Genomic DNA, 57,671 nt, shown 5'->3' on the forward strand with positions numbered 1-57,671 from the left:
GTATGCAAAGCCGTTTCGCAAGTATGCAAAGCCGTTTCGCAAGTATGCAAAGCCGTTTTGCAAGTATGCAGAGCCGTTTTGCAAGTATGCAGAGCCGTTTTGCAAGTATGCAGAGCCATTTTGCAAGTATGCAAAACCGTTTTGTAAATATGCATGAAGCCTACATATTTATGTTGGAAATCTTTAAATAACGCTAAGAGCACATTGGATATGGTATATTACTTATGTTTTTGTATTAATAATTCTCCATTGGCTATATACATACCAAAATAAGGATACAAGCCATCACGTTTTTGTAGAAAAACAGCAAAGGGCTGGTTAAAAATCATCTTTTTTGGTTTTGATGTTTCCGAAGGAATTCCATCTGCTGCCATTATGAGCACATCACCAGATGCTTTTGCTCCTTTTTCGTTCAATAAAAAAGCATTTCTTTGGGTTACCTTTCGTAAAGTGTACAACGTATCCGCTGCTTTAAATGTACTTCCTTTCATGTCCTCATATTCTTTTTCTATATTGAAACATATCATAGGTATTTGCACTACATCTTCCTCTGAAAATATAATAGATACATCTCTTTCAGCTTGTATTCTATCCCAATATGCTTTTAAATTTAGAGTTTCCAGTGAAAATTCAGGAGCCATTACCAACACTATGTTATGCAAATAGTGATGTGAATATAAGGTGATAGAAAAATCGGTTTCATTATGGTAATAATTAATACTGGCAAAAGTTGAAGCACCATGAAAACCGAAAGAAGCTACCGAGGCATTTTTAAATTGTAAAGGCGTATCAAACTTGGTAAAGGGTTCACTAAAAGGTAACTCGGTTTCAAAAGAAGCTTTAGTTGTTATCATATGCTTTTCAACCTCAACTTTTACATCGCATTGATTTTCTTCAAAAGCATCTAAATGAGTAGTATCAGCATTGAGAATTGCTAACTGTTTGTTGGTAATATTTGTGATGGGAACATTCAAAAATTTTCTCAAAGCTTCCCAAGCGTATGGCATGGTAGCACAATAAACTATGTTTTCATTTGCCGTAAATGCAGATGCTAACGTAGGTACAAAATCGGTTTGCTTGTATTGACTCAAAGCTACCTTTTCAGGCAACTCTGTTGGTCTTTCTTGTGCTTGTGTATGGAAATAACCAAGTAGTAAGCACAAAACAATAGAAATGAATAATTTTTTCATAGAGGATGTAATTTCTGGTTGTAGATTGTTTACATAGTATTCAATTTTTATACCAGAAAAGTATCCTAAAAAACTAATCAACCATCATGCCTACAAAAGATTCTAAGAATGATGCAAATTTTTTATTGGTAACGACTGTTATAACCTATTCTTCCGACATAAAAGAGGCATATTCTTCTTTTGTATAATAGTTTTGATAGCCTTCAAGAGCATTAATTTTCCATTTGCCATCTACCTTTTTTGCAGTAACAGCATAGTTCATAGAAGAATATTCACCGTAGTTTTCCCAGTTCAAATTGAAATGGGCTATAGTATCTTTAATCATCAACTGATTAATAACCAAAGTTTTCCAATAATCCTCGGGATAATCTTGGCAATTACACCAATCATCTACTTCACTAGACCATAAAGAAATACCATCATTCATATTCCTCCATTTTATATCCGCACTCCGAATAGAGGCATCTATATTGGTAGCTACTATTTCATGATACTTAAAAAATTCCTCTGTAAAATAATCTGTGTTCTTATAGGCTAACATAGTAGCTTTATAAGCTTTCCAGTCTATGCCTGTAAAGATACTATCGGATTCATTTTTAACCAAATAGGGAAATTCATCGGTTACGTTGTCATAACTCCACGTATATGCTTCTCTAACTAAGGTTGTAAGCGCTATACTATCCCTTTCGGTTGTGATAGTACTTACAGAAGCTACGATTTTTTGCTCTTTGGAATTGGACTCTTCTACCCATATTTTATTTTCTATACTATCATTTTTATTCCATAACTTATAAGAGTTATAAGCTGCTAGTGGAACACCAACAAGGTCAACAAGCATATACCCCAAAAAGTAATATAGCATGCCTAGTATTACCAGGGAAAATAGTCCTCGTTTGAATAATTTTTGTTTCATTTTTGTAACCTATAGCTTTAAAAGCAAGGTACTTATTTTTTTGAGGATTTTACCCTTAATGGTTAAAATATAAAAATTTATGAATACTTCTGCTCTCAACTATTGTTTTAAAACCTTAAAGACGTTAATTGATTCGAATCAAATTATCTTTCCAGTCCTCTGGGATATGCTGATACCCATAAACTTCTATAGCAGGTTTTTCTACAGTTTCTGTTTCTTTGGTGAGTTTTTCATTGATTTGATCGGTATTCAGTTTCCACATAGCGCCGGTTATAGGATCTACTATTAAGATACCTACGAGACCACCAAATAACAGATTGCCCACATACCAACCATCTAAAGAAAATTTTATAGGAATGGTTTTGGTTTCGTAACCATCCATTTCAAAAGTTAGCATGTAATTTGCTTTTTTAAAATAACCACTACTCGCTTTTATTTTAAGATTAACGGGAGTTGTTCCGGTGTACTGCATTACTCCATCTTGGTCTGTAATGGTAATATGAGCTCCAGATGGTGAGCTATCTATATGCACAGGATATTTACCTTTGCTTACAATACTTGCACATCCTAATAGTGTAAAAACAAAGCCCATCCACGCTATGATGATCATTTGTTTAGCAATGCTTGATTTCATTTGAAAACTGTTTATGGTTTAGTTAGTAGTTGTATTTAAGTGTTACTTTATAGATAAGAAATCACTTAAAAGGTTGCGTATAAAGGTGTATATTTCTTACATTTTTTGAATACGATCATAATGTATAGCCACCACCCTATTTATTAAAACGAACAATTACATACTAAGCTCTTTCTTTAATCGGTTTGCAAATAGAAATTGTCGTATATAAGCTGTCATAAGATTGAGACCAAAAAGCCATACAAAACCAAAGATTCCAGCCCAAAAACTTTGAGTTATTAAACCAAAAAACAATGCCACTACAAAAAATCACAACAAAAAAGCCGCTCTAAAGCGATTGGTATCATATATCTTTTACGGTGATTTAGGAGTTGTGCAACATGCTCCATTGTTAGCTGTAGTTATTATTTTTCCCATAATATCTTTATATTTTCAACAGTTGAATTACTGGTTAAATATTTTTGCACAATCTTATTATAAAGTTCATTATTATTAATAGCTTTCTTTAATGTAGTTTCAAAAAATGCTTTGTTAGAAATACACTCTTCTCCTTGTAATAGTAGTCTAATCCATTGCATCATTTTTTCCTCACCTATCTCTTTTTCAATACTAAATAAAATGGCGGTTTGGTAATCATAAGCATAGGTTTGACGGTCATTTGTGTTTTCTAATTTAATAAAATCCAATATCGCTTTGTGCTTAAAATTTGGGTCTTCAAGCCATTCTAAGCCTTCTCTTATTCCATTTTTAATATAATCATTTTCTTTAAATTGACTAATGTATTTAACTGCTAAAAATTCAGCAAAACCTTCATTAATCAAGTTTTCCAATGTAGTGTTGCACTTTTTTATTGTTCCAAAATAATAATGACTTAATTCATGTACAATTGTAGATAAAAAGCCTCCTTGTAATTGTTGGTCAAAAGTAGCTCTTAAATCATAAGGTGGATTTCCGCAAATTGTAAAAGTTGGATTACTTGCAAAAGCAAAATGACCTTTTTCATTTACTGTCAGATAAGCTTGTACCCAATGAACTTTTTCTTTATATGGAATGTTGGTATATGCTCCCAAAAAGTTTACAATTTCTCCATTTATTTTATCAAATTCATCAACTTGAGTATCTGAAAAATTCGCATTCAGCAAGGTAATGTTTTGGGCTTCTTGAATGCCATATTTTCCAATAAAAAGATAAGGTTCTCTTGGACTTTCACTTACAAAGTGTGCCTTTTTTGCATTTACAGGTTTTGAGCCATTGAGGTAAATTTGTTCGCAATCTTCACAAATTATTTCAATATCATATTTCACAAGTTCATATTGAAAATCGTTATCAACATCATACAAAGTAGGATACCAAGCAGACTGATAGCCGTCCATTCTTAATAAACCATTCATAAAAGCTATGTTACCTCTCCAATCTTCCCTTTGGTAATTTTCTGAAATGGTATCATTTATAACGGGGAATTTTCCAACGTATCTAAATCGTAGTTTTTTCGGCAAGAACTTTTCACCTTTTGTACTAGCAGGAAAGTAATAAGAAATTGATTCATCTGTTTGTAAAGAATCTGCTAATTCACGTTCATAACCAAGTAAAAATTTATTAGGTTCTATACTTTGTACATTAACGATATTTAACCCTTTATTCAACCTGATAAGATAATTACCTATGTCAGAATAATCACTTAAAATAATATCACAATCAATGGTTCCGTTTTCTATTGAAAATTTAGCGGTTCCTGATATTTTTGGAATTTGGTCTTGTGCGTTTGAAAACACTGTTAAAAATAAAAATAAAAAGAGTGTAAGATTTTGTTTCATATTTTGGAATATTGTTTGAAAACTTTCGCTTGTCATAATTACAGCCAACTTATTTATATCATGATAAAAATACAACTTTCTATACGCTTTACTCCTACTTATAAAAAAGCCGCTCTAAAGCGACTTATATCATTACTCTTTTACGGTTATTTAGAAGTTGTGCAACAGGCACCGTTGTTGGCAACAGTATTTATATTATTTCGTTCATTATTTTAAATATCTTTTTTGAGTTTTCTGCTTTTTTATTGTCACATTTCTCAACATTATGATTTATAATAAACTTGTTTGTTTTATTTCCGTTTGTAAATTCAACAAGATAAACATCTGCACAACCCCAAAAAGGTTCGCAATATTTTTCGCTATCTTCAGTCTTAATAAAATCAGAGTCAGAAATTATTGATTTTAATTCGCTGATAATCCCTTTTTCGTTAATTCTTTTCGAGAAATTCAGTTTTGACAATTGATTTTCCTTTTCATTTTCAAACTCCTCAATTAGGTAAGAGTGAAATGTCAGTTCAGAGTTAGCTTTCTTAAATTCCAACATTTGCTCAAAAACTACTCCACCTCCAGGAAATCTCCAAATTCTTAATGTTTCAGATTTTAATTCAGAAATAGGCTTTCGATTCAGTTTTTTTAAAGGATATTCAATCGTCTTGTCAAGATATGTCTTAAAATTCCATTCTTCATTTTCTCCTTTTTCCTTTTCGCTCAATTCAGACTTTTCAGTTATTTCAATTTTCTTATTTTCTGAAATGCTATTACATCCAAATAAAATAGAAATTAATAAAAGTGCAATTAGTCTTTTCATATTGTTGCCAACGGTCTCCTATAACCGCAGTAGCGGGATTGACGTACTGACTTTTCGGTTTATTACTGTTGTTTGTTTTATAAATTTCACTTTCATAATAGCGATTAAACCGCTATTATTTTTATACAATGTTATGTGGCGTTATTATCTCTGTCTGCATTCTTAAATAACCTTTTGAATTCTAATTTCAATGGATTCATAAAAGCAGGTAAAACATTTTGGTTAGACTCGCTAGCCATGGTTAAAGCGACATAAGCAATATCTTTGATCTTATCAATATCAAAACTATGATAGTTCATTTTTAAATCCTTATCAATCATGAAAAATGCAAGTGTTTCTTTTTGAACATGCTTTTCTCTATCATGACTATCAAGCTGTTTAACATTTAAAGTATCGTAAACCTGCATTTCACTAACAAAGAATACTTTGGTAATATTCTCTTTCTCTATGCGATTTGCTACTTCGTTGAACTTTCTATATACTGTCGTTCTTATTGAAGAATGGAAACTATTTATTTCAAATCTATCATCCTCGAAAAAGACCATAATGGTAGGCATCAATGTTTCTTGAAGTTGCATTAAGGACACATGCATTAATACAAACTTGTGAAAAATATCGCCATCAGGACTAAATTGATCAAAGAACTTAATTGAACCCTTTGGATTATCTGTACCAAAACTAAATGCACTTCTTGAAGCTCTTTCAAAGGTTTCATGTTTGCAATTGAAGGTATAATCATCTATTAAAAGAAAATCTTTGGGAACTCGATAAAAATTTAAATCCGCTATTCTCTTTTCAAGTTTCTTCGATAGTATGCAATCTTCATTTAGTTCCTTTCGCATTTCTGCCAATAGCAGTTTCATCTGTGATATGCCAAAAATAAAGTTGTCATATAAATCTACCTTAGATTCTCTTTCATAGAAAGTAAATTCGGCAGAAAAGAAGACTTCAACTTCGCAAATTTTTAAAAAGGAAGATCTTAGTGATTCAATGACTGAAGAGTAATTCTCATCATTCTCAATTGTATAAACTAATTCAGGCAAAGAAAGAATCTCTTTGCCAGTATAAATTTTGATTGATATTCGTTTCTCTAGATCAAACGGTTTTTGCTTGAGAACACTATTTCGTTTATCTATAAACCATTTTCCCACGTCATTGACTAGATATTTATCTCTTAGTCTTTCATATAACGGCATGTGTTCCGTTTTGGCTATAGATTTCTGCAACACAAAAGTTATATTTCTATACTCCGAAAAGAAGTTATCTAAGTGACCAATATTATCAAAAAAGTTTGATCCTTTTTCAAATCTTTCCAAGCTATTTAAAGCGTTGTAAAATTTATGCAAAGCTGGATATAAGATACTTTTTTTGTTTTCCAAGTCTAACTATTTAAGTCATTTCTGTTTAATTATTCCGTTTCTGATAATGCCACATAACTCATTTACATCATGATAAAAATACAACTTTTTATACGACTCTAAATTTTTATTCCCAAAAATTCTTACATATCTCCTATAAACACCTCCATAAAAAAACCTCCTGCTAAGCAAGAGGTTTTTAGGTGTTCTGGATTGCCCCCGTTACATGGGTAATACCTGGCAATAAATAATACTGCTATAGGTAAAGTTATTTTCCTTTTTAGTACCCATATAGCAAGCTCTGCAAGCATAGCGTACGTTGGGTTGCAAGTTGCTAATAATCATAGTACTCTTGTTACTGGTATATTGCTGTAGCGAAGACAAGTCTTGGTTTTCGGTAGCAATGCCTACATAAAACAAATAGTTTTTTACTGAAGCATTGGCTTGGACAGACACTTCTAAATCAAATCCATTAGGGCCGGGTTTTACTTTAAAGTTTTTCACATCTGGTACAGGCGCGTTGTTATCTCCTTTTACTTTTGCCATTACAAAGCCCGAGGAAATCAATTTTTCGACATCTCCGTTGGCTTGTACGTTCACCATTTGCGCTGCTAGCCGCAATTCATCTAATAAGGCAGTTTTAGCCAAATTCTTTTCTTCGGTATTGTTAGTACCCCCTCTAAACGCTTGTGACAGTTTTAGCGTGTACTTTTCTTGTGCAGCAGTCAACGCTGTTAACATACCCTCTGGGAAGGTAAAGTTGGCATTGCCTGTTAACTGGTTGATTGTTTCTTCCGAAAACGTTACTAATAATCCTTCTTTCATGTAACGATACGATGTTTTTACTTTATGATAAGCCATTGTATTAAATATTAAAATCTTATAAAATAGGTTGGTATACCTAAGCAAAGTGGTGCTAGGGCTATGCGTATACCTGCACAACCTAGTTGATCATCTATACTTTACTTTGATGGCGTTGTACAAACGGCTTTGCAATTTTTGGAAACTTAACCATAGTTAATCGGGTATACTGTTCACTTTTAAAACCTACTACAGGTTTGTGTTGTGATATATTTTTAAAATCTGAGACAAAACAAGTATGTGTTACCACAAATTTTTACAATCTGAAACAAAACAAGTATGTATTACCACAAATTTTTAAAATCTGAGACAAAACAAGTATGTGTTGCCACAAATTTTTAAAATCTGAAACAAAACAAGTATGTTTTGAGACTTAGCTACCCTTGTTTTCCAAAAATTCAAAGAACTTGTTTGTTCTGTTCCATAAGCGCTTAGTAATTAAGAACATAGTAAAGCTAACACATATTTTTGAATGTTGACTTGATCTGGATCAAGTCAAGGGCACTTTTTTGTAAGAAATTACCAATGAAATAGCTTTTTTTTGGATCATGAAGAAAAACAAGTACTTATAGTCCACAAAAAGCGAAAAAAAAGTGGTGGCTATTCCATAGCTGATTGCCACCTACTTAAGGTAGACGGATTGATGCCTAGATAGGCAGCAATATCCTTTTTTTGAACATATTTCATTAACAAAGGTTGTTGTTGGCACAGGTAAGCAAAGTGTTCTTTGGCAGGTAAGGTAGCAAAACGGATACGCTCGTCTGTCTGTTGCTCCAGGCATTGTTGTAGAAAATCGCGTTCTAACGCATACAATTCTAAACAAACGGTTTTCAGTTGTGTCAACGCCTCTTCAGAAACAAACAACAAGCGAGCAGGCTTTATTATTTTGATATTCGCTTGCTCAGATCGGTTTCTTGGCATACCAATAAAATCACCCGGAAGAAAAAAACGAGCAATCTTATGCTGTTCTTCAGCGTACAACACATACGCCGCAATACCAGACAATACCAAATACCTGCCCTTTTGGGGAGTGGTGTTATCAAAAAGGGTGTTGTTGGTTTCTAGTTTCACAGAGCGTAGTAAACGGTCTATCAACCCAGGGCAATTTTGCTCTACCCCTGCTAAGCAAGCCAGCAAACGTGCTCCGAGTAGCCTACGGTCTGCCGCCGTAACCCACTCAAACGGATTGTATAATTGAACCATTTCACAGATCATAAGGAACCTATTACAGCACAAGCAAAAATTTCTGTAACAAATTAACATCCATATCAATACCAAAACATCCCCATATATAGGGATTTTTTGTAAGGTTTTGAAAATACGTAGAGCGTAAACAGCTTTCAGCTAACAGCTTGCTTCTTATTTCGATTGTCAGTTCGAGCGTAGTCGAGAACAAAAAGGCAGGCTTCGATTACTACATAAGGTATCTTCATCTAAAAAAGACAGGCTTCGATACACTTTGTTCCATTGCATTCCACAAACCACTCAGCCACCGGAAAAGTAAACAGCTTTCAGCTAACAGCTAATAGCTTGCTTCTTATTTCGATTGTCAGTTCAAGCGTAGTCGAGAACAAAAAGGCAGGCTATGATTACTACGAAAGGTATTTTCATCTAAAAAAAGGCAGGCCTCGACTCTACTCAGCCACCGAATAAAATTTAGCTTATTGTAAATAGCTTTCAGCTTTCAGCTAACAGCTAATAGCTTGCTGCTTATTTCGATTGTCAGTTCGAGCGTAGTCGAGAACAAAAAGGCAGGCTTCGATTACTACGTAAGGTATCTTCATCTAAAAAAAGGATATCTGTAAGGGAATTACATAAAAGAATGGCTAAATGAATTGCTTCACCCAAGCCTATACCTCCAAATGAAAAAAAAGTTAAAGGCATACACAATAATAAATGGTAAATATGGCAAGTAATAGCTAAAATTAAAATGAATACTAAACCTCTTGTAAAGTTCTTATACTACACACCTCAACGCATTAAAAAACCGCTCTAGGAATTTACTTTAGTGGTTTCCTTAGGCAGTTTATCTTTTAAGCCAAAAGCAAAATAAAGCAATGCGCCCATACCGTAACATAGTAGTACTACCAACAACCATAGTACTTTGCGCTGTGAAATAAACTTATTTTTTAGAATATCTACCAATGCCAATAGTGTAGGCAAGGCAAAAACAAAAATTATAAAAAGAAATATAACACGAGTCATCATAGCTACAAAATAGATTACAATTATGCTTTCAATATAAGAAAATTCAATCAAAACAAATCAAACGTATAAAAATAAATAGTAAAAAATCATTATAGTAATTGTTTATTTGTTAAATCACTATTAAAGTAGCCACTTTGCTATGGCATATCATAACACGCTGGTTATTTTCGCAAAGCCATCTCAAATTAAATTCAAAGTATGTTTGTAAACCTCATTGATATTTTAGGAACCATTGCGTTTGCTATTTCAGGAGTAATGGTCGCCCTTAACAAAAAGCTCGATTTGTTTGGTATTTTAATTATTGCCTTTGTTACCTCTACAGGTGGTGGTACGCTGCGCGATGTTTTGTTGGGCGTACGCCCTATTTTTTGGCTTACGGATACCAATACGGTTTATATAATTATTGCTACAACGGCCATAGCCATTATCTTTAGAAAATACTTGAAGATGGTGAGCAAGTCGCTGGTGTTGTTTGATACTATTGGAATTGGCTTCTACACCATTGCCGGAATCGAAAAGAGTTTGTTGGTCAATTTAGATCCGGTAATTTGTGTTGCTATTGGTACAATCAGTGCTTGTTTTGGTGGAGTGATTCGCGATATCCTTTGCCGTCGCATTCCGGTGATTTTTAAAAAAGAAGTCTATGCCACAGCATGTATACTTGGTGGCGTTAGCTTCTTTGCACTACGCATGGTTGCTCCAGAATCTAAATGGTTGAGCATTGTGCCTATTCTAGTCGTTATCTTAGTAAGAATCGCCGCGGTTCGCTATAAATTAACGCTGCCTTCGTTATACAAACAAAAAGGACCTTCTTTTTAAAGAGTTCCTTTAGAAGCTAGTCCTCCTTGTACACTGTATACCTTCAGGCCAGGATACCATGCTTGCAGCAGTGCTACAGCTTTTCGGCTACGAATACCGCTTTGGCAATATACTGCCAAGCTCTCAAAGTTTTCTAGCTGTGCTTTTTCAGTTTCCAATTCCTGTAAGGGTATGTGCAAAGCTTCCAAATGTCCTGCTTTGTATTCTTCCATAGTTCGTACATCTAACAAAGGAATGGATTGCTTTTCTAATGTTTCCCAAGTAATTTCAGGGAGCACGCTGCAATCGTTGTTGTAGTTTTCTTGTAAGCGGTTGATGGATAGTGTTTTATTTTTTTCATACTGAAAAATTAGGGTTTGCATATTCCTGCTATCCAACGTCCATAAACTACCCGACAAAGGTTTTCCATAGTGGCAAATCAGTTTTAGAACTTCATTGGCCTGCACACAACCTACCATACCAGGCAACACTCCCAAAACGCCAATAGTAGCACAATTGGGCACGCTGCCTGCTGCTGGTGCTTCAGGGTACAAACAACGATAGGTAGGTCCATTCTTGTAATTGTACACGGTTACTTGGCCTTCATACTGAAAAATAGAACCCATCACCACCGGTTTCTGAGTTAATACAGCCGCATCGTTTACTAAATAACGCGTGGCGAAATTGTCGCTACCGTCTACAATAATGTCGTATTCCGAAAAGAGTGCTACGGCATTGCTAGTGCTAAGCATTTCGGTATACGTTTCAATTTTAATAAACGGATTCATGGCTTCCAAACGCTTTTTAGCAGCCAATACTTTAAATTCACCAACATCGGCCGTGGTATACAAAATTTGCCGATGCAAATTACTAACTGAAACCGCATCGGCATCTACAATGCCCAAGGTTCCTATACCAGCTGTTGCCAAATACTGTAATATGGGACAGCCCAAACCACCAGCGCCAATGATTAATACTTTGGCGGCCTGTAGTTTGGCTTGTCCCTGCTCCCCTATGCCTTCTAATTGTAACTGTCTGCTGTAGTATGTGTTGCTTGCTATCATCTTTATGGTTTATTGCCAATTGTGTTGCCAGTCTTTCCAAACAGGTGCAATGCCTTGCTTGCGTAACATGTCGGTAATTACTTCGGTGCTGCGCTCATCGGATATTTCAAATTGCTCTAAAGATTGTTGTTCCACCGTATATCCACCCGGATTGGTCTTAGATTCAGCACTCATAGAGGTAATACCTAAGTGTACAATATGATCTCTAAAGATTTCTTCTTCTCTGGTAGATATGGATAACTCAACAGTTTCGTCTAGTAATCGGTAAGCACAAATCAATTGCACCAATTCTTCATCGCTCATGGCTACTTTAGGTTCTAAACCGCCACTAAAAGGGCGTAACCTAGGAAACGAAATGCTATACTTGCTTTGCCAATAGTTTTTCTGTAAATACTGCAAATGCAAGGCCGTAAAAAAACTATCCGCGCGCCAGTCTTCTAACCCAAACAAAGCTCCCAAACCTATTTTGTGCATGCCTGCTTTTCCCAAGCGGTCTGGGGTTTCCAATCGGTACGTAAAGTTTGATTTTTTCCCTTTCGGATGGTGTTTTTTGTATTCCATTTCATGATAGGTTTCCTGATATACCAACACGGCGTACAATCCTGCTGCTCGTAAACGCTCATATTCATGTTGGTCTAGCGGTTGTACTTCCATAGAGATATTCGGAAAATGGGGTTGCAACAATTGAATGGCATTTTCTAAATAATCAACACCAACGGTTCTGTTGGCTTCTCCGGTAACCAACAATACATGTTGATAGCCTTTGTTTTTTAAAAACGCTGCCTCCTGAAGAATTTCAGCATCGGTCAAAGTTCTTCGGGGAATCTTATTCGTAAAGCTGAATCCGCAATAAGTGCAAATATTCTGGCACTCATTGCTCAAATACAAGGGTGCATACATTTGCATGGTATTGCCAAAACGTTTACGGGTGCGGGTATGACTCAACCTGGCCATGTCTTCTAAAAAAGGAAGTGCGGCAGGAGAAATCAAAGCTTTGAAATCTTCCAGGTTACGCTGCGTTTTAGTCAAAGCACGCTCCACATCGGCAGCAGTTTTCTGGTGAATCGATTTTAAAATCGCATCCCAATCATGTTGATGGATTTTTTCTGAAAACATAGGCACAAAGTTTTATTCAGTTAAAAATGAAGTAAACGGACTACTAGCCGAAGCATGTGGATGTGTCGACGCTAACCCCGACTCATACGCCATACGTCCACATTGTACGGCCATTTCAAAAGCTTTGGCCATGGTTACCGGATCGGGAGACACCGCAATGGCTGTATTAACCAACACAGCATCTGCCCCTAACTCCATAGCCCATGACGCATGAGACGGAGCACCAATACCGGCATCTACAATCACAGGCACATTGCTTTGTTCTATAATAATTTCCAGAAAATCTTGGGTACGCAAGCCTTTGTTACTACCTATAGGAGCGCCTAAAGGCATCACACACTGGGCACCTACTGCTTCTAAACGTTTGCACAACACAGGATCGGCCTGAATATAGGGCATCACCACAAAGCCTTCTTTTACCAAGGCTTCCGTAGCTTTCAACGTCTCTACAGGATCTGGCAGTAAGTATTTAGGATCTGGATGAATCTCTAGTTTGATCCAATTGGTACCCAAAGCTTCTCTTGCCAATTGCGCTGCAAAAATAGCTTCCTTGGCATCGCGTACTCCTGAGGTATTGGGCAATAAGTTAATCTCCGAAGCCTCTAAAGCGGTAAGGCGTTCATCTACGTCGCCTTGGGTAGCTACACGGGTAAGCGCCACCGTAACCAATTCGCTCCCCGAAGCTTCTACTGCCGCCTGCATAGTGGCTATATCTCTGAATTTTCCCGTTCCTGTAAACAAACGAGAGGTAAATGTTTTATCTGCTATCTGTAATGGTTTCATATCAATGTTGTTGTTAAGGTTTGTAATTGGGTAGCTACGGCTGCATCTTGAGTGGTACTCAACATACCAGACACGGCTACTCCATGAATGCCTGTAGCGCGCAAGGCTTTTATGTCTTTGGAAGTAATCCCTCCAATCGCTATCACCGGAATGTTCCCCGACAATTGCGATAGGATATGGGTATAGCCATCTAATCCCAACACCGGACTTAGTTTTGCTTTGGTTTTTGTAAATCGATACGGTCCTAACCCGATATAATCTACTCCTGCGGTTATGAGTTCTTGACATTGTGCCAAGGTATTTGCGGTTCCTCCGATGATCTTTTCGGTTCCCAAAACTTTTCTAGCAATCGCCGGACTTTCATCTTCTTGTCCTAAGTGAACGCCATCTGCTTGGCTTGCCAAGGCTACATGAATGTTATCATTCACAATGAAAGTTGCGCCGTGTGCATCACAAATTTGTCGGACGGTCAAAGCAGTTTCCAAATATACTTTTTCAGGAACAGCTTTCATTCGTAATTGAATCCACTTTCCTCCTGCTTGGCATACGGCTTGTATGTTTTCCAAGTGTGCTTCAGGCGAAATGCCTTGCGATATGTAGTGTAGCGTTGCTATCTTCATTGTTTTGCTGTTTTTATAATAATTCCAAGCATTGTGCTGCCAGTGTTTTGTAAGCTGTTACAGGATGAGCACTTCCCCATACCGATCCTAACACGGCAATTCCTTCATAGCCCAAGGCGAAAGCTTTGGGCAACGTTTCTTCTGTGATACCTCCCAAAGCAATCACTGGAAAAGACGCTTTGGGTGCTGTAAAGCCTTTCCCTGCATAGTCTTTTTTAGAGATAGAAGTAAAAACCGGACTCAAAAAAGCATATTGCAAGGGTAATTCTGAACGAATCACAGCTTCTGGTGTATGAAAAGAAGCGCTGATGGCTATTCCTGAATAAATTTCCCTGTCAAAACTTGCTTTAGTACTTTCTGTTAGATGAATTCCTCCTAACGACATTTGTGGTACCAGCTGATAATGTCCATGCAGTTTGATGCGCTCATAATATTCGGTTGGAATTTGAGCTAACAAAGCTTGTAATTGTGCTGCCGTCCAATTCGGTTTGCGCAAGTGCAAACATTCTAGTCCTTCACGAAACATTGCGCTGATATGCATTCCTTCGTTTGGATACTCATCAGGATTTGTCATCACGATTAGTTTTGGATTCGGTAGGTTCATTTTACGCATCTTCTTATAAATACACTTCGCCGCCTTGGGCTTTGAACTCTTTAGATTTTTCGGCCATGCCTTCTTCCAAGGCTTTCTGTTCAGACACTTCTTTTTCTGCCGCAAACTCCCGAACCTCTTGCGTAATTTTCATAGAACAGAAATGCGGTCCACACATAGAACAAAAATGCGCGATTTTAGCTCCTGCAGCCGGCAAAGTTTCATCGTGATATTCTCTGGCCAACTCAGGATCTAAAGACAAATTAAACTGATCTTCCCAACGGAATTCAAACCTGGCTTTGCTCAACGCATCATCGCGGTATTGTGCTCCCGGATGTCCTTTGGCTAAATCTGCTGCATGCGCTGCCAATTTATAGGTCACCACTCCGGTACGTACATCATCTTTGTTGGGTAATCCTAAATGTTCTTTGGGGGTTACATAGCACAACATGGCCGTACCATACCACCCAATCATGCCAGCTCCGATGGCAGAAGTAATATGATCATACCCTGGTGCAATATCAGTGGTTAACGGTCCTAACGTATAGAAAGGAGCTTCCCCACATTCTTTCAATTGCTTGTCCATATTCTCTTTGATCATGTGCATGGGCACGTGTCCTGGACCTTCAATAAAGGTTTGTACATCGTGTTTCCAGGCTATCTTAGTGAGCTCGCCTAAAGTTTCCAATTCCGCAAACTGAGCAGCATCATTGGCATCGGCAATACAACCAGGACGGAGACCGTCTCCCAAAGAAAAAGCCACATCATAGGCTTTCATAATCTCGCAGATATCTTCAAAATGTGTATACAAAAAACTTTCCTTGTGATGTGCCAAACACCACTTGGCCATGATAGAACCACCGCGCGAAACAATTCCTGTAATGCGTTTGGCCGTCATTGGTACATGATGCAAACGTACGCCAGCATGAATGGTAAAATAGTCAACCCCCTGCTCTGCTTGTTCTATAAGCGTATCTCTGAAAATCTCCCAGGTGAGATCTTCAGCTTTACCGTTTACTTTCTCCAATGCTTGATAAATAGGTACCGTACCCACTGGCACCGGACTGTTTCGTAAGATCCATTCACGGGTTTCGTGGATGTTTTTTCCGGTGGATAAATCCATAATGGTATCAGCGCCCCAACGACACGCCCACACTGCTTTTTCTACTTCTTCTTCGATGCTGGAAGTGGTGGCAGAATTTCCGATATTGGCATTGATCTTTACCAAAAAGTTACGCCCAATGATCATCGGTTCCGTTTCTGGGTGATTAATGTTACAAGGCAATACGGCACGCCCTGAAGCAATTTCATCGCGTACAAATTCAGGAGTAATAACATCGGGAATTTTAGCACCAAAACTTTCGCCTTGATGCTGTTGTGCTAGTTGCTGTACTTCTTGTCTTTTTTGATTTTCGCGAATGGCTACATATTCCATTTCAGGAGTTATAATTCCCTGTCGCGCATAATACATTTGCGAAACATTCTTGCCTTTCAACGCCTTTTTAGGATTGGGAATGTTCGGAAATCTGATGGCGTCAGCTTGGGTGTTTGCCAAGCGTTCATTAGCATACTTACTAGACGCTCCTGTAAGTGTTTCGGTATCTTTTCTGTTGGCAATCCATTGTTTGCGTAAAGGTGCTAAGCCTTGGTACACATCAATTTCTTTATGAGGATCGGAATACGGTCCGCTAGTATCATAGATAGTAACAGGTGGATTTGCAGTGACTTTACCCGTTAGCGAATGCGTGGTATCACTTAACGTAACTTGACGCATAGCGACTTGTACCTCCGGAAACAAAGTTCCTTGTACGTAGATTTTCTGAGAGTTTGGAAACGGTTTTCTTGTAATGCTTCCTGCCTTTGGTGTTATTTCGGTTTTCATACTATTAAGTTGAATTTTAGATGGTAGTTACTTTTTGCGTGAGGGATAGCGCCATTGTTGGAGCTCTATTGCCCGGAGGGCAATAAGCGACTGGCAATAGCCCGACCTGAAAGGGCGCGCCCACAAACACATTACCCGCCTTGTGTAGCTTTGATGATAAGGATGTTTTGCTGATCTTGAAGCGATTGTGTAGCCCACTGTTGCTTGGGTACAACGCGTTGATTGATAGCCACAGCAATACCGGAAGTGCTGATGTTGAGCTGTTGCAACAAGGCCGATAGTGTGGTGCTGGCAGCTATTTGATGTGCGTGATTGTTGACGTTTACAGTTATCATAGACTTTGAATTATAACTATAAACTCTAGGCGTGACGTAGCACCTAAGTGTTATGAAGACCTACAAAGGCATGCTTTGTACGGAATAAAAGTAGTACTTTTCCCTGCGCCGGTATTAACCGGATCAAGTTCAAAGGGTATCATCTCAGCTTTTTACAGCACCCCTAAAGTTTATGTCGATTTACGAGACAAACGTAAGAAACGATTTTCGAAAATGAAAATCTACGCTGTCTTTTTTGAAGTATTCTTTTGCTAAAAAAACGATAATCTACTGATTATAAACACACTTACATTTGTTTATATTCATCTTAAAAGTTACCCTACTTCGCGTTCAAAAGCTATAAAATGGGTAGTCTGTTGGTTGTACAAGGGAATAATGTGTACCTCGCAATGGTACGGAGTTTGGTCTTTTCGATAATTGATTAGGACTTCTTTACAAGGCTTATTTTGGGCCAAATTATCTTTAATTCGTTTTTTGGTTTGTGCAGAAGTATCCGCTCCTTGCAAAAATTTAGGTGTTCTGTGAAGTGCTTCTGATTTGGAATAGCCTATCATATCTGTAAAGCCATGGTTCACCCAAATGATCTTTAAATTGGAATTTTTGAGCTAATGAAATCACCTTCTTAAACTCTACTTCTCTTTGGGCTTTTTCAATAGTATCATGATACCCCTGCATATAGCTCTAAATGCATAACATGATCGGTTGATGTTCCTAAGTATGGTTGTATTTCTTGATACACTTCCTCCGATAAACCGGTAAGGTAAATATCTAAACATATCATATCTGCAAGTTTCTGTTTCATAAGCTTATGATTTTTGGGAACTTAGATATTGTTTCTAATCAAAAAGTTTAAAACTGTTTTTCAAATAGGACATTGATGTGTAACATTACCCATTCTTGAGTTATAAAATCATAGTACTCTTTGGCAATAGAGGTTTGTAAATGTGTAGCATCAACTACAACCAAATCACTCGTAAAAGTTACTTCTCTGTTGCTTTCAACATTATCTATATACGCTTGCTCTGTATAACTGTGATTCTCCATAAGGAAAGTATTGGTAGCTACATCAAACTCATACATTGTAACAAAACCATATGATGAAAACTGTGCATAACCTTCCGGTTCAGATGGATATTCAAAAGTCATATACATTTTAGGAAGTCCAAAACAAAGTAGTTTTGCTTTGTTATCTATATCACCATAAGGTCTCACTTCTAATTCACTAAAATTAAACGAATTAATTTCATCTACAAGTTCATAAGAAGCTACATTATCTTTATTTAAATCTACCGCAATATCAGATTCAAACGATACAATTTGATACTTCCCCGCATAGGCACTAATGGACTCTTCTACAGCATCATCATCACTGCTACAACTTGTGAACGCAACAGTAGCTAGCAAGGCTACAAAACATGAATACGTAAATTTCATAAGAATTTAGTTTTTATAATTAATAGCTGTATATCTCAAATATATACAAAAGAACTTAAAATAAAAATATTCTTACAAAACATTAATTGTTTGTTATAAAAATAAACTTATAAATCACAATAAGAAATGACCTTATAAATTGGTTTTCAACACCGTAAACTAATCTTAAACTTGGGTTGGTATTATTGCTGTGCGTATAGAATTTACAACACCTACCTCTTTACAAAAAGCCAAACTCAAAGGCGTGTAAATATCCTTTGAAAAAACGATAACTAGCATAATAAGCTTTTTGTTGTTGCTGCGCTAATAGTTCAGATTCTGCAGCGGTAGTTCTGTATTCAAATACCACTCCTTTGTCGGTAGTAATACTGTCTGGTTTTCCTTTAATAGCTTTTAGTTCCGCGATACTCATTCCAAGTTTCACTCCGCTTTCAGTTGTAAACTTTGGAGCTTTGATGGTAGGGCAAACACCCTCCAAACCTTTTGAATACTTTATTTTGAAAGCTTTGATCCCTTGTTTTTCAGTTTGAAAAACTATACACGATTCTACCAATGTTTCACTGTATAGTGTATTCCCTTTGCTCCTTGCTGTTTCTTTCCCACTTAAGGAAAGATTACCTACACTAAAATCTGGTATAAAAGTACGATGGGTATCATCTGACGGACAAACTATATGCAATGGTTTAGGTTTCCAGGAATTGCTTTTGTGGGTATAACTGTGGGTATCACAACTTACTAAAACCACCAAACTTGCCAAAAATAGAAATGTTCTTATCATAACGCTTTATTATTTTTTTTTGACAAAATTAGCGGGGAGTATTACCCCGGGAATCCCTGAAAACAGGGAAATACACTTAACTGAATTCCTCGAAAAAAAATAGATTAACTACATACGAACTCAAAAAAAACAACGTTACAATGGATACTGTCTAGCAATAAGCACTACTAATAATAGTAATTTAAGTAGTAATTATGCTCCATACAGTTTCACCCTTTAACAGAATTACATACATTCGCAAACTTGATTACAAATCCTTAAATTTTAAAAATGAATTACTTTAGAGTATTAGTTTTATTTTTTCTGTTAATAAGTGTCAATTTCCATGCAACAGCCCAAGAAGATAAGGCTGAAGCTACTCCTGCACCTTCCATCAATTCTGGTTCTATTGCAGAGCAATTTGAATTTGTTATGGAAGACTCTAATCAGTACGGTGCCAACATGGTGGTAAAAAAATACTATTTAACTACCTTAAAAGCACACATCTTAGATTCCCTAAATGCTGTAGAAAAAGCATTGGCCGCTACAGAAGATAAAGTGGGTGATCAACAAACTGAAATTGCCAATTTGCAAGAGAACTTAAAAACTACACAAGCTACATTGGACCAGACCAACTTGGAGAAAGACTCTATGTCATTCTTTGGTATATTGACTAGCAAAGGTACATACAATGCCATTTTATGTTCTGTTATTGGTATTCTGGTAGTATTGCTGGTAGTGTTTGTCTACAAATTCAAAAATAGCAATGTGATTACCAAAGATGCGCAAAAAGCATTGGCAGAAACAGAGGAAGAATATGAAAATCACAGACGCACCGCATTGGAGCGCGAACAGAAAGTACGCCGACAGTTACAAGACGAGCTTAACAAACAAAAACATAAAACAGTATAAGCATATATGCTACTGTATTAAAAAAGCCTGCTTTATGAGCAGGCTTTTTCATTGGTAGTAGGTATTCAAGTTCTTTTTCATAACTGTTCTTTCCCCATCCACTCGTGTATTTTAATTTGATAGACTATAGATCCATCTACATTGGATTCTCCATGAGAAAACTCACTTAAAGACTCCGTAATTAAGCCTTCATGTACTTCTACTAAATGTGAAACACCTCTGGCAAAATCATGCAAACGTGATTTGGCATACGTTCCATGTAATTCTTCATAAGTACCTGATATTTGTACTGATTTCCATTTTGAAATAGAATCTACTACATCTACTAAAAGGCTTACATTAGGATGTTTTCTCATATTCTTGATCTTATGCCCCATACCGGAATAACTCAATAAAACGTTTTCGATAGGATCATAAAAATAAGTAATGGGTATAATGTGTGGTTGATTTCCTGAAATATAGGATAAGTGTCCAACGTAGTGCTCCTTCAAGAGCAATTGCATGTCCGAAGTGTGTAAATTTTGTATCATGATAAGTTCCCCTTTTAGTAAATGAATACCGCTAGAATAGTGTTCCATTTCCATTCCTACTTAAAGGTACGAAAAAAACTATTCAGAATGTTTTTAAAATAGGTTGAATATCAGTTTTTTACACTAAATCAGTTTAGTAACAATCCATTAAGAGCTGTCCTTTTTTCTGATAATGACTTAGATCATACTTACAATGCGTTTTACACAATTTTGAAAGCACTTCTAATACAGCTTTCTGCATCACTACGGATCCACAGATCATAACCACTCCACCTTTTTCAAAGGTATTGGCTAGTAATTGTTCTTCTTTACAGATTTTATCCTGTACATATACTTTGGTCTCCGTTGCTCTGGAATAAGCAGGTATAAACTCCGATAATTGTTTACTTTCCAAAGCCGGATTGATGATCTCCGCATAGTGCTCAAAAGCAGTCGCATTTTGTGCACCCCAAAACAAATGTGTGGGTATTTTCTTTGAATTGTGCTGCACCATTCCCAGAAACGGCGCAATACCTGTTCCGGTAGCTATCATCACTACATTACGCGCTTGCTTAGGAAAGTAAAATGACTTGTTCTTCATTCGGGATGCTTGCAAGGTATCGCCTACTTGTAGGGAATTTAAAAATTGAGAACATAATCCCTTGTCGTGCAATTTAATACTTAGTAAAATCTGGTTTTTTGTATTCATTCCTACGGAATACAATCGATCATGCGTATCGCTTTGCGGAGCAATGGCCAACAAATCACCAGACGTAAATGTACCAGCCTTTTTTCCTTGTAAGGTGATCATAAAAGTTTGGTGCTCAAGCTGCAATGCAGTTCTAGCGATCACTTCAAACTGATATTTCTTTTTCCTTTTAGCGGTTTTAGAAGAATCATTTTGATAAGCGTCGGGAACAAACCCACTCACCTGTCCGTACTGTAACAACCATTGGTTAAAAGATTCCGCAGAACGATTGTTAACCGTATGCAGGTTTAGTAAAGGTTTAGCGGTTTCAGATTGCAACAATTCGTGCTCTACGTCATACGCAAACTGGCAATAATCGGGGTAAGCAAACGAACCAAAACCAACAATGGCAAACTCAAAAGTACCTTGTGCCGTTTCCTGAAAACGCTGTATAAATTTATCAGCATTCACAGGAGCTTCCCCTGCGCCATAAGTAGCGGTTAAAATAAGCAACTGTTCCAAATTTGGATACGTTTCGTACGCGTTCATCTCAGCCACAAATACTTTTTTTCCCGTGGCGATTAATTGTTGTTGCAACCATATGGCAAACGGAAACGTACTTCCTGTTTCAGAACCCACCAGAATTACATGGGTACTTTCAGAAGCCTTGAACTTATTTTTGATACTGCCTTTACGTCGTTTAAAAGTCAATTTAAATCCTGATACAATAAAGAATAGAATACTGATAGCACTCAGCAATAAAACGAATGCCCACAGTGCATTGGTTTCTCCGGTATGCGTATCAAAACTCCATCGGTAAGCTAATTCCTGAAACGGATACAAACGCTCACTTAACACTGCTCCGGTAAATTGATTCACGCGTACTTCACGATCTTGCAAGTTCAATTGGTAATAATCAGCAACATCTGAAGAGAATGGAAAATCTATAGACCGAACTTCTGATAATGGGGTTTGTTGAAATATTGGAAAGTCGGCGACTTCCAAACTTGGGGTTTCCTTCAAAAGGTTTTCCTGCAACTCATGAGCTAGTGTAGGATGTTCAAAAACCTGAAACTGAAACAAGGACATCAATACCCCGGTAAGTGTTATCAAAACAATAGGTATCAAAAACAAGCGTCCAAAATAGGTGTGTGCATACTGCCAAAAATTGTCTTTTAAAATCTTGGCAAAGAATTTTTGAATGCTTTGTTGTCGTTTAATGATCAATACCAATCCGGTAATACTAATCACGAATAGCAAAAGGGAAGTCAACCCTATAAAAAAACGACCGGTACTTTTCAAGAACAACGAGCGGTGCAAGCTTCTGGCAAACGTATAGACCTCCGCTTCATCAGCCAGTTCTCCGGCTTTTTCACCCGTTTTTGGATTGATGTAGAAATTTGCGACATCACCTTCTTCTGTGATCACCGATGCTTTGACCCGACTATCTTGAGTTACCGAAAGTTCCAGAACTTCCAAATAATTCATTTGCAGGGTGCTCATAGCTTCTGCAACAGTTACATTTTCTGTGGTTGGAATTGCACTCAACTCCCATTCCTTTTCAATGGGCTCAAAAGCTAATACAATACCGGTAAGTGCGGCAACGGTAATAAACAAAAAAGAAGATACAGCCAACGCTAAGTGGCTATATCTCCAAATAGATAATGTCATGCGTTTCGTTTGATTATTTAGCGATTAAACGAACGTATCGGATGTATCCTTCTCCTTCAAACTTGCCTTGTAAGTTGGCAGAAGTTAAGGCTACTTCTAGGTCTTTTTCATAATATTCCTGATCTTCTACAGCGCTTTCAAAACGAATGCTGTAACCTTGATCTATTTTTTCAGCAGGAATCTCAAAAGCTACTACAGAACGTGAACCAGGAGTTATGGTAGCCCCACTTATGGCATCTACACTTTCCTTTTCTCCTAATTGATGCCACCATTCTACTAAGGTATCATACCATTTTTCATCGTCTCCTACCATATACAAGGTTTGTTCGTAAGCTCCTTTATCATTCAGTAATGATACAGCGATATAGGCGCCTTCCCCTGCGTAGTTCTTGGTTTGTATCAAACATTTTACGGTTTTGTTTGCAGGATTGGTGTGTATACTAAAACTGAACAAACTAAACGTTACCAAAACGGCAGCAGCTATTTTTACTAAGTGTGATTTCATAAATTTATTTTTTCAAAAATGTGAGGGATGCTTTATTCTTTTTCAATACTTCATTTTCAGCAGCTAGATCATAAGCAGTTTCTTCAAAATCGGTAGTGCTCTTGGTATCTGCTCCATTGGCTACTAAAAATTCTAAGATCTCTGTATTCTTGGCATTCATAGCAGCCAATAACAAAGGAGTATACCCTTCATTATTTTTGGCATTGATGGCTACATTACTTTCTTTAGCCATTTCCATGAGTTCAAAACTTCCTTTTTCTACAGCAAGATGCCAAAGATTGTTTCCATTAGGTTCAGCTTTGGAAATATCAAAACCGTGCTCTTTTAACAACTGCAGTTTTTCAATGTTTGGAGTTGGTTTTACCCCACGTGCACCGCGCTCATTTACCCAATAATATAAAAGTGTATGGCCATCATTATCCACTGCAGATACTTTTGCTCCTTTATCTAAAAGCAATGCCACAGTTTGGGTATCGTTTCCTTGAACAGCATACATCAAAGCTGTTTTATCGTCTTTATTGCTGTGATTTACATCCTTGGTTTTATCGGCCAATATTTTTACTACATCATAGCTGTTGCGTTGCGCAGCATTGATCAATGCGTTATCCCCAGCTTTATTGGTTGCATTTACATTTATCCCATTATCAATAAAAAACTGAATTACTCTTGGGTCTTTTGCATTTCCGGCGGCTAACAACAAAGGCGTATCTCCTTCTGCACTTACTGTATTTACCGGTACTCCCAATCCCTTCAAATATTCATAGGTTTCCAGATTGGCATTTCCTCCTCGGGTTCCGTGTGCAGCGTACAAGATAATGTTTTCGCCTGCTTTGTTTTGCTTTTTGTAATTGATTCCTCTTGCTTTCAATGTTTTTAACATCGTAGCATTCCCAGAACGTGCGGCATAGAACATTGCATTGTTTCCGTTGGCATCTTCAGTTTCCGAAGATAAACCGTGTGACTCAAAGAATTTGATCAAACTGTCGTCCTGAATATACTGCATGGCCAACAAGAATACTGTAGCACCATCTTTGGTAGTCAATTGTACGTCAGCTCCTTTTGCAATTAGATAATCATACATTGCTACATCGGTAACTTTACCATAAGTAGCAAAGTTCATCAATGGAATTCCGTGACCATCCTTTAAATTTACGGTAGCACCATTTTCTACTAAATATTTTACAAGCGGTAAATTATTTTTATAAGCAGCCCAGAAGATATACGTTCTTCCATCATGAGTAATGGTGTTGATATCAGTTTCCTTCAACGAAACTAGATACTGAATGTCTTCCATAGGAGCATCTGCCATGATCGCCGTAGCAATGGCATCAAAGCTTCGGTTGTTCATTTCCACCGGACTATTTCCTTTTTTAATAGCTGCCTGAACCTCAGCTACACTTGGGTTGTTTCCCCAAAACGCTCTATCTAACAACGCATTTTGTTGCGCCCACAAACCTGTGGTCAAAAATGCTGCTGATAAACTGAATATGATCTTTCTCATTATTTAGACTAAATATTAATAACGCAAATATCGAATTATTTTTTTAATTGATGAAGTACGTTTCATACAATTTTTAAGACTGAATATCTTTGGGAAAGTTTAATGCCTTTGCGAAATAGTTTACAAGCTACTGGCAGAAGTCCATAAGAGCCTCGGATAGACCAAAAAAGTGAAGAGCACCGCTATCCACCCTTTAGCCACTATACTTCATGATAGTAGCTAAAGGTGTATCAACTTTACTTGCTTAGAAGAAATACTATCGTTTGTAGAATTCTGGATAACTAAGGGTATTTGCCGCATTTGGATCTTTTTTCAATTCGGTACGTTCATACATTTTTAGCAGCGTCCCTAGCAAAATGCGTAAGGCTACAGGTTCTTTGCTACTACCATATACCGTAGTTTGATACTCCTTCCCTCCCGAGTTTATCAACACAGCGCGTGAAGCAGCATCAGTATAGTTGGCTTTGTAATTTGCTTCCAATGATTCTAACGGTATGGATTGTACCAGTGTTAGCACAGTCTGCATGGCTTCTTTACTTAACTTCCCTGTGTACCATCCTTCTTTTTGGGTGTAGCGCTCTCCAAAAAAGGTAAAGCTCCCATCCGCTTTAAGCTCTACATACATGGCGGGGCACGCTCCAAAGCACACGGTGCTGTAAAATGCTAATCCCTGAAACGGTCGGGTATTGTCAATGACCGGAATTTTTTCAAAGGTTACGGTACTCGCATTTTTGTTCCCCGTAAACAATAAGAGTCCTTTGGCTTCTTCCGAGATGGGTTGCAGTTCCAGCACGGTATCATCTAAGTTCACGATTTTAAACATATAGTTTGAGGTTTGCTCCCAATCTGTAGCATTTCCTTTGTTATAGCTAGGCTCTATAATTGCCAGTGTATCGTTGGCAACGCTGTACTTGGAATAGTAGGCATAGGGTGACATATACAAGCAGGCGGTATCTTGAAAGCTCATGATATAGTTGTTCATATCCATAGCGTCACTTTTCTTAATAGCCGTTTGCCAATTTCCCTGCAAGGCATCTTGTGAAGCTTTTTTAGAAGAACAGCTTACAATCGTAACCAACAGACAACAAATTCCCAGTACTTTTTTCATTTTTTCCAATATTGATTTTTTTTCAGAACTAAACTTACACTGATTCTCCATAGCAAACAACTCTCACACCGCAAAAATGTGTTTTTTTAAGAAGTGTTTAGCAAATTTCACAAGACTTTAGTACCGCTCGCTCTATGAAAATAGACTGTTTTCCTGAAAGAATTAGTACCTTTCCCCTTCAAAAAGAAAACGTATGAAATTGTATTCAGTTATAGAGCCTACCGCCACCAAAGTTCCTATTCTCATCAGTTCACCACATTCGGGAACTGAGTTTCCAAAAGAAGTTGCTGCCATGCTTACCGATGATGCCATCACCAATCCGGATGATACCGATTGGTTTATTGATAAGTTATACAGTTTTGCTTCGGAAATGGGGATTACCATGATCACTGCTAACTACAACCGTTGGGTGATTGATCTCAATAGAGATCCGGATAGCAAACCGCTGTATGATGATGGGCGTGTGATCACCGGACTGGTTCCTACCACAGACTTTAACGGAAATCCGCTATACAAAGACGCTACACCGGACGAGGCAGAAATACAACGCCGTGTTGAGGCGTATTACAAACCATACCATAGAAAGGTAGCTGCCCTTTTAGAAGACCTTAAAGAGGAGTTCGGCTATGCTATTTTGTTTGATGCACATTCCATTCGCCAAATGGTACCGGGTATTCAGAAAGCTCCGTTCCCGGAATTGATACTGGGTGATAATGATGAAACCTCCGCTGCACCACAAGTGATACAGGCAGCCTTAAGCGCTTTGGAAGCGAGTGACTATGAAGTCACCCATAATTTCCCTTTTAAAGGCGGTTATATTACGCGTAGCTTTGGAAAGCCTTCTCAAAACATCCATGCGCTTCAGCTAGAGATGGCCAAGGTGAATTATATGAATGAAAGTGAAACAGCCTATAGCGAAGAGAATGCCGAAGCATTACAACCAACCCTACAGAAAGTATTCAGCAATTTAATTGCGACAAAATTATAATGGAAAAGACCTATCATTTTAAAGGCTTGCTTACCGAGCAAGGCTGGCTTACACATACCAAAGTTACCCTAGATACCAACGGAAAAATAACCTCCATCACTCCCAATGCGGAGCCTGAAGGCGAAACGGTATCAGGTTATGCGCTTCCCGGTTTTCAAAATGCACACTCCCATGCGTTTCAATATGCTATGGCAGGACTGGCAGAATTGCATGAAGGTTCTGGAGTGCCGGACGATTTCTGGAGCTGGCGCAATGCGATGTACGACTTAGCTTTGACCATTTCTCCCGATGATCTGGAAGCCATTGCTACCCAACTCTATGCCGAAATGGTGCGTCACGGGTATACCGCTGTGACCGAGTTTCATTACTTGCATCACCAACCGGATGGTTCTCCTTATGAGAACTTAGCTGAGATGGGATTACGCCTGATAAAAGCTGCTAAAAAAGCAGGTATTCACATCACCCTGGTACCTATGTTTTACCAGAAAGGTGGTTTTGGACAAGCGCCAACCGATAAGCAGCGCCGTTTCCTATCGCCTACGCTAGAAGATTATTTGGCGTTGGTGGACAGTACCAAAGAAGCCTGTAAAACCTATGACAACGCAACCTACGGAATGGGTGTACACTCGCTGCGTGCAGTTGCCAAAGAGGATATCGTTGCCTTGTGTGAACAAGTACCGGATAGTATTCCGTTTCATATTCATGTATCGGAACAATTAAAAGAAATTGAAGACTGCCAGGCTTTCTATGGGAAACGACCTGTACAATGGCTCTTGGACACCGTTCAGGTAAAACCTAATTTCCATTTGGTACACGCTACACATTTAGATGATAGCGAAGTAAAAGGTATTGCAGCAAGTGGTGCGCATGTGGTTCTTTGCCCTACTACCGAAGGAAATTTAGGAGACGGGCTCTTCCGTTTCAATGATTTTAAAGCCTTAGGCGGAAAATGGAGCATTGGTACCGATTCTCATATTGGTATCAATCCGTTGGAAGAATTGCGCTTACTAGACTATGGTCAGCGACTCATCACCCACAAAAGAACTACGTTTTATACGAGTGAAAGTGGTGACAGTGCATTCAATGCGCTTAAAATGAGCTATACCTCCGGTAGAAAAGCGATGGGACTCCCATCCGATCATTTCTTTGCCATTGGTGATTATTTTGATGCAGCCGTTTTTGATGCCAACCATCCACTAGTGGCTACGGCAAGCCCAAAGAACCTGTGCAACACCCTACTCTATACACAAGATGTTTCCAAATTAGTGGGAACCCTAAAGAACGGGCGTTGGATGGTTAAGAACAATCTACACCACCAAGGGCCTATCATAGGCGCAAAGTTCATTATTACTTTAAAGCTTTTAAAAACAAGGGAGTAAGTGACTACCATATAGCATTCCCTTCTTCGGAAGGGAAATAGTGTTGCATTACATAGCCTTTTTTTTTAGTAGGTTAGATTGTTAGTATATTAGATTATTCGATTTGTTGGTGAGATACTGCTTACTGAACACTTTTAAAATAGCCACCTCGCTAGCGCGAGCCTCTCGCTCGTGACTTACGCAAAACAAAGTCTTACCTCATAAGTCTTATGTCAATTCGAGCATTATCGAGGACAAAAAACTTTTTGATCGAAGACATCCTACGTAGTAGTCGAGAACAAAAACTTTTTAATCAAAGATACCTTACGCAGTAATCGAGAATCTTGTAACACTGATGCCAAGTACAGATAGTTTTTTGTTATGTTGAATACTGATTTTTTTTAATCCTAAGTCTTAAGTCGTGTAGTCTTATATCCTTACAGATGGTCTGCCAACTGTTATTCTGTGTTTTGAAATGAATATTAAACTTCTAACTATAAGTTTCCTAATATCTCTCGTCTCATTGAGTGTTGGCAACACGTAGTAAGTTGACAAAATGTATCGAAATGTGCTTCTCGATACAATTTTTCTCCGTTGCTCTACGAAAAACCACTCGAAGTGACGGAGTGTAGATGTGAATGAGTACTTAATCTTAAAATAGTAGTCATTACGCGTGCGACTCGGAATCTTATGATCTAAGTAGGAATGATTGAAGGTTTACTTCCCCTCTTGAGAGGGGTTAGGGGTGTGTTTTTTATGAGAATTGCGGTTTGCATGTAATTGCCAAGTTTTACCCTTTCAGGGTTATTCTTTTTTTCATTGCCAAAAAAAGAAACAAAAAAGTCTAGGCTTACGAACCGATTTCTAAATTTATTGTTCGGAACCTACACCTTATGAACTCGCCAATAAGGTAATCATCTGTTGATTAATATTTATTATTTCCTATGTATGAGCTTGTTTATAATGTATTTTCTGGCTCAAACAGCATAAGCTGTTATACGGTTCTCTCTCTGCAAATTTTACGAAATCTCTTCGTAGGCCGGTAGTAGTTTCACTCTGATGTTTTTTGTTTTACAATCTTTATAGAATCGGTGGCTGAGTGCTTTGTGGAATGCAATGAAACAAAGTGTACCGAAGCCTTTTAAATGAATATGTAGTGCCTTTCGACTCCGCTCAAGGTGACATCCATTGTCAGTTCGAGCATTATCGAGGACAAAAAACTTTTTGGACAAAGATACCCTACGCAGTAGCCGAGAACAAAAACTTTTTGATCGAAGATACCTTACAAAGTAATCGAAACGATTTCGATTTTATCTCAACTCCTTACAAGGGCTTCGAATCCGATCAGCCTGACACCGATATGAAAACAACACTACCCATCTAAAAGTCTATATCATCTAATCTACATACACTTTCATACCATTTAGATGGTATTCCTTTTCATTATTGGCTGTTGCTACCATATCTACAAAGTAGACCACATCTCCGCTTTGCAATAAATCATACTTAGCCTTCAAAGTCTCTTTTTCAGTCACTGTAGCTACCTTCATTGTAAAAACAACATCATTCTCTCTTATAACTATTACCCTAAACTGCTGTATAGGTAACTGCACACAGATATCCAAACCAACCACCATAGCCATTATACGGCAAACTTTAAAATGCTCTTTAGGCAGTGTTGCATTGGAACCTAAATTACACAAAGAAGGCTCCAAATACTTTTCTATAGAAACAGCTCTAAAGTAAACCTTATCTAATTCAATAGTGTCTTTGGCAGTGATTTTGTTTACCGAAATCCAGGAAGCTCCTTCCCTTAAAGGCTTAATGGTAAAATCAGTTATTTCTCCATTGTTGGTATATAAGTACAGTGAATCCCTACTAATATGTTTTGCAAGTACCTCTAACGGATTTTTAATATCACAGATAAGTTCTTTTTGTGTAGGTATCGAAATCAAAACATCCTGTGCATGCATGCCGCTACAAACAAGCATGGCAACTATACAAATTAGAATATACCGCATTTATATTTATTTAATTATTAAAATTATGTACTATTATTTTGGTACAGGTCACCTAACAACGTACTAACAAATGTTATTCCTCCACTAGCGCGAGCGTCTCGCTCGTGACTTACGCAAAACAAAGTCTTACCTCATAAGTCTTATGTCAATTCGAGCATTATCGAGGACAAAAAACTTTTTGATCGAAGACATCCTACGTAGTAGTCGAAAGATTTCGATTTTATTTCAACTCCATATAAGAGCTTCGACTCCGCTCCTGACACCGATAGGAAAACAACACTAACTAACTAACTAACTAACTAACTAACTAACTAACTAACTAACTAACTAACTAACATACTAATCATCTAAAATACTAGCGTTCTAAACACCTATTCAAACTGATTTCATTCATTGCTTTGTTCCATTTCCCAGGTTTTAAGATATTTTAGCATCCATTGGTTGTAAACTGTTTGTTTATCTGTTACGGGAGCGTCTGTAAATTCCTTAGCTATTCGCTCTTCTCTTAAATGGTAATCAGCTATAGTATCTGTTCGGATCATTGACATAGCTATAGTTCCTTTGAAATCAATGAGCTGTTCTTCCCGAATGTAATTATAGGATGCTACCTCGGGATTATACATCATTTCTGACTCTTTGCTATACACTGCTTGAATGGAATCCTGTTCGTTTAGCAGATAATAAGTATATGCATAACCATACTCCCCACATGACATTGAATCAATAGCCAAAGCTTTAGCCGGTAAAGAATACTTTGTTATGTTTCCCCTACAGTCTCCTGCTCCATAGGTGTGAACACTTTCCTTTTTCATTTGAGATAACTCAAACGATCCTATACGGGGTAACTCAAGTTCATGAGATGCGTGCTTGGCGGGTGTTATGGGGATAGTGGGTTTTGTGGTGGTATCCACTTGCTGCACCGTTTCGGTAGGTTGTATGGGGTTTGGCTTTGTATGAGATTGGCAAGCCCCAAGCAAGCCAACCATGGTAATGGTATAGATACTTTTCATCCGTTTACTATTCCTAGATTTACATATTTATAAAAATATTTACTTGAGCATATTACGTAGTGGTTTGTCACAAAGCCACTTAGTCCTCTTTACTTTTGAAATGTAGAATTCAACCAAGCATCTAACATTTGTTTTTTGTCAGCTTCGTTGTTGTAGTGGATGCTGACTCCAAAGCTATATCCATTAATCAATCTACTATAAATTAGTTGATTAAGAAGCACTTCTCCTTTCGCATTGTAAATGGTAAAGCCGTATAACTGAAATTCCATTCCGTCTATTACAATGGTTTTGATGGCGGTTGAATCCGCTCGAATTCCTCTTTCCATATAGGCATAGTAAATCAGCTCTTTTGCGCTAGCATTTGTTTCTTCCCATTCCCCTTCATACTCCACTTCAAAAAGTTCGGATGTTGATTGAAAAATATTAAATCGATTTTTTTCAAAGTTTAGAAGTTGCTTTAATCCACTTGTATCAATTTCAAATCCTGACGTTTCACTAAGCGCTTCCAACCCTTTTTTAGTTCTTCTATCTACATCACTTTTGTGAGTTACATTCCAACCTTCCGGTATTTCCATAGTCCAGCCAATTTCTTCATTATGGTAGGTGTTTTCTGTTATTTTTCCCTCATCAATTTGTTGGTTAGGGTCTGTTTTACAAGAAAACAAAACAGTTAAAAATAATAAGAGGGTAATTTTAATTTTCATAAGTATAAATTTAGTCCTTTCGCCCACAGTAGGCTTATAAAGGGGTGTGCGTTCGTATCTTTAAAATTGCTTTTCAAAAGTATTTCCATTAAAAATGTATACGTTTCCGTCTTGCATACCAAACCACAATTTGCCATGAGCATCTTCAAAAATAGCTAACGCAGTATCATTTGTCAATCCATATTTCTTAGTGTAATTCGTCATCTTTACTCCATCATATTTCCAAATTCCTGCATCTCTGTCTCCAAACCATATCGTTCCTTTACTATCTTCTGCAATGGTAAAAACGTGTTCTAGCGTACCCGGCAATGATGCATCACCTTTTCTTTCACTTGTTGGGTGAATTAAGTTATTTTTTTCAGAAAAATTGATGATAGAATCCCCTTCTTTTAGCAGTACACCTATTCCGTTGTTACCAATCCAAAGCCTGCCTTTTGAATCTTCAAGAATACTTCTAATATGAAGCGGGGCAATAGTTCTGTCAAAGCCCAAAGTGGCATCGTTGATCACTGTAAAAGTACTATCATTATAGCCAAAAACACCCGCGTAGGTACCAAACCAAATCCTATTATGTTTCCCTTCCGAAATACTGGTTACCGCAAATAAATTATCGTTAGGGTTAAGGACTTTATGAGGCGGAAATGCCAAATACTGCAATTCTTGCCCATCAAATCTATATACTCCTTCTTTAACGCCAGCTCCAAACCAAAGATCGTTTTTAGATTTCATCCATTCCTCTTGAAAAGATTCATTACCCTGCATAGGTACCATATTTTGTGAAGTTACTATGGCTGCGTCGGTTTGGTTTGTTATGCTGCTTCCATCGTAACTGCTCACTCCCATTTGAGTATCAAACCAAATAACGCCTTCTTTATCTTCTCTTATGGCGAGTACTTGATTATCAGACAAACCATCAGTATTTGTAAAGTAGGTGAAAGTATGCCCATTGTAAACTGCCACCCCTTCCTGAAGACTACCAAACCAATAGTTTCCTTTACTATCTTGAAAAATGGCACGTATGCCCGAAGTGAATGTTAACGTATCGGTTTGTATGCTCCCTGAAAATTCAGGTGCCTTTGATTCTTGTAGCTTTCCCTTATTTTTAGCGCAAGAAATATTCAAAACCAGCATGAGTAGCAGGTACATCAAATGTATGTTTCTTTTCATCTGTTTGCTATTCCATAGTTGTTTCCACACCAATATACAACTTTTATACACCAAACCCTGAACCATAAAAACCGATGGATGCCAGCTTAGCACCTATTCCGCCTGTTGTGCCACCGTACTTTTTTTAAATGTTTCTATCTTGTTATATATTTCAGCGATTTCCTTTTCAGTCAATTTTTGAATTTTATAAGTATACGCTTCCGAATCAGTGCGTATCTCAATCAACTCCTGCTGAATATGAACTGATTCCACTTCTGAAAAATCAATCCGATCCCTAGATGGCTTTTGAAACCGAATCCCTTTTTCATCAATCCTGATGTTTTTTGTCAAAAAGGTGACACTTAGAAGTATAAAACCGAAACCTTGTGCATAATCCTCCTTTAGAAAACCAAACAATAATTCATGATGAACAGAGTCGGTATATCCGTTACGAATTTTTAACAATCCAAAGAATGTCCAAAAAATCACATACACCCAGTTATATTTTTTAGTCCGTAGTATAATTTTATTCTTTAAAACAGGTCTTTGAAATCTGTCAATAATGAAGGAATATATTATAAATCCATACCCAAAAACTATCATTAGTTCACCGACTAATCTGGAAATAAAAAAGTCACTGAAATAATACATAATCAAAATAATTCCGATTAATAATCCGAAAGCGATTGTATAAAATCTAAATGCTTCTCTCATTATTTTTAAATTTATGATATTTTTCTAAAGTCACATACCACGTGTTTGTATAGGCAAAGTAGGCAATTGCGAGCTTCAAACTCATCAAACCGTCACTATTTTAAAGCAGGCTACAATAGTTGAATTTACTACTATCTCGCCTATTTTGTATATACAGTGCTACCAACTGGCTTTCCTATATTTCATTTTCATATCCAATCTCATTCAAGTCCGATTTTAGTTTTTCAAAATCTTCAAGATTAGGATTTATTTCTAGTACTAAATCTTTCGTTATTACCGCTCCATTATATATTTTTTCAACTAGTCCTATTTTTAGTTCTCTTTCATTAAATTCCTCTTCATAATATTCTTCAGCCCATTCTTTATATGTAAAAGCCTTTCCATCTAAAAGCTGAAGTAAATCGCTTGAGCCATCTTTGTAATCATCATTGGGAAAGTCGATATGTCCAGTAGTCCAATTAAAATCATCTATTGTTTTCCATATACAAAATGTTGTCCCAATACTTTTAACAGGTTCGCCAAATATGAATTCATTAAACACCTCTGGCAATTGGTCAATTACTTCTTTATTTATTTCTTGTATCAATTTTGTTTGCTGAGTTTTTTTTGAACCAAACAGTTTATCAACAAATGTTTTCTTTTCTTCAATAGGAATACTTTTCCATCCATTCATTTGACTTTCATGAGCAAATCCATTAATACAGATTCCATTATTACTGAACAGAATCAACATTTGGTCGCCCTGTCCATTTCGCATTTCACAAACTTCCTCTGTATCACTCCAGTCTTTTTGGTATGAATAATATCTATATTCCCATTCAGGGCAAATAATCACTTCTAATGCAGCTATAGATTTACAGATTCTTCTAAGTTCATTTGGATTTGGTAGAAGATCTAAGTTTTGTGTCGAAAGTTTCCTCATTCGTAGTTTTTGTTTTCAACTTAAGCTTAACGAGCTGTGTATGGTGGGGATCCCGAAGGTAGGCTCTATACACCTAGTTCTGCACAGCTTTTATTTTCTCTAAATATCTTTTAATTCCTTTTAAGAAATTTGGAGTTACTCCTGATTCCTTTGTTGAATCATCAATTAATTTTTTCAGCTTATTTTTTTGATAGTCCGTTAATTCCTTAACTCTAAAATTTTCCTTTGGCAATAGCTTTTTCAAAATAATAGTCGAGCTGTTACCACAAGACTTTTTAAACTTTCTAACGCATTGCATTTCAGTTTCTGAAAGATTTTCTTTCAAAAAGAGGTATCGCCCAGCGCTAACCTTATCATCTTTATGAAGATATAATTCAGCTATTTTGTTATGCAAATTCTGGTTGAAAGAATAGTATTGGAAAAATCCTTCATATCTACTAATTGCCTTGTCGATATCGCCCTCAAGTACATCTTTTTCAGCGCGTTTTATTATTCTTAATTCAAGAGCGTTTCTATAGTCTTTAACTGTTCGATGTCTCTCCCAAAGTGACAATCTTGTTTTTTTGACTTCCGAGTTTTCAGATGATAAAATCCAAGATATAAAATTTGAGATTAGCTTTTTCATGGGCTTGTGCAACGGCTTCTGGTGTTATGCATAGTTTTTATTATTTTCCAAAATTCTATTTAAAATCAAGGTCATAGACAATAATATAATTGCTGTTGTCCAAAGCCAATAACCTGATAGATATTCAGTTATTTGTCCAGTAAATCCGCCTTCGTTTTTTATTATTTTTTCAACTTGAGTAAATGAAAGGGCTAAAATTGATGAAATTAAGCTTAAGATTAAAGCCAATTTAGAGTTTTTTGAAAACAAGAAAAGAAATAAACTATATAAAAATAATGGGTTTGCAAACCAAATCAATCCAATTATATCAAAATTCATCCAACCTAAAAGTAATGCAATTAGTCCAAATGAACCAACTGAAGAAACACCATCAACAAGATAACATTCCATTGCCAGAGAGGATAGGTAGATTAATCCAATTCCGATTCCAATAATACTTTTCAAACTTTTAGTCATCTTACTTTAATCTCATTTTATAGGCGTTTTTTTCAATTTTCAAACATCTTGTAGTTTTTTGTCCAATAATTTGCTACAAAATCCCATTTGTTACCAAATTCTTTAATGTGTTTTTGATAAGAGAGTTCCTTTATCAACTTCTTTGCGTACATATCTGAATTAAGCACTTTGTAAATTTTAATTATTTGCGGATTCTTTTCAATTTCAAAGTCGCAACCTTGTCCGTATTTGTAACCGTAATCAACTAATTTATAGTTTTCAATTTTACTCAAATGACTTTCCCAATTCATATCGGCACAACCTGCACGATTGTAGCAATAAAAAAAGTCTGTTCCTTTTATTTTTTGGATATCAAAGGCACAATTCTCGACAAGTATAAATGTTTTCAATTTTTTGTTGAACAGATAATTGTCACACTGATTTGGAGTATTGCTAAATGCAAAAACCCGAATGTCTTTAGTACCATCTTCGTCAATGTCCAGAATTTTAAATTCAAAGTAATAGTCTTCTGATTTTACAATTGTGTCGCCTTGCATTGATAACAAACAATTGAATCTACCGCCCTTTGAAATCTGAATGAATTTCTGTCCGTTAATTTTTAATGTATCCATCTGAATATCTACTTTTTTTTGTTGTTGAGGCTTGTTTTGAATTAACAAACTGTCGGTAGATTTTCTTTCGATGGTCCTGTCACTTGACTTCGAATTAAAAGAAGTCAAAATTATGAGTAGTAAAATGTTTAATAGTATCTTCATAAAATCACCTATAACTGTAAGTTGTATAAGCAGTGGTAGATTGCGAGGTTATTAACTGTCAAACCGCTACGCTGTTTGAGCGAGCTACAAACCTTGATATTTAGCACTTTGCCTGCAATTATTTATAGAAAATGTTAGCTGCTAGCCTTTATCTATTTTAATTCATATTAATTGTATGAGGCAACAAATGCTTTTAATTTGGTTTTAAAACCATTTTTCCATGTAGAGTAGTCTCTAATATCTTGTTCAATTACCGTTTTATTAGGTAATTGAGGAATTGTAGTTGTACCACCATCATGTTCTGTTACTGAGTATTTACTAAATAAGTTTAGCAAGAAATCAATATCTGATTGTTCTGTAACAATGTAGCTTGATAAATTCCCTTTTTTTAAATTTATATTTTTTGAGAATCGCTCATAGGTTTTATTGGAAAGAATTTCTTCAACTGAACGCTCTAATAGCATTCTAAATCTTTTCCTTGCCGAGTCCAATTTAATTTCTCGCCCATGAGCATCTGTTAATTGTAGAGCATCATGCTCAGTCAGGATTCTCTTAATAGAATTAATTCTTTCTTGAATATTCTTTGCTAAATAAGGTATCTCGTCTGTGACAATACCACTAATTTCATTGTACTTATCAATCCCTATTATTTCACAATTAGATGAATTTAATGACTTATGAGTATCTATTAGTAGTCGTAAAAATGATAAATCATGAGTCAATACTATTATTTGTCTGTCCTGTGAAAGCGTTACTATCTTACTTGCAATTAAATCTCGATAATCCATATCCAAAGAAGTAACTGGGTCATCAAAAACAATAGTGTTTTTTCGTCCATCAATTGTACACTCAGCTAAAAAATTAGATAGGGCAATTATTTTTTGCTCACCTTCACTTAAAATGGATTCAATAGAGTGATTGATGCCATTCAAACTACACTTTTGAAAAGTATTCCCCTGTGATGTCCTAGTCTTTGACAATAATACTTTTGCGGCTAAATCAGAATTAAAATCGTTTAAGTGATTTATAAATTCTTGATGCTGTAAGTTTATTGCCTGATTTTCCATTAAAGCTCCAATTTTTCTTGAGACACTATTTGTATTTAAATTCGTTTGACATCTTGATATCCATTCTTTGTACTTTAGTTCGTCATGGTATTTTAATATCTGAACCTTGTTGTTAAATAAAAATTCCTTTGCTATCAGCTCGTTATATTCAGCAATAAAAGCGTTTCGATTACTTAGTAATTGATTATTTTGCAATAACTGAGCATCAATATTAGGAACTAAGCCTCTTATATTAGTGGAAAAAGTCTTGATTTGTACATTTAGTTCTGTGCCTTTTTCAAGGTAATCAATAAGGTTTGCTTTAAGAGTTTCAATCGCGTTTGAAAATTCATTAAAACCCTTTTCAAAGTTAGGAATATATTGAACAAGCTCGTTAAAATTGTCAAAAGATAATGCTGTTAACGACTTTAAAAATTGTATTTTTTTATTAATCCCATTTTGAATATTTGTTAATTGTGTTGATACATCATTAGATATAAATTGATTGAAACCAAGCAATCTTTTCTGAGCTGTTTCATCTAAATCCTGTTGACACAACACACATTTTTCCAATGAACCAGAAGAAGGGAATTTCACACCATCTGTCATTCCGTTACTGAGTGCAAATTTTTGTGCTGCATCCCAAAGTATTCTCCAAGGATTAGACCCAAAACCATCAATTGTATTTATTTCCTTAACTTCATTAGTCAGAACATCATAAGCTTTTTTTGTATTTTCAAAACTTGTTCTTAAACTTCTTAATTCAGTAATTTTCTCTTCAATAAAAAGACCTTCAATTCCTTCAAATTGTTTAGCATAATTATCTATCCTTGCTTTTAACCCAATTAGATTTTTAATATTCTCTTGAGGGTTTTGAGTATTAATAAGCTGGTGTAGTTCCTGTTTACGTGCTGCGTTTTCAGAACTAAATTGTATGTAATTCTCAATTACAGGTTTTGTTAAACTCTCGAAATTAGAATACCACTGACCAGTTGGAGTTGAATTCAACAATTGGTCAATAGTTGGTTTTGCTGTTGTGTAAACAGCAACTTCGTTAGTTAATGATTGAGCCATTGCATTTAAAACAGGAATTAACCTTTCTAAAACATCAATTCCAATAGGTTTGTACTCTGTAGGGTTTTCACTATTTATATAGATATCTCCACAGTTAGTATCAAAAACATTTATGGAATTCAATGCTGAATGTGAAGAAGCATTTTCTACCCACTGAAATCTCGTAATTGTACCATTAATATCAATTTCAAAATCAACCTGTTGAGGATTTGAATCTTGTGTAAATACATTTTTCTTTAATTCAATGTTTGAATTCCTACTCCAACAGAGTTTCTTCAGTATTCTTGAATAGCTTGACTTCCCTGAACCATTATTACCATAAATTACATTCAATCCACTACTCGGGAATTCTAATTTCCCTTGATTGTGCAAAGCACAAATGTTGATAGGTTTTTCTAAGGTTTTTAATCTTGGATAATGAGCTAAAGAACCTGTTAATGAAGGAATATGGGTACTATCAAATGGAACTACACTTAATGTTATAGTTGTATCTCCATTTTCTTTCTTTAATAATTGCACTAGTTCATCAATATCATTTTGAGTAATTGTTGAATTTGAGATTATTCTTCTAAGTGCATCTTTAATAAAATCAGGTCGCTGTTGTGACCAATCTAATATTTCCTGATATATGGACATCTTATTTTTTTCTACTTTAACTTAAAGTTGACTATACCAATATACACCAAAGCCCGTATAAAAACACCATATATCAACCAGTTTTCGCTTAAAAGCCTTACAACTCGTTAACAGGAAATCAAACACAAGTATTCTGTAACTAAAATCTAACTACATCATCCCACCCCTCCTTACGGTTATCCGTAATCGGTGGTTACGTAGGTAGTGAATTGTAGTCGTGCGCAGTATGGCTATAAGGCACCTTTAAGGCTGTATCCCCTACCCAACACAGCAAAGTGCCTTTGCTATACCATGCGCAACGCTTGTAATAGCTGCATGGGGTGCAGTGCTTTGTGGTTGATACATACCGAGCCCAAGAGGGCGTCTTCTTTAAAATACAACACACAACTGCTTACCAAAGCCAGTGCCGGCGCAGCTATGGGTTGGGTGGTAAAGCTTTGCGCGGCTATGGGGTGTACAGCATCAGCCACCGCTACCCGAAACACTTCTTGTTGTATTATTTTGTAGGTATCGGGTTGGTAATAGGTAACATTGTAGCACAGCACGGCGCTACTGGCGGTTGCGGGCCATAGGAGTACATCCGCAGGTACAAACCCCGGTGTTTGCAAGGTAAGGCTGCCATTGGGGTTTTCGGTCATGCTCAGCGGTACCCGGCAATAATCGGCATACAAACTGGCGGTGTTAAACTCAAAGCCTGTGAGCAAGTTGAGGTCGCCCTCCCATAGGTTTTTAGTGCCTTTGGGCAGCAGTGTATTGGCCAGCATGGCATCGTACACCACACTGCGAAAGCTGTTGAACATGTTTTTTTGGTAATAGGTTTGTAGCAAAATGCGCAACCCCAGGCTCAGCATTTTGGTGGTGGAAGAAGCCGTTCCAAAATCGGAGGCTGCTTTTTTGGTGGCTTTGGTTTGCCGTACCCCACCGCGCCCCGGTTTGGTTTGCAAATAGGTGGTGCCATCCACGTTTCTAAAAGCCACATTGCCCAGGCTTCCAATCAATTCTTTTCCGTTAAATCGTGCCATATCCGTCTATTTTTAGGTGCGTACCCCGCCATGTTCCCTGCAGGTGTTTCTACATTCTATCCATAGCTACTCCACTATGACTCCACATAATTCCCGTAAAAGTGTGGACTCACTGTGGACTTGGTGTGGACTCAATGTAGACTCACCTGCCGCTGTTGTAAGATACTTCTTAATTCTGTAAAATGCAAATTTTGAAGGTATTAGCGTTTTTGAAGGAGCTTTTAGTGTGGTTGGTGGTTGGCGGTAATTTAAAAATTAAGTACTCATCCACATCTACGCTCCATCACTTCGAGTGGTTTTTCGTAGAGCAACGGAGAAAAATTGTATCGAGAAGCGCATTTCGATACATTTTGTCAACTTACTATGTGTTGCCAAAACACTCAATGAGACGAGAGATACAATGAAAATTATAGATAACATTTCAAGTTCATGTCACAGCACGGAATGACGGTGACTTAAAAAATATTCAACATTTATAATTCAGCATTCAAAATAACAAAACGGCTTCGATACACTTTGCTCCATTACTTTCCACCAAGCACTCAGCCACCAAGAGAGCGGACAGCTAGAAATAATAAACTCTGGAAAGAGAGCAAATAACTTTACAGAGTTTATTACAAAAGGTAATTTTATACGATTTTATTTAATTGAAATGATACGCCACTCCTATCTGTACCAACCAACTGAGATCATCTCCTGCTAATTGCCATAAACTACTATCGCGTAGTGAGTTTACAGGATCGGTCCATAACAGTGTAGGTGCAAGTCTAAACGAAACTGATGGACTCAATTCATAACTTACAACCCCAGCCCCCATTAAACTCATATACCTGCTTGTAGTAATTCCTTCTTGTAGCGCCAGGTTCTTACGAAGCTGCTCTGTAGTATATCCCATTCCAAAGTGATACCCAAAGTTCCAGGTGTTGTTTGTCTTCAAATGTTCCAACAACACAAAGGTAGAAAAGGCGGTTACATCACCTTTCATAGTACTAAGCCCCTGTTGCCAGTCTTCCCCCTCAATTCCTGCATTCATATACTGCAACCGTAGGCTCATGCCAAAATATTGTTCCGGTTTGTGATAGGTAATAGCTGCATAGGCACTAAATGGTACAGCGTAGGATACGTCTACCCCATCATCGGCATCTTCATAAACATAAGCCTGCCCGGTTCCTCCTCCAAATTCTACACTCAATTCCTGAGCATTAGCATGTAGCAGACTTAAAAGTAATGAAATCATAAGTAAAGTAATACTTTTCATATATGTAGATTTTTCGTTCAAAAATAGATGAAACAAAAGCCATACCAAAAATAACTACAAAGCATAAATACACATCTGTAAGCTGAGAATACAAGAGAAGGCGAATTATTAAGCATAGAGATAAAATCAGGTAGATTCCGTGTCGTGACATGGAATGACGGTTATTTTAAAAGTGGTTAGTATTCAGTAGCAGTTAGCAGAATATTTACAAAGACATAAGACTACATGACTTAAGACTTAGGACCTTTAACTTTCAACTAAAAAACATTCAACATAATAAAATCGGCTTCGGTACACTTTGCTCCATTGCATTTCACCGGGAGAGCGGACAGCTTTCAGCCTTTAGCAGACAGCCTTTAGCTGATAATCATTTCTGTAGCAATTGTAAAACACAATACATCTGAGTGAAGTTACCCCCCTTTTTCCAGAATATATCCGAGCAAAGCTCCGAGATTCAGGAGCGGTTGAGCGACGCGGAGTTTGCCGGATGGTTTTTGGTGCTGTGGTAACAAGCAGCAAAAAATTCCTTAAAAAGGGTGTCGTTTTCTTTGGTTCGTTTCTTTTGGACAAGCAACTGCGTAGCACATCATGAGTTCCTTTAAAAACAATAAGAGTCTACGAATAAAAGAAATGAACATACCCGTTAGGGTAAAACTTGGCGTTTACACGCAAAACACAATTCTCATTTCTAAAATCCAATTTCAAAAAACACACCCCTAACCCCTCTCAAGAGGGGAAGCGTATAAGCAAGCATTTAGGTAAAAACAAACAGATTCCGTGTCACAGCAAGGAATGACGGATATTTTAAAAGTGTTCAGTAAGCAGTTGCAGTAGGCAGAATATTTACAAAGACATAAGATAACAGGACTTAAGACTTAGGACTTTTTACTTTCAACTAAAAACCAATTCAACATTTATAATTCAGCATTTAAAATAATGAAATCGGCTTCGATACACTTTGTTCCATTGCACTCCACAAACCACTCAGCCACCGAGAGAGCGGACAGCTTTCAGCCTTTAGCAGACAGCAAAGAAATTCGATATCAGCACACGGAATGATTATTTCAAAAATGTTCAGTGTTCAGTAGCAGTTGGCAGAATATTTACAAAAACATAAGACAACATGACTTAAGACTTAGGACCTTTAACTTTCAACTAAAAAACAATCCTCTTCCCACAAAAGTTTGTACCTTTAGGTAGTATTGAAAATTAAAAAAACACCAACTTTATGCCACACCACGAAGAGAAATACTGTCCGCGTTGCCAGGAGTCGTTTGAATGTAAAGTAGGGAGCATTAATCTGTGCCAGTGTACTACAGTGACGCTTAATGAGGAAGAGCGTAATTATATGCGGGAACAGTATACCGATTGTTTGTGTGCTGCGTGCATGGCTGCGGTAAAACAAGAATACCACAACGCTAAATACCATGAACAAATAGCACAACTACACCACCACCGCTAGGTAACTCCTCCATATATTGGAATTTTGTTAACTTATAAACACTCTTTTAAGATAAGTTTAAAAGAGAAAAGTGTTAAAACTTTGTACTTTCACCAAAAAGTAAGCGAACATTTCCTTGAACAAAAAGACACATTCCAAAAAGTTCAAAGTTTTACGAATCTTTGGGCGTATTATTTTAGGGCTTTTTATCTTCATTTTTCTCCTGCTCCTGTTTATCAGAAGTCCTTGGGGCCAAAATATCATTGTTCAAAAACTCACCAACTATATTGAAGGGAAAACCAATACCACCGTAACCGTTAAAAGGGTGTTTATCACTTTTGATGGTCATGTGTTTGTGGAAGACCTCTATCTAGAAGATACCCACAAAGACACCCTCCTCTATTCCCACGAACTGGAAGCCAATATAGGTTTGTTACCCTTGATCAAGGGTACGGGTTTTCAGTTAAAATCCTTAGACTGGAATCAGGCTACGGCACATATATATCAAAAGGACAGTTTGGAAGGGTTTAATTATCAGTTTTTGATCGATGCTTTTGCAGCCGACAGTACCCAAACCACTACCCCTGCGGATACTACGAGTACGTTTCAGATAGAATTAGGAGATTTTGATCTGAAAGACATTCACCTTACGTATGAAGATGCAGTAACGGGTATGAATGCCAACGGCTCCATTGGAGAATTGCTGTTGGAACTGAATACCTTTGACCTGGAAGCCATGCGATTTGAAGTAGACGAAGCAGCGCTGCGTAATACTCAAATTACCTACGAACAGCTAAAACCATTACCCGAAAGTACCGATACCACGGCTACGAGTCCGTTACCTTTTTTAGAGGTGGATGCTTTAGAACTGACCAACGTAACCGCTAAGTACCGTTCACAACCAGATGGTATGGATGCCAACGTAACCATTTCAGAAAGCTATTTTTCGGTTCCGAAGATCGATTTGCAAGCACAGGAAATAGTGGCGGACGAACTCTCTCTAAAGCATTCAACAGTTGTGCTTAACATGCAAACAGTAGCCAAGGAAACAGCCGTAGCAGAAACCACCACAACTACCCCATTTACCTGGCCGGATTGGAACCTTACCGTAGACGAGATCAACCTAGAACATAACGATATTACCTATACGCTAGACGGAGCGCAACCTCAAAAAGGAACGTTGAATGCAAATGCCATAGCACTTACCAACGTAACGCTGCAAGCCGACGAAGTTTTGCTGGAAAAAGAGCATGCAGCCTTGGAAATAGCCAACCTGCAACTGGAAGAAGCCAGTGGATTGGCATTAAAGCAATTGGCTTTTACAACGGATATTACTTCCAAACGACTGGCTATAGATGATTTGCAGTTCACCTTGAACAACAATACCATTTCGGGGAATGCTGCTGCTTCCTATGCATCTTTACAACAATTCATAGCGACGCCGGAAAAAGCTACCCTCGCACTAAACCTAAACAATATACAACTGGCATTGCAAGACGTGTTCCTCCTGCAACCAGACCTAGAAAAGAACACCTATCTGGCAACTTTGGCAAAGAAACGTATTTCAGGGCAAGTCTATGCCAACGGAACGCTGGAAGCATTGCGGTTGTCTAACACCGCTATTCAATGGGGTGCCAATACCCGTGTGAATGCCACCGCCGCTTTTAAAAATATTACAGACACAGAGCGTTTGGCGTTTACCATTCAGAATTTTAAAGCCATCACCACCAAAGAAGATCTGGAACAATTCATGGCTTCAGATAGTTTGGGTATCAGCTATCCTGATCATGCTACGCTAGTGGTAGAAGGAAGTGGAAATTTAGAAGACATTACCGCAAAAGCGCGTTTGCAGACTTCGGAAGGAACGATTGCAGTAGACGGGAATTTCCAAAATACCGAAACGATTGCCTTTGATGCCAATATCAAGATCGATCAAGTGAATTTGGGGAAACTGTTGCAGAATCCGGCACTGGATACCATCAGTATTGGAATCAAAACAAAAGGAACAGGAACGTCCATTAACACCCTGGATGCGACGTTGGAAACCGATATAGAACGGCTGACCTACAATGGGTATGACCTTACCCCTTTCAAACTCTCGGCAGATATTAAAAACGGAACCGGAAAACTAGACGCTCATTTTAAAGACTACAATCTAAATGCAGCCTTAGATGGCGATATTGTATTAGATTCCGTAGCACCGGAAGCTCATTTAGATTTGGAAGTAACCGGAGCCGACCTGCAAGCCTTGGGCATCACCAATAAGAATTTGCGTACCCAACTCAATCTGGTAGCAGACTACAAAGGCAAACCCAACAAATTCACCGCCAACGCAGCCATTAAAGATATTGTGATGGTGTATGTGAATGATCCCTATTATCCGGGAGATTTCAATATAAAGGCTACCGTAGAGCGCGATAGCAGTTCGGTGGTCATTGATAATGAAATATTACAGCTAGAGTTACAGGCAAATGCCGATATTCCAAAGATCACAGATGCTTTTAGTAGGTATTATACCAATTTGATCAGTGCAGACTCTACCGCCTATGATACGGTACCAAAACCGGTGAACTTGCATTTAAAGACTCGTTTTCATGAAACTGCTTTGATATCGGATGTATTCTTCCCGGGGATTCAAGAAATGGATACACTCGCTGTAGATATAGATTTTGATGAATCGAAACAATCACTTTTCACCCACGTGTACTTGCCACGACTGCGCTACAATGATATGGAACTAGACAGTTTGGCGCTGGAAGTGAATGCACAAACCAACAACCCCGATTTCTCTTTTGGAATCCAACGCATTGATGCTGGGCGGGTTCAAATACATAAGATCACCTTTGCAGGAAAAACCAAAGACCAACTGATGCAAATGAATTTCAATGCCTATGATGGCGAAGAACGCTTTATGCACATTGCCTCTACGGTAGAGCGCACCAAAGATTCGGTATTCTACCACATAGAACCGGACAGCCTGTTGCTAAACCGAAAACTTTGGAACACTCCACAGGACAACCGGGTAGCCATGACCCCTAAATCGATTACCTTCCGGAACTTTTCTTTTAAGAATGGCCAACAACAAGTAGCCTTTGGAAACCATATGACCGACCGTATTGACAAAGAGCATATGGGCGTTGAATTTGACGGATTTCAACTGAACAACTTTTTGGCATTACTAAATCCGGAAGAACCGGTAGCCAAAGGAGTTTTAGACGGAAAGTTCATTGTAGTAGAACCCTACGGTCGTACGGCACTCCTAGCCGGATTGAACATCAACAATCTGGAAGTATTAACAGCGCCTTTAGGCAATCTTTCCATCAAAGCAAGGGCTTTGGGTAGTGAGCGCTACGATATGAAAGTAGCGTTGAAAGATGGTGGTATCGATTTGGATATGAACGGAGATTATACCGCCCATCAAGATGGAGCCGACTTGAACTTTCATTTGGACCTGAATAAATTTGAGCTCAATACCTTAGACCAATTTACAGATGGGATGATCACCGATACCCAAGGGTATGTTTCCGGAAACTTTACCATTGAAGGAACGTCTCAAAAACCGGATTTTAACGGTGCCTTTGATTTTCACAATGCACAGTTCAACCCAAAAATGTTGAACACCAACTTTACCATAGATAACGAACAGATACAACTGAGTAATAAAGGTATTTATTTCAAAACCTTCACGGTAAAGGATGCCAACAACAATACGTTTGTACTGGACGGCGAAGTAACCACCAAAAACCCAACCAACCCCGAGTTTGACCTCTCCGTAAAAGCAAAGAACTTTCAGGTACTCAACTCAACAGAAGAAGACAACGATCTGTTCTACGGAAAAGCTAATATCAATGCAGACGTAACACTTACCGGAGATTTGGATCTCCCGATTGTGGATGCCAAACTATCTGCCAACGAAGGAACCGATGTATATTATGTGATTCCGGAAGATGAATTGAATATGGTAGAGCGCGATGGTGTGGTGGTGTTTGTAAACCGACAAAATCCGGATGCGATACTCACCCGAAACGAAGAAGAAACCGCTGCTATTTTAAATGGTTTCCGCTTGGATGCCTTATTAGCGCTCAACAAAAATGCTGTATTCAATGTCATCATTGATGAAAAAACAGGCGATAACCTACGTATAGCAGGAAAAGGAGATCTGAATTTTGAAATAGAAGAAAACGGCCGTACCACACTTACAGGAAGGTATGAAGTGACCGAAGGACATTACCAAATGAACTTATACAATCTGGTAAAAAGAGAATTTCAATTTGCCGAAGGAAGTAGCGTAACCTGGTCTGGTGATCCTATGGATGCACAGTTAGATGTAAGTGCTATTTACAAAATAAAAACATCCGCTTCTTCCCTGATGTCAGATGTGTCTTCAGGAGCTTCGCAAACTCTTAAAGACAGTTACCGTCAACGTGTGCAATTCTATGTATACTTGAACGTAGCTGGAGCATTGATGCATCCCAAACTCACCTTTAGTATAGACATTCCGGAAGATGATCGTGGCCTGAGTGGTGGCGCTATTTACAGTAAAGTACAGCAACTGAATCAGCAGGAAGATCAATTGAACAAACAAGTGTTTTCGTTATTGGTACTGAATCGTTTCTTCCCGGATACCGGTAGTGATGGTAGTAGCGGAGGTACCGCAACCATTGCTAGAGATAACCTGAGCCAAGCACTTTCAGATCAATTAAATATGTTTTCTGATAAATTATTAGGAAGTTCCGGTATCAGTCTAAATTTTGGTGTAGATAGTTATACCGATTATCAAGGAGCCACCGCGGAAAACCGTACAGATGTGGATATTACGGCTCAGAAAAAACTCTTCAATGATAGAGTGATCGTAGAAGTGGGTAGCGAAGTCAATGTAGAAGGAAGTTCGCGCCCCGGAGAAGCCAACCAATTGTTAGGAAATGTAAGTGTACAATACCTGTTGACCGAGGACGGTAGATTCCGGGTAAAAGGATTTCATAAAAACACCTATGAGAACATCATTGACGGACAAATCATCGTTAACGGAATTTCGTTGATCTTCACCAAAGAATTCAATAAGTTCAACGAGCTTTGGAAAGCCATGCTACGAAAAGAAGAACAAGCAGACGAGGAAGAAAGCAAATCAAAAACGGAGGACAATCCAGATACAACAACCCCTGAAAAAGACACCGAGCAAAGTGAATAAACGTCACATATACCATATAGGAATTTTAGTAGGCAGCCTTTGGGTACTCTACTCATGTGCTGTAGATAAATACATCCCTGATAACGAGCAATTGTATACAGGAGCCGAAGTTACCATTGAAAAAGACTCGGTAAGTAATGAAATTGAAGATCTTCCGGAGATACAAACAACCTTGGAAGGTGTACTCAAACCGGAACCCAATACCTCTATTTTGGGATTACGCCCGGGACTGCACTACTATTACAAAGCACAATCCAAAGAAAAGCCGGGGTTCATACTACGTTGGTTAAACAAGAAATACGGAGAAGAACCGGTGTATGCTTCCGATGTAGACTTGACCACCACAGAGAACCTGATCAAAAACCGATTGGAAAACCGAGGCTTCTTTCAGTCGCAGATATCCTCTTCCCTCACTACCAACGATACTACGCAACGCGGTAGCGCCAGTTATTCCGTTAAACTGAGTACACCGTACACCATGGTAAATTACAAGCTGGACAAAGATTCCTTTCCAGTATATGAAGCCATCAAAAGCACAATGAACCGCCCATTTCTGCGAGAAGGCATTCGGTTTGATCTGGATAGAATGAAAGCAGAACGTGAGCGTATCGACTTTCTTTTGAAACGAAAAGGATATTACAATTTCAATTCAGACTTCCTCATTTTTGAAGCAGATACCAATGTATATGACAACAAAAGTTTTGACTTGTATTTGACGTTTAAAGACAATGTACCTGCCAAAGCAAAAATACCGTATAAATTACGACAGATCTACGTGTATCCCAACAGTAGCGCGAGTGATAAAGAAGTGGTGTACGATACCGTAACCATTAACAATATTCATTTTTTACAGGATACGCTCTATTTTAAACCCAAACTATTAGCGCCATACATACTGTTTAAAGATGGACAATACTACAATCCGGAACGCTCATCCAACACTAGCAGACGCTTGGGAAGCATTGGCAATTATAAGTTCGTAAACATTCGCTACAAAGAAATAGACAGTCTACAAACCGATAGTTTGGCATATTTAGACACCCATATCTACTTGTCACCGCTCAACAAACAAGCGGTTCGGGCAGAGCTGCAAGGAGTTTCTAAATCCAATGGATTTACAGGACCTAACTTAGCATTAACTTACAGCAATCGTAATATTTTTAAGGGAGGAGAAATTTTAAAAATATCAGGAAAAGTAGGTTACGAAACTCAAATAGCCAGCGGACAAGATGCCGGATTAACCAGTACCCTACTTGGTTTACAAGCCGATTTCATCTATCCAAGGATGTTGTTTCCTATGGATCTGAATGCGAAATTTTCCTATTCCATTCCTAAAACTACCATCAGCGTGGCCGGTAATTACCTGAGTCGTGGCGATTTGTATACCCTCACCTCTGCAAACACAAGTTTTGGCTATACCTGGAATGCCAACAAGTATGTTACGCATACCTTGAAACCCATTGACATCAGCTATTTGAAACTTGGAAATACCACCGAGGAGTTTGAAGCCATCTTAGATGAAAACGCCTATTTGCGTAGAAGTTTTGAGCAACAATTCATTCCGGGAATCAATTATCAGTTTATCTATAACGAAATGGGGGTTTCGCGCAAGAAAACCACTTTCTATACCGAGTTTGGATTTGATACTGCCGGAAATACGCTAGGTCTTTTTGGAAATGGAAACAGTGAAAATCCCGATACTTTCTTAGGATTGGAATATGCGCAATACGCGCGTTTTGAAGCTGATTTACGCATGCATTACAACATAGATCGAAAGAACATGATTGCCATGCGCCTTTATGGAGGCTATGGTTTGCCTTATGGAAACTCTGATATTCTTCCGTTCACCAAACAGTTTTTCTCCGGTGGACCGTATAGCGTACGAGCGTTTAGAATCCGTTCCTTAGGTCCGGGAAGTTACAATCCGGATTATGATTACGACAATGCAACGGCTTCTGATAATACTTCCTATTTTGATCAGTCAGGAGATATTAAGTTGGAAGCAAACATTGAATACCGCTACCCTATTTTCTCTTATCTCAAAGGTGCTGTGTTTGCCGATGCAGGAAATGTTTGGCTTAAAAATGATAACGAAGCCTTACCCGGTGGTAAGTTTTCATCAAATTTCCTAAACGAGATCGGAGTTGGTATTGGAACAGGATTGCGTATAGACATTCAAAGTTTTGTCATTCGCTTTGATCTGGCCACCCCTATCAAAAAACCGTATTACGGAGATAACGACTGGAATGCCGAGTTTAAAACCTTTGTATTCAACTTTGCCATTGGATATCCTTTTTAGGTGACAATTATCATTGGATAGCTGCTACGGCTATTGCATCTTTAGCGCTTATTTTTCATTTAAATACCATGAACATGAAAAACCAAGCGATACACAGTTTTCATATTCCCGTAATGGGGCTTGCCTTTACTATAGACAGTCCTATACGCGTGGCTCAGTATGGAATTGATTCCGTTATTTCTATTGTAGATGACGAATTGATTGAAAGAATGAATGCCTTCTACAGCAAGAAATTTCATTTCCCTTATCAAGAAACAACGAAGAAAGCCATTGATCACAGAGCAAAAAGAATAACCAATTACTTGAATTTGGTTGAGGATATTGTACAACAAAAGTTTCAGGCTTTTAAAGAAGAGTTGGCCGAAAGTCCATCGGTACAAGACTATTTTTGTAGCCTTTTGCCAGACAGCAGTCAGATCAAACAAAAGTTACAAGAACTTACCGAAAACGGTTTACAGTTAAAAGAACAGCTTTTTAACTATGTGGACGAAGTGCTACATCCCGGTGCTATTGATGTAAACATCATGACGAAACTGGATAAACAAAACTACGATGGTAAAACGGCTCTTTCCACTGAGTTTAACGACGCGCATGCAGCGCTGCGTGGTTTTGCAGAAAGTAAATTAAGTTCTGGAGTAGTGCTTTCTGCCGGAATGAATCCCAGACTGTATTCCTATATAGAGAATTTTGAAGATTTCTATCCGGATGCTCAGGGGAATTTGAAAAAGAAAATCATTCTAAAAGTAAGTGATTACCGTTCGGCACAAATTCAAAGTAGATTCTTGGCACAGAAGGGATTGTGGGTTTCTGAATTCAGAATAGAATCTGGTCTAAACTGTGGCGGACATGCCTTTGCCTCCGATGGTTATTTGTTAGGCCCTATTTTGGAAGAATTCAAACAGCAAAAAGAAACACTGCAGGCCAATACTTTTGAAATGGTGGTAAAAGCATTAACCGACAAAGGAAAACCGATACCAGATACTACGTTACCGCTCAAAATTACCGTGCAAGGAGGTGTGGGAACACACGAAGAGCATCAGTTTTTATTAGACCATTACCAAACCGATAGTGTGGGTTGGGGAACGCCTTTTTTACTAGTCAAAGAAGCAACTTCGGTGGATGTAGAAACCAGAGCATTATTGAGAAAAGCAGAAGAAAAAGACTTGTATTTGAGTGAAATATCACCACTAGGAGTTTCGTTTAACACGGTGAAAAATACTTCGAACCAACTACTACGAGATGCCCGCATAGAAAATAACAAACCCGGAAGTTCGTGTCCTAAAAAATTCTTAGCCTTGCATTCATTAGGCAATGACAACCAAGTATGTACGGCTTCTAAAAAATATCAAAAAGCACAATTACAGGCATTACAAGCTGAAGGATTGTCTGCAACACAAATAGCCACACGAAAAGCAGCCATTACCGCCAAATCATGTTTGTGCGTAGGCTTAGCCAACGCCGCCTATTTGGAAAACGAAATGCCTGTAAAAGGAGAACAACAAGGCGTAACGATTTGTCCCGGTCCCAATTTAGCGTATTTTGATAAAGAAATGTCCTTGCAACAAATGGTACATCACATCAACGGGAAAGCAAATGTACTGGCTCCTAAAGAACGTCCGCATATGTTTGTAAAAGAATTGTCATTGTATCTCGAGGCATTCAGCAAACTACATGAGGAAGCCAAAACAGCACCTTCTGTACAACTCGAAAAAAAGATAAAACGCTTTAAAATGAATTTATTAAATGGAATAGCTTACTATGAAACGCTTTTCAAATCGATTGATTCTTTTGAAAAGGATACCAAAAAGATCTTAACAAATCTGGAAGAAGCGAAAGCTACTATTTCAATGTTGGAGGCGGTTTCGGCAGCCTAACAAAAGGAAAATATAGCTCTTATAGAAAAGTATTGCGGCCCAGGCTTGCAATACTTTTCTTTTTTCTACCAAAGAATACTGTAGCTTTGCAGCAAAGAAACTCAGTTTAATTATGGCAAACGCAATTAAGAATCAAGAAGAAATTCTGGAAAAGTTAGGAATTCCTGCATTGAACCCTATGCAACAAGAAGCATTTGAAACCATTGAAAAATGGAACAATGTAGTTGTACTTTCACCAACAGGATCTGGTAAAACACTTTCCTTTTTATTGCCGTTACTAGACAAGTTGAACCCAGAGATAGATGCTGTTCAAGCCTTGATTCTTGTACCTTCTCGGGAGTTAGCCATTCAAATTGAACAAGTGGTACGCAACATGGGAACCGGGTTTAAAGCCAATGCAGTGTATGGTGGTCGTGCCATTGCCAAGGACAAACAAGATCTGAAACACGCTCCTGCTCTATTGATTGGAACTCCGGGACGTATTGCCGATCATTTTAGACAGGAAAGACTAGACACTCACTACATAGAAACACTCGTGTTGGATGAGTTTGATAAAAGTTTGGAAGTCGGTTTTGAAAAAGAAATGAAAGAGATCATTTATTTACTTCCTAATCTTAAAAATAGAATTTTAACTTCGGCTACGCAAGGTGTAGACGTTCCTGATTTTGTGGGATTAAAAGCTCCAAAGACCGTTAATTTTCTAACGGAAAAGAAACCCAACCTAACCATAGCTACAGTAACTACCAATACACCCGATAAATTTGATGAACTATTGCTACTATTAGAGCATTTAGGAAATAAACCGGGTATTATTTTTTGTAATCTAAAAGATACACTGCAAAAGGTAAGTGATTTTCTTGCGAAGAGAACCAAACTCAATTTTGAGTGTTTTCACGGTGGCATGGAACAAAGAGAACGCGAACGTGCTTTGATAAAATTTAGAAATGGAACTGCTCAACTATTACTTGCTACCGATTTGGCCGCCAGAGGTATTGATATTCCAGAATTAAAATTCATAATCCACTATCAATTACCCTATTCTGAAGAAGAATTTATTCACCGAAACGGTAGAACAGCGCGTGTAGACCGAGAAGGAACTGCTTATATTCTATTGTATGAAAAAGCAAAAGTGCCGGAATTCATCAAAGATGCTGAAGAGGCAGATATTAATGAACGAAGCAAACCCGTAAAATCGTATTGGGAAACCTTATTTATTTCCGGCGGAAGAAAAGATAAAATCTCAAAAGGAGATATTGCCGGATTGTTCTTTAAACAAGGAAATCTTACCAAAGAACAATTGGGGGTTATTGAACTAAAACAAGACTGTGCTTTTGTAGCGGTGCCCAAAACCATGGCTCATAAACTGTGTTCAGACTTAAATAATTCCAGACTTAAAAAACGCAAGGTGCGTATTTACATAGCCTAACAATTAAAAAACCGTCTGCAAAACATGTTTTACAGACGGTTTTCTTCAGAAATGAGAAACGGCAATTTACATATCAGCTAAATACGCCAATACATTTTTTTCTATTCTTTCTTCTATATTTTCAATATCTGCTTTTACAAAGCTTTCTCCCATAATGTTCTCGTACAATTCAATATAACGCTCAGAAACTGTAGCAATGTATTCGTCTGTCATTTCAGGAATTTGTTGCCCTTCTTTCCCTTGAAAACCATTGCTGATTAACCACTGACGTACAAACTCTTTAGAAAGTTGTTTTTGTGGTTCTTCTTTTGCTTGACGCTCTTCGTAACCTTCTGCATAGAAGTAACGAGAAGAATCTGGTGTATGAATCTCATCAATCAAAACGATTTGTCCGTCTTTTGTTTTTCCAAACTCATATTTGGTATCCACTAAGATCAATCCACGTTCAGCAGCAATCTCTGTTCCTCTTTGGAAAAGTGCTCGGGTATATTTTTCTAATTGAATGTAATCTGCTTCGCTTACAATTCCTTTTTCCAAAATAGCTTCACGAGAGATGTCTTCATCGTGCTCTCCATTATCTGCCTTGGTAGAAGGTGTAATGATAGGTTCTGGGAACTTGTCATTCTCTTTCATACCTTCTGGCATTGCCACGCCACATAACAGTCTTTTACCAGCTTTATATTCACGAGCAGCGTGCCCAGATAAATATCCTCTGATAACCATTTCTACTTTAAAAGGTTCACACAAATGACCAACAGCCACGTTAGGATCTGGAGTTGCCTGTAACCAATTGGGAACTATATCTTGTGTTTGCTCCATAAATTTGGTAGCAATTTGATTTAAGATCTGTCCCTTGAAAGGAATTCCTTTTGGCATAACCACGTCAAAAGCTGATAGACGATCGGTAGCAATCATTACTAAAAGTTCGTCATTGATATTATAAACCTCTCTTACTTTTCCTTTATAGACAGATTTTTGCCCTGGAAAGTTAAAGTTTGTAGTTGTGATGGTATTCATAAGAATTGTTTGATACTTTATTTAAAGTTCGCAAAGATACACGTTTGTTAATTTACTTAATTATCGTGTTCTATTTTTTTATAGGCTTCAATAATTTTCTTCACTAAACGGTGACGAATTACATCTTTATCATCTAAATAAACAATACCTATTCCTTCTGTATTGGACAATACCAGTAAAGCCTCTTTAAGTCCTGAAATAACTCTACGCGGTAAATCTATTTGTCCGGGATCACCAGTGATCATAAATTTGGCATGTTTACCCATACGCGTTAAAAACATTTTCATCTGGGCATGTGTTGTGTTTTGAGCTTCGTCCAAAATCACAAAAGCATTGTCCAGGGTTCTACCACGCATAAAGGCCAAAGGTGCAATTTGAATAACGCCTTTTTCTATATAGCTTTCTAATTTTTCAGCAGGAATCATATCGCGCAAAGCATCGTACAAGGGTTGCATATAAGGATCTAATTTTTCCTTTAGATCTCCCGGAAGAAAACCTAGGTTCTCCCCTGCTTCTACAGCCGGCCTTGTTAGGATAATTCGTTTTACACGTTTTTCTTTTAAAGCTTTTACCGCAAGAGCAACGCCCGTATAAGTTTTTCCGGTACCTGCAGGTCCAATTGCAAACAGTAAATCGTTATTTTTCATAAGATCTACTATTTTCTTTTGATTGGCTGTTTGTGGTTTAATGATTTTCCCAGAAACACCGTGTAACAACACTTCGCCACCTACATATGTATCTACATAGTCTTGCTTAGAATCGAACGTTAAAATACGCTCAATTGTATTTTCATCAAGCTTATTGTATTTTCCAAAGTGCGTGACCAGCATGTCTAAACGTTTTTCAAACTCTTCCAGCAATTCTTCTTCACCAAAAGCTTTGATTTTGTTACCACGAGCCACAATACGAAGTTTAGGATAATACTTCTTTAAAATTTCAATGTTTTGATTTCGTTCGCCAAAAAAATCTCTGGCACTAATCTCGGTAAGTTCAACTATGATTTCGTTCAAAAGCCTAATTAATTTAGTTAAAAGCTATTACCAATATTTACTGGTATCTGTGCTAAAATTATACTACAATGTAGCAAATTTTTAGGAAGATTTCGTAGGTTTGTGATGGAATTATGAACAACTTATTGTTGACTAGTTTCCAAGAAAAAGCTACAAACCCGATTTTCAAAAAATTCGCTTTAAGTACATGGCAATCATCACTCTTACAACAGATTTTGGTCTAAAAGACCCGTATGTTGCTGCCATGAAAGGAGCTATCTATTCGCAATATGCGGCTGCAACTATTGTTGATATTACACATTTGGTAAGTCCGTTCAATATTTATGAAGCCGCACATATTTTGAAAAATGCGTATCAACATTTTCCAAACGGAAGTATTCATATTATAGGAGTAGATTGTGAAGAAACTCCAGACAATCCTTTAGTAGCTTGTAAATTCAACAATCACTATTTCATTGGGGCCGATAACGGAATATTTTCTTTATTGGCAGAACACCATGCTTTTGAAAAAATGGTTCACATCAATTTACCCGAAGGCATGTCTACCAAACATTCATCTAGCCATACATTTGTTCGCGTAGCAACCCATCTGGCTATTGGTGGCACGCTGGAAGTGATTGGCAAGCCTATTCAGCAAATTAGAGAAGTACGCTCTTTATCGCCTATTGTAAATGCACAAGGGAATGTAATTACCGGAAATGTGATTTACATAGACAATTATGGCAATGTGGTGACCAACATTAAAAAGAATTGGTTTGAAATGATTCGCAAAGGACGCGAGTTTGAAGTTGTAGCCCGAAATTATAATTTCAAGAAAATTTATAGCAAGTATTGCGAAAGTGTTAACTTTGAAACCGCAAAAGAAAACCGAAACGATGACGGCAAAAAACTAGCCATGTTTAACGCCGCCGGTAATCTGGAAATAGCCATTTATCGCAGTAATTTGCAAACGGTTGGTGGAGCATCTAGTTTATTAGGTTTGCATTACAGAGATACGGTTTTCATTAATTTTTTCTAAAGCTGAAGAATGCTCGTACGAATTGTAAAACTTACGTTTCAAGATGATAAAATAGCTGATTTTACGGCTCATTTTGAAGTACACAAAAATACAATTAGACATTTTGAAGGATGCCAGTTTTTGGAACTTTATCAAGACAAAAACAATCCGGCTATCTTTTTTACCTACAGCTATTGGGAAAATGAAGAAGCACTAGAGAAGTATAGAAATTCTGATGTTTTTAAAAACATTTGGAAAACAGTGAAAGTTTGGTTTGGTAATAAACCCGAAGCGTGGAGCGTTAACAAACTGGTTACTGTAGAATAACGTTATTTATGATATCAATTTTAAAAAAAGAAATCAATTCCTTTTTTGCGTCACCTATAGGCTATTTGGTCATAGGTGTTTTTTTAGTAGCAAACGGACTCTTTCTTTGGATTTTTAAAGGAGAATATAATATTCTTGAAAACGGTTTTGCTGATATAAACGGCTTCTTTTTTCTAGCACCTTGGTTGTTGCTATTCCTTATTCCGGCGGTAACCATGAAAAGTTTCTCGGATGAAAAGAAACAAGGTACGCTAGAAATTCTGTTTACAAAACCCATTAGCCAAACTCAACTTGTT

The 57,671-nt window shown here is 37.6% G+C and carries 51 protein-coding genes, 1 pseudogene and 1 riboswitch (1 of these 53 cut by a window edge); of the genes and pseudogenes, 13 read left to right on the plus strand and 39 right to left on the minus strand.

Annotated elements, in window-relative coordinates; genetic code table 11:
- A partial coding sequence (locus BM383_RS18930; RefSeq protein WP_218157916.1) for a hypothetical protein occupies positions 1 to 191 on the plus strand: 191 nt, incomplete at its 5' end.
- Positions 192 to 218: 27 nt separating this feature from the next.
- Here BM383_RS18930 and BM383_RS07485 read toward each other — a convergent pair.
- From BM383_RS07485 to BM383_RS19115, 9 genes are all read right to left on the minus strand, one after another.
- On the minus strand, positions 219 to 1,190 hold the full coding sequence (locus tag BM383_RS07485) for a hypothetical protein (RefSeq protein ID WP_143106361.1): 972 nt from the start codon (positions 1,188 to 1,190) through the stop codon (positions 219 to 221).
- A gap of 145 nt (positions 1,191 to 1,335) precedes the next feature.
- On the minus strand, positions 1,336 to 2,103 hold the full coding sequence (locus tag BM383_RS07490; protein WP_143106362.1) for a hypothetical protein: 768 nt from the start codon (positions 2,101 to 2,103) through the stop codon (positions 1,336 to 1,338).
- Positions 2,104 to 2,227: 124 nt separating this feature from the next.
- Complete coding sequence (locus BM383_RS07495) at positions 2,228 to 2,737, minus strand: peptidase associated/transthyretin-like domain-containing protein (protein WP_093024508.1); 510 nt, start codon at positions 2,735 to 2,737, stop codon at positions 2,228 to 2,230.
- Between the two features lie 404 nt (positions 2,738 to 3,141).
- Positions 3,142 to 4,587, minus strand: coding sequence for a M1 aminopeptidase family protein (locus tag BM383_RS07500; RefSeq protein WP_093024509.1), 1,446 nt, complete (start codon positions 4,585 to 4,587; stop codon positions 3,142 to 3,144).
- 154 nt (positions 4,588 to 4,741) lie between these two features.
- Positions 4,742 to 5,359 (minus strand): hypothetical protein, encoded by a 618-nt coding sequence (locus BM383_RS07505; RefSeq protein ID WP_093024510.1) that lies wholly within the window; start codon positions 5,357 to 5,359, stop codon positions 4,742 to 4,744.
- 131 nt (positions 5,360 to 5,490) lie between these two features.
- Positions 5,491 to 6,738 carry a hypothetical protein gene (locus tag BM383_RS07510; protein WP_143106363.1) on the minus strand — a complete coding sequence of 416 codons (1,248 nt, stop codon included), beginning with the start codon at positions 6,736 to 6,738 and terminating at the stop codon, positions 5,491 to 5,493.
- A 201-nt stretch (positions 6,739 to 6,939) separates the two neighbouring features.
- Positions 6,940 to 7,578, minus strand: coding sequence for a hypothetical protein (locus BM383_RS07515; RefSeq protein ID WP_093024512.1), 639 nt, complete (start codon positions 7,576 to 7,578; stop codon positions 6,940 to 6,942).
- A 600-nt stretch (positions 7,579 to 8,178) separates the two neighbouring features.
- A complete protein-coding gene (locus tag BM383_RS07520; protein ID WP_093024513.1) occupies positions 8,179 to 8,793 on the minus strand; it encodes a Crp/Fnr family transcriptional regulator in 615 nt (204 codons plus the stop codon).
- A gap of 777 nt (positions 8,794 to 9,570) precedes the next feature.
- Complete coding sequence (locus BM383_RS19115; protein ID WP_143106364.1) at positions 9,571 to 9,786, minus strand: PLDc N-terminal domain-containing protein; 216 nt, start codon at positions 9,784 to 9,786, stop codon at positions 9,571 to 9,573.
- Between the two features lie 198 nt (positions 9,787 to 9,984).
- Between BM383_RS19115 and BM383_RS07530 the strand changes: the two genes are divergently transcribed.
- Positions 9,985 to 10,605: a trimeric intracellular cation channel family protein gene (locus BM383_RS07530; RefSeq protein ID WP_093024515.1), complete on the plus strand. Its 621-nt coding sequence runs from the start codon at positions 9,985 to 9,987 to the stop codon at positions 10,603 to 10,605.
- On the opposite strand, the gene BM383_RS07535 is transcribed toward BM383_RS07530, so the two are convergent.
- From BM383_RS07535 to BM383_RS07580, 11 genes and pseudogenes are all read right to left on the minus strand, one after another.
- Positions 10,602 to 11,648 carry a HesA/MoeB/ThiF family protein gene (locus tag BM383_RS07535; RefSeq protein ID WP_093024516.1) on the minus strand — a complete coding sequence of 349 codons (1,047 nt, stop codon included), beginning with the start codon at positions 11,646 to 11,648 and terminating at the stop codon, positions 10,602 to 10,604. The genes BM383_RS07530 and BM383_RS07535 overlap by 4 nt on opposite strands.
- Before the next feature lie 9 nt (positions 11,649 to 11,657).
- On the minus strand, positions 11,658 to 12,764 hold the full coding sequence (gene thiH / locus BM383_RS07540) for a 2-iminoacetate synthase ThiH (protein ID WP_093024517.1): 1,107 nt from the start codon (positions 12,762 to 12,764) through the stop codon (positions 11,658 to 11,660).
- Between the two features lie 12 nt (positions 12,765 to 12,776).
- Positions 12,777 to 13,547 (minus strand): thiazole synthase, encoded by a 771-nt coding sequence (locus tag BM383_RS07545; protein WP_093024518.1) that lies wholly within the window; start codon positions 13,545 to 13,547, stop codon positions 12,777 to 12,779.
- Complete coding sequence (gene thiE, locus BM383_RS07550; protein WP_093024519.1) at positions 13,544 to 14,167, minus strand: thiamine phosphate synthase; 624 nt, start codon at positions 14,165 to 14,167, stop codon at positions 13,544 to 13,546. The genes BM383_RS07545 and thiE overlap by 4 nt, the downstream gene beginning before the upstream one ends.
- Before the next feature lie 13 nt (positions 14,168 to 14,180).
- Positions 14,181 to 14,771, minus strand: a complete 591-nt coding sequence (locus BM383_RS07555; protein ID WP_177229083.1) for a thiamine phosphate synthase — start codon at positions 14,769 to 14,771, stop codon at positions 14,181 to 14,183.
- A gap of 13 nt (positions 14,772 to 14,784) precedes the next feature.
- A complete protein-coding gene (gene thiC / locus BM383_RS07560; protein ID WP_093024521.1) occupies positions 14,785 to 16,641 on the minus strand; it encodes a phosphomethylpyrimidine synthase ThiC in 1,857 nt (618 codons plus the stop codon).
- A gap of 131 nt (positions 16,642 to 16,772) precedes the next feature.
- Positions 16,773 to 16,976, minus strand: a complete 204-nt coding sequence (thiS, locus tag BM383_RS07565) for a sulfur carrier protein ThiS (protein ID WP_093024522.1) — start codon at positions 16,974 to 16,976, stop codon at positions 16,773 to 16,775.
- Between the two features lie 83 nt (positions 16,977 to 17,059).
- Positions 17,060 to 17,151, minus strand: a riboswitch (TPP riboswitch).
- A gap of 139 nt (positions 17,152 to 17,290) precedes the next feature.
- A pseudogene (locus BM383_RS07570) lies at positions 17,291 to 17,563 on the minus strand (PAS domain-containing protein); the annotation flags it as partial.
- Positions 17,564 to 17,634: 71 nt separating this feature from the next.
- Entirely contained in the window at positions 17,635 to 17,778 is a 144-nt protein-coding gene (locus tag BM383_RS18795) for a hypothetical protein (RefSeq protein WP_177229084.1), read from the minus strand.
- A gap of 47 nt (positions 17,779 to 17,825) precedes the next feature.
- Positions 17,826 to 18,410: a hypothetical protein gene (locus BM383_RS07575; RefSeq protein ID WP_093024524.1), complete on the minus strand. Its 585-nt coding sequence runs from the start codon at positions 18,408 to 18,410 to the stop codon at positions 17,826 to 17,828.
- Positions 18,411 to 18,630: 220 nt separating this feature from the next.
- Complete coding sequence (locus BM383_RS07580; protein WP_093024525.1) at positions 18,631 to 19,188, minus strand: hypothetical protein; 558 nt, start codon at positions 19,186 to 19,188, stop codon at positions 18,631 to 18,633.
- A gap of 270 nt (positions 19,189 to 19,458) precedes the next feature.
- Here BM383_RS07580 and BM383_RS07585 point away from each other — a divergent pair, with 270 nt between their 5' ends.
- Positions 19,459 to 20,079, plus strand: a complete 621-nt coding sequence (locus BM383_RS07585) for a hypothetical protein (RefSeq protein ID WP_093024526.1) — start codon at positions 19,459 to 19,461, stop codon at positions 20,077 to 20,079.
- A 77-nt stretch (positions 20,080 to 20,156) separates the two neighbouring features.
- On the opposite strand, the gene BM383_RS07590 is transcribed toward BM383_RS07585, so the two are convergent.
- The 5 genes from BM383_RS07590 to BM383_RS07610 all read right to left on the minus strand — a co-directional run bounded on the left by BM383_RS07590 (position 20,157) and on the right by BM383_RS07610 (position 26,061).
- A complete protein-coding gene (locus BM383_RS07590) occupies positions 20,157 to 20,657 on the minus strand; it encodes a pyridoxamine 5'-phosphate oxidase family protein (protein WP_218157918.1) in 501 nt (166 codons plus the stop codon).
- Between the two features lie 85 nt (positions 20,658 to 20,742).
- Positions 20,743 to 22,947, minus strand: a complete 2,205-nt coding sequence (locus tag BM383_RS07595; protein ID WP_093024528.1) for a PepSY domain-containing protein — start codon at positions 22,945 to 22,947, stop codon at positions 20,743 to 20,745.
- Positions 22,948 to 22,960: 13 nt separating this feature from the next.
- Entirely contained in the window at positions 22,961 to 23,452 is a 492-nt protein-coding gene (locus tag BM383_RS07600; RefSeq protein ID WP_093024529.1) for a DUF2271 domain-containing protein, read from the minus strand.
- A gap of 4 nt (positions 23,453 to 23,456) precedes the next feature.
- On the minus strand, positions 23,457 to 24,953 hold the full coding sequence (locus BM383_RS07605) for an ankyrin repeat domain-containing protein (RefSeq protein ID WP_093024530.1): 1,497 nt from the start codon (positions 24,951 to 24,953) through the stop codon (positions 23,457 to 23,459).
- Positions 24,954 to 25,209: 256 nt separating this feature from the next.
- Positions 25,210 to 26,061 (minus strand): DUF6438 domain-containing protein, encoded by an 852-nt coding sequence (locus BM383_RS07610; protein ID WP_143106365.1) that lies wholly within the window; start codon positions 26,059 to 26,061, stop codon positions 25,210 to 25,212.
- A gap of 193 nt (positions 26,062 to 26,254) precedes the next feature.
- On the opposite strand from BM383_RS07610, the gene BM383_RS07615 reads away from it, so the two are divergent.
- Together BM383_RS07615 and hutF are read left to right on the plus strand one after the other, a co-directional pair.
- Positions 26,255 to 27,049 (plus strand): N-formylglutamate amidohydrolase, encoded by a 795-nt coding sequence (locus BM383_RS07615; RefSeq protein ID WP_093024532.1) that lies wholly within the window; start codon positions 26,255 to 26,257, stop codon positions 27,047 to 27,049.
- Entirely contained in the window at positions 27,049 to 28,428 is a 1,380-nt protein-coding gene (gene hutF, locus BM383_RS07620; RefSeq protein ID WP_245766548.1) for a formimidoylglutamate deiminase, read from the plus strand. Before BM383_RS07615 ends, hutF begins: the two co-directional genes overlap by 1 nt.
- Before the next feature lie 1,376 nt (positions 28,429 to 29,804).
- On the opposite strand, the gene BM383_RS07630 is transcribed toward hutF, so the two are convergent.
- The 12 genes from BM383_RS07630 to BM383_RS07685 all read right to left on the minus strand — a co-directional run bounded on the left by BM383_RS07630 (position 29,805) and on the right by BM383_RS07685 (position 41,796).
- Complete coding sequence (locus tag BM383_RS07630; RefSeq protein ID WP_143106366.1) at positions 29,805 to 30,428, minus strand: hypothetical protein; 624 nt, start codon at positions 30,426 to 30,428, stop codon at positions 29,805 to 29,807.
- A gap of 386 nt (positions 30,429 to 30,814) precedes the next feature.
- Positions 30,815 to 31,438 carry a hypothetical protein gene (locus tag BM383_RS07635; RefSeq protein WP_093024536.1) on the minus strand — a complete coding sequence of 208 codons (624 nt, stop codon included), beginning with the start codon at positions 31,436 to 31,438 and terminating at the stop codon, positions 30,815 to 30,817.
- Positions 31,439 to 31,527: 89 nt separating this feature from the next.
- Entirely contained in the window at positions 31,528 to 32,142 is a 615-nt protein-coding gene (locus BM383_RS07640) for a hypothetical protein (protein ID WP_093024537.1), read from the minus strand.
- Positions 32,143 to 32,202: 60 nt separating this feature from the next.
- Positions 32,203 to 33,309: a ligand-binding sensor domain-containing protein gene (locus BM383_RS07645; protein WP_245766549.1), complete on the minus strand. Its 1,107-nt coding sequence runs from the start codon at positions 33,307 to 33,309 to the stop codon at positions 32,203 to 32,205.
- Between the two features lie 93 nt (positions 33,310 to 33,402).
- A complete protein-coding gene (locus BM383_RS07650; RefSeq protein ID WP_093024538.1) occupies positions 33,403 to 34,002 on the minus strand; it encodes a hypothetical protein in 600 nt (199 codons plus the stop codon).
- A gap of 175 nt (positions 34,003 to 34,177) precedes the next feature.
- Positions 34,178 to 34,924 carry a hypothetical protein gene (locus tag BM383_RS07655; RefSeq protein ID WP_093024539.1) on the minus strand — a complete coding sequence of 249 codons (747 nt, stop codon included), beginning with the start codon at positions 34,922 to 34,924 and terminating at the stop codon, positions 34,178 to 34,180.
- A gap of 73 nt (positions 34,925 to 34,997) precedes the next feature.
- Positions 34,998 to 35,549, minus strand: coding sequence for a DUF6584 family protein (locus tag BM383_RS07660; protein WP_093024540.1), 552 nt, complete (start codon positions 35,547 to 35,549; stop codon positions 34,998 to 35,000).
- A gap of 24 nt (positions 35,550 to 35,573) precedes the next feature.
- The gene (locus BM383_RS07665; RefSeq protein WP_093024541.1) at positions 35,574 to 36,005 is read right to left on the minus strand and encodes a hypothetical protein; all 432 of its coding nucleotides are present in this window, start codon (positions 36,003 to 36,005) and stop codon (positions 35,574 to 35,576) included.
- Positions 36,006 to 36,037: 32 nt separating this feature from the next.
- Positions 36,038 to 36,616, minus strand: coding sequence for a hypothetical protein (locus BM383_RS07670; protein ID WP_143106367.1), 579 nt, complete (start codon positions 36,614 to 36,616; stop codon positions 36,038 to 36,040).
- 311 nt (positions 36,617 to 36,927) lie between these two features.
- Positions 36,928 to 39,516, minus strand: a complete 2,589-nt coding sequence (locus tag BM383_RS07675) for an AAA family ATPase (RefSeq protein WP_093024543.1) — start codon at positions 39,514 to 39,516, stop codon at positions 36,928 to 36,930.
- A 284-nt stretch (positions 39,517 to 39,800) separates the two neighbouring features.
- Positions 39,801 to 40,538 carry a hypothetical protein gene (locus BM383_RS07680; protein ID WP_093024544.1) on the minus strand — a complete coding sequence of 246 codons (738 nt, stop codon included), beginning with the start codon at positions 40,536 to 40,538 and terminating at the stop codon, positions 39,801 to 39,803.
- 643 nt (positions 40,539 to 41,181) lie between these two features.
- A complete protein-coding gene (locus tag BM383_RS07685; protein WP_093024545.1) occupies positions 41,182 to 41,796 on the minus strand; it encodes a hypothetical protein in 615 nt (204 codons plus the stop codon).
- A gap of 1,228 nt (positions 41,797 to 43,024) precedes the next feature.
- Here BM383_RS07685 and BM383_RS07690 point away from each other — a divergent pair.
- The 5 genes from BM383_RS07690 to BM383_RS07710 all read left to right on the plus strand — a co-directional run bounded on the left by BM383_RS07690 (position 43,025) and on the right by BM383_RS07710 (position 54,024).
- Positions 43,025 to 43,258: a cysteine-rich CWC family protein gene (locus tag BM383_RS07690; RefSeq protein ID WP_093024546.1), complete on the plus strand. Its 234-nt coding sequence runs from the start codon at positions 43,025 to 43,027 to the stop codon at positions 43,256 to 43,258.
- Between the two features lie 115 nt (positions 43,259 to 43,373).
- The gene (locus tag BM383_RS07695; protein ID WP_143106368.1) at positions 43,374 to 48,425 is read left to right on the plus strand and encodes a translocation/assembly module TamB domain-containing protein; all 5,052 of its coding nucleotides are present in this window, start codon (positions 43,374 to 43,376) and stop codon (positions 48,423 to 48,425) included.
- Entirely contained in the window at positions 48,418 to 50,724 is a 2,307-nt protein-coding gene (gene tamL / locus BM383_RS07700) for a translocation and assembly module lipoprotein TamL (RefSeq protein ID WP_093024548.1), read from the plus strand. The genes BM383_RS07695 and tamL overlap by 8 nt, the downstream gene beginning before the upstream one ends.
- A gap of 74 nt (positions 50,725 to 50,798) precedes the next feature.
- A complete protein-coding gene (locus BM383_RS07705; protein ID WP_093024662.1) occupies positions 50,799 to 52,598 on the plus strand; it encodes a hypothetical protein in 1,800 nt (599 codons plus the stop codon).
- A gap of 112 nt (positions 52,599 to 52,710) precedes the next feature.
- Positions 52,711 to 54,024 carry a DEAD/DEAH box helicase gene (locus BM383_RS07710; RefSeq protein ID WP_093024549.1) on the plus strand — a complete coding sequence of 438 codons (1,314 nt, stop codon included), beginning with the start codon at positions 52,711 to 52,713 and terminating at the stop codon, positions 54,022 to 54,024.
- A gap of 66 nt (positions 54,025 to 54,090) precedes the next feature.
- Here the strand turns inward: BM383_RS07710 and BM383_RS07715 are convergent, their stop codons facing one another.
- Both BM383_RS07715 and BM383_RS07720 read right to left on the minus strand, forming a co-directional pair.
- Complete coding sequence (locus BM383_RS07715; protein ID WP_093024550.1) at positions 54,091 to 55,041, minus strand: phosphoribosylaminoimidazolesuccinocarboxamide synthase; 951 nt, start codon at positions 55,039 to 55,041, stop codon at positions 54,091 to 54,093.
- A 56-nt stretch (positions 55,042 to 55,097) separates the two neighbouring features.
- Complete coding sequence (locus BM383_RS07720) at positions 55,098 to 56,051, minus strand: PhoH family protein (protein WP_093024551.1); 954 nt, start codon at positions 56,049 to 56,051, stop codon at positions 55,098 to 55,100.
- 187 nt (positions 56,052 to 56,238) lie between these two features.
- On the opposite strand from BM383_RS07720, the gene BM383_RS07725 reads away from it, so the two are divergent.
- The 3 genes in view from BM383_RS07725 to gldF are tightly spaced (at most 9 nt apart) and all read left to right on the plus strand, a layout consistent with a single transcriptional unit that may run on beyond the window.
- On the plus strand, positions 56,239 to 57,069 hold the full coding sequence (locus BM383_RS07725) for an SAM hydrolase/SAM-dependent halogenase family protein (RefSeq protein ID WP_093024552.1): 831 nt from the start codon (positions 56,239 to 56,241) through the stop codon (positions 57,067 to 57,069).
- 9 nt (positions 57,070 to 57,078) lie between these two features.
- Entirely contained in the window at positions 57,079 to 57,375 is a 297-nt protein-coding gene (locus tag BM383_RS07730; protein WP_093024553.1) for a putative quinol monooxygenase, read from the plus strand.
- Between the two features lie 8 nt (positions 57,376 to 57,383).
- A protein-coding gene (gene gldF, locus BM383_RS07735) for a gliding motility-associated ABC transporter permease subunit GldF (protein WP_093024554.1) crosses the window boundary here: on the plus strand, positions 57,384 to 57,671 show its 5' portion. 441 nt of this gene lie beyond the right edge of the window; only the first 288 of its 729 coding nucleotides appear in the window; its start codon is at positions 57,384 to 57,386; its stop codon lies off the right edge, out of view.

Origin of the sequence: Pustulibacterium marinum (assembly GCF_900116665.1) — a bacterium.
Lineage (GTDB): Bacteria > Bacteroidota > Bacteroidia > Flavobacteriales > Flavobacteriaceae > Pustulibacterium > Pustulibacterium marinum.

Bases quoted from the DNA above. Each gene is read 5' to 3' on its own strand.
- BM383_RS07485 (WP_143106361.1), bottom strand. From the start codon at position 1,190: ATGAAAAAATTATTCATTTCTATTGTTTTGTGCTTACTACTTGGTTAT.
- BM383_RS07490 (WP_143106362.1), bottom strand. From the start codon at position 2,103: ATGAAACAAAAATTATTCAAACGAGGACTATTTTCCCTGGTAATACTA.
- BM383_RS07495 (WP_093024508.1), bottom strand. From the start codon at position 2,737: ATGAAATCAAGCATTGCTAAACAAATGATCATCATAGCGTGGATGGGC.
- BM383_RS07500 (WP_093024509.1), bottom strand. From the start codon at position 4,587: ATGACAAGCGAAAGTTTTCAAACAATATTCCAAAATATGAAACAAAAT.
- BM383_RS07505 (WP_093024510.1), bottom strand. From the start codon at position 5,359: ATGAAAAGACTAATTGCACTTTTATTAATTTCTATTTTATTTGGATGT.
- BM383_RS07515 (WP_093024512.1), bottom strand. From the start codon at position 7,578: ATGGCTTATCATAAAGTAAAAACATCGTATCGTTACATGAAAGAAGGA.
- BM383_RS07520 (WP_093024513.1), bottom strand. From the start codon at position 8,793: ATGATCTGTGAAATGGTTCAATTATACAATCCGTTTGAGTGGGTTACG.
- BM383_RS19115 (WP_143106364.1), bottom strand. From the start codon at position 9,786: ATGATGACTCGTGTTATATTTCTTTTTATAATTTTTGTTTTTGCCTTG.
- BM383_RS07530 (WP_093024515.1), top strand. From the start codon at position 9,985: ATGTTTGTAAACCTCATTGATATTTTAGGAACCATTGCGTTTGCTATT.
- BM383_RS07535 (WP_093024516.1), bottom strand. From the start codon at position 11,648: ATGATAGCAAGCAACACATACTACAGCAGACAGTTACAATTAGAAGGC.
- thiH (WP_093024517.1), bottom strand. From the start codon at position 12,764: ATGTTTTCAGAAAAAATCCATCAACATGATTGGGATGCGATTTTAAAA.
- BM383_RS07545 (WP_093024518.1), bottom strand. From the start codon at position 13,547: ATGAAACCATTACAGATAGCAGATAAAACATTTACCTCTCGTTTGTTT.
- thiE (WP_093024519.1), bottom strand. From the start codon at position 14,167: ATGAAGATAGCAACGCTACACTACATATCGCAAGGCATTTCGCCTGAA.
- BM383_RS07555 (WP_177229083.1), bottom strand. From the start codon at position 14,771: ATGAACCTACCGAATCCAAAACTAATCGTGATGACAAATCCTGATGAG.
- thiC (WP_093024521.1), bottom strand. From the start codon at position 16,641: ATGAAAACCGAAATAACACCAAAGGCAGGAAGCATTACAAGAAAACCG.
- thiS (WP_093024522.1), bottom strand. From the start codon at position 16,976: ATGATAACTGTAAACGTCAACAATCACGCACATCAAATAGCTGCCAGC.
- BM383_RS18795 (WP_177229084.1), bottom strand. From the start codon at position 17,778: ATGAAACAGAAACTTGCAGATATGATATGTTTAGATATTTACCTTACC.
- BM383_RS07575 (WP_093024524.1), bottom strand. From the start codon at position 18,410: ATGAAATTTACGTATTCATGTTTTGTAGCCTTGCTAGCTACTGTTGCG.
- BM383_RS07580 (WP_093024525.1), bottom strand. From the start codon at position 19,188: ATGATAAGAACATTTCTATTTTTGGCAAGTTTGGTGGTTTTAGTAAGT.
- BM383_RS07585 (WP_093024526.1), top strand. From the start codon at position 19,459: ATGAATTACTTTAGAGTATTAGTTTTATTTTTTCTGTTAATAAGTGTC.
- BM383_RS07590 (WP_218157918.1), bottom strand. From the start codon at position 20,657: ATGGAACACTATTCTAGCGGTATTCATTTACTAAAAGGGGAACTTATC.
- BM383_RS07595 (WP_093024528.1), bottom strand. From the start codon at position 22,947: ATGACATTATCTATTTGGAGATATAGCCACTTAGCGTTGGCTGTATCT.
- BM383_RS07600 (WP_093024529.1), bottom strand. From the start codon at position 23,452: ATGAAATCACACTTAGTAAAAATAGCTGCTGCCGTTTTGGTAACGTTT.
- BM383_RS07605 (WP_093024530.1), bottom strand. From the start codon at position 24,953: ATGAGAAAGATCATATTCAGTTTATCAGCAGCATTTTTGACCACAGGT.
- BM383_RS07610 (WP_143106365.1), bottom strand. From the start codon at position 26,061: ATGAAAAAAGTACTGGGAATTTGTTGTCTGTTGGTTACGATTGTAAGC.
- BM383_RS07615 (WP_093024532.1), top strand. From the start codon at position 26,255: ATGAAATTGTATTCAGTTATAGAGCCTACCGCCACCAAAGTTCCTATT.
- hutF (WP_245766548.1), top strand. From the start codon at position 27,049: ATGGAAAAGACCTATCATTTTAAAGGCTTGCTTACCGAGCAAGGCTGG.
- BM383_RS07630 (WP_143106366.1), bottom strand. From the start codon at position 30,428: ATGCGGTATATTCTAATTTGTATAGTTGCCATGCTTGTTTGTAGCGGC.
- BM383_RS07635 (WP_093024536.1), bottom strand. From the start codon at position 31,438: ATGAAAAGTATCTATACCATTACCATGGTTGGCTTGCTTGGGGCTTGC.
- BM383_RS07640 (WP_093024537.1), bottom strand. From the start codon at position 32,142: ATGAAAATTAAAATTACCCTCTTATTATTTTTAACTGTTTTGTTTTCT.
- BM383_RS07645 (WP_245766549.1), bottom strand. From the start codon at position 33,309: ATGAAAAGAAACATACATTTGATGTACCTGCTACTCATGCTGGTTTTG.
- BM383_RS07650 (WP_093024538.1), bottom strand. From the start codon at position 34,002: ATGAGAGAAGCATTTAGATTTTATACAATCGCTTTCGGATTATTAATC.
- BM383_RS07655 (WP_093024539.1), bottom strand. From the start codon at position 34,924: ATGAGGAAACTTTCGACACAAAACTTAGATCTTCTACCAAATCCAAAT.
- BM383_RS07660 (WP_093024540.1), bottom strand. From the start codon at position 35,549: ATGAAAAAGCTAATCTCAAATTTTATATCTTGGATTTTATCATCTGAA.
- BM383_RS07665 (WP_093024541.1), bottom strand. From the start codon at position 36,005: ATGACTAAAAGTTTGAAAAGTATTATTGGAATCGGAATTGGATTAATC.
- BM383_RS07670 (WP_143106367.1), bottom strand. From the start codon at position 36,616: ATGGATACATTAAAAATTAACGGACAGAAATTCATTCAGATTTCAAAG.
- BM383_RS07675 (WP_093024543.1), bottom strand. From the start codon at position 39,516: ATGTCCATATATCAGGAAATATTAGATTGGTCACAACAGCGACCTGAT.
- BM383_RS07680 (WP_093024544.1), bottom strand. From the start codon at position 40,538: ATGGCACGATTTAACGGAAAAGAATTGATTGGAAGCCTGGGCAATGTG.
- BM383_RS07685 (WP_093024545.1), bottom strand. From the start codon at position 41,796: ATGAAAAGTATTACTTTACTTATGATTTCATTACTTTTAAGTCTGCTA.
- BM383_RS07690 (WP_093024546.1), top strand. From the start codon at position 43,025: ATGCCACACCACGAAGAGAAATACTGTCCGCGTTGCCAGGAGTCGTTT.
- BM383_RS07705 (WP_093024662.1), top strand. From the start codon at position 50,799: ATGAAAAACCAAGCGATACACAGTTTTCATATTCCCGTAATGGGGCTT.
- BM383_RS07710 (WP_093024549.1), top strand. From the start codon at position 52,711: ATGGCAAACGCAATTAAGAATCAAGAAGAAATTCTGGAAAAGTTAGGA.
- BM383_RS07715 (WP_093024550.1), bottom strand. From the start codon at position 55,041: ATGAATACCATCACAACTACAAACTTTAACTTTCCAGGGCAAAAATCT.
- BM383_RS07725 (WP_093024552.1), top strand. From the start codon at position 56,239: ATGGCAATCATCACTCTTACAACAGATTTTGGTCTAAAAGACCCGTAT.
- BM383_RS07730 (WP_093024553.1), top strand. From the start codon at position 57,079: ATGCTCGTACGAATTGTAAAACTTACGTTTCAAGATGATAAAATAGCT.